The following is a 57,671-nucleotide window of genomic DNA, read 5'->3' on the forward strand; positions in this document are numbered from 1 at the left end:
AGTTGCAAATGTTTCAGCATTTTTTGTGTCAGACTTTATAAAATCTCTATTTAGATCGTAGTTTCTTGCGTTACCTCTAAAGCCATATTCTTTAGGTCCATTTTGGTTGGCTCTGGTTGTTGCGTTTCTATTTTGTGCTCCGCCAATATTGTAGATTGGGATTGTTGCTATTACGGTGTTTTCTGGAGGGGTAATATTTTCAGTGGCTAAATCCCTAAAGAGAAGCATTGTTGCGTCTATGCCATCGCTTTCACCTGGGTGAATACCGTTGTTTATTAAAAGAATAGTTTTAGACTCTTTTATTTTTTTAAAATTGAAGTCAGCATCTAAATTATACGTCACTAAATGTAATGGAATGCCACTATCCGTTTCGCCAATAGTTTGAATGTTTACTTCAGGAAATTCCTTAGCCAGTTTTATATAAAAATCAATAGTTTCTTGATAGGTAGCTGTTTCCTCGCCGTTAGAAAGCTCAAAATGTGTCTTATAATCAATTGTTTTGTCTTCTTTTTGTGATTCACAGGAGATAATTAGTACTAGAAAAAGAAGGTATGGTAGAAATTTCATTGGTTTCTGAAGTATTAAATTGCAATTTAATTTCAATAATTAATTACTACCTGTGTATTTATTTACTAGGATAATATTCAATTGATAGAAAGAAATTGTTTTACGGATTTAAGCTTCAAAAATAACGAAAATAAAGTGTCTTTGTTACTCAATATTTGTGATTTTATGAATTTCAACTTTATTTAAAGGTTTTGTATTATAGGTAATATTGTGGTGCGTTTTGCACTTATAAAAATCAGACTTTTCACGGTCTTCTTTGTTAATAGAGGAAGTAACGATGTTTACCGTAATTGAATCGGTAATAGGTAGTTTTAAAAATTCATCTAGAAACTCCCAACCATCCATTATAGGCATGTTTAGGTCTAGAAATAATAAGTCGGGCAGTTTTGTTTTCTTTGAAACTATTTCCGAAAGATATTCTAGTGCTAGCTGTCCATTCGAAAAAGTATCAATTTTATTGCATTCTATGGTGCTAGTAAGTAGCTTTTTAATGCCAAAAACAGTGATAGCGTCGTCGTCTATTATGCAAATATGATCAATCATTTTCATTAAAATATATTTTAAATGTAGTTCCCTTTCCTACCTTGCTGTTAATTATAAATTTGCCATTCATGGCTTCTATTTGATGTTTTGAAATGTAAAGACTAACACCTCTTGTTTTTTCTAGTTCATGAAATGTGTTATACATTCCAAAAATTTTATCTTTATTTTTTTCAAGATTTATCCCTATACCATTATCCTTTATAGTTATAATTGTATACCCTTTTATTTTGTTAGCACTTATTTCAATTTTATTTTCAGAAATATCTTGCCCAAATTGAATGGCATTTGAAATGATGCTTGTTAAAATGTTATTTACATAAGTTGGTACCCCTTTGATATAAATGTCTTCTGTAATTTGATTTGTAATATGGGTACGCTTATTTTTAATTAGAAGTTTTAGGCTTTTTAATACAGCACCTATTTCTGTGTTTGCATGAATATTTTTCTTTTCTTGTACTGGGTTGGTGTTAATTTCTAGAACTTCATTTAAATTATCGATAGTTTCTAAAAGATTGTCAGAAGCATCAATTAACATTTCTAATAATTTTTCTCTTTCTTCTTCATCTGCTTCTTTAATTAAAAAACCTAGAAGCATAGAGAAATTTGCAGTATGCGAACGTAAATTATGGGAAACGATGTGTGCAAAGTTCAATAGCTTTTTATTCTGGATTGCAGATATATTTATAAGAAGTTTAAGTTGTTCTTCCTTTTGTTTTATAGGAGTGATGTCCATGCTAAAACCCATTAGGCAAACAACATCATTATCTTCATTAAATAAGGGAATTTTTGAGGTCAGGAAATTATTTTTTTGCCCATCTTTTAGGGTGATGATAGTTTCTTTTCCAAGTATAGGTTCTAAAGTATTTAATATCTTTAGGTCCTCACCTCTAATTATTTGAGCAGTTTCATCATCGTATAAATCAAAGTCGTTTTTCCCAATAATTTCTTCGCTAGTTAAATTAAGGTAATCACATTCTGACTGGTTTACTAGTATTTTTTTGGAATCTAGATCTTTTACAAAAACATTAAGAGGTAGGTGGTTTATTAAGGTTCGTAAAAGATTTTCGCTTTCTTTTATTTTTTGTTGTGCTAATACATCTTCAGTGATGTCTTGAATAGTACCTATAATACCAATAAATTTCTCATCTTCAAATAATGGCTTTCCTGTGGCAATTACCCAAATTTCTTTTCCTTTAGCTGTAATTATTTGAAATTTGTCATTCCAAGTTGCCCCATTTTTAAGACTTTGATCTAGATATTCTGTAATTCTTCTTTGGTTTTTCCCTGGCTTGTAAAAATTTAACGCATTTTCTATAGTAGAGACGAAGTTGTCTGCTACTTCATGAATTATTTTGGTCATATCAGACCAGTGTAATTTGTCATTAACAGCGTTATATTCCCAACTACCAATTTTTGCAATCTCAGACTTTACGGCGATTAGAATTTCAAGTTTTTCAAGTTTTTGTTTTAATAGAAAATTTTCAGTGACATCAGCTACTTGAATAATTGAACCGATAACATTTTCTTCCTCGTCAAACCAAGGAAGAATGGTCCATTCTAACCAACACTCATCTATATTAGAGTCAAAATATTTATCTGTTTTTGTAGTGTTTTTGAACCCTAAAAAAGCATAATCAATATCTTGTTTCCATTTTGTGGTTAGAGTAGGGAAGGCTTTAAGGATGTTATTTTTCTTTACATTTTTGCTAGAAAAATTAAAATTATTCAACCAGCTATCAGAAATATGGGCAACAGAGAGATCCCTGTTCACATAAGCGGTTGCTTTTGGTAACTGTTTGATTAAATAATTATCGCTATATTTTATTTCCCTTCTCAATTATCGTAATATATTTCCTACTAAAGTAGAAAGTAATTTTATAACGAGAGCAGCAATTGTTGTGAATTCTTAAAAAAGAGTGGTGATAAAAGAGATAAATGATACCTGAGGGGTGGTTAAATAAAATTTGAGCAGCACTCCCAGCCTTTTTGCACTGTAGGTGGGAGGGGCTACAATTTTTTTATTTCACGCGTACAGCGTCTGGAACTAAACCGGTATAATCTCCTCCGTTTTTGATTACATCTCTTACAATTGATGAACTAATGTAGGATTTTCCAGAAGAGGTAAGTAAAAATACAGTTTCAATTTCAGAGAGTTTTCTATTGGTATGCGCAATGGCTTTTTCAAATTCAAAATCTCCTGGATTTCGTAAGCCCCTTAAAATAAAATTAGCATTTATTTTTTTACAAAAATCTACGGTAAGTCCTTCGTAAGTAAGCACCTTAATTTTTGGTTCATTTGCAAATGCTTCTTTTATAAAGCGTTTACGGTCTTCTAAAGAGAACATGTATTTTTTGTCTGAGTTAACACCTATAGCAATGATAAGTTCATCAAAAAGTGTAATTCCTCTTTGGATTATATCATAATGCCCTAAAGTAAGTGGGTCAAAAGAGCCTGGGAAAATTGCACGTCTCATAAAAGATTGTTTAAGTTGTGTTTAAAGGTACTTATTTTACAGTTAAAGCTTCATTAATTGCATTCTCAAAAAGTTCTGGTAATGAGATACCGGCTACTTTTGCTTGTTGTGGTAAAATACTTTCTTCTGTTAGGCCAGGATTCGTGTTCATTTCAAGCATAAAAGGTTCGTCATCAATAAATATAAATTCACTTCTAGAAAAGCCTTTCATTTTTAAAACATCATAGGCTTTTTTTGCAAGATCGCTTACTTTTTGTTCTTGAGTTTTAGTAATTCTAGCAGGAGTTATTTCTTGAGATTTCCCTGCGTATTTAGCTTCGTAGTCAAAAAAGTCATTTTCAGAAACAATTTCTGTAACTGGGAGTACTTTTGTGACTCCTTTGTATTTTAAGACGCCAACGGAAACTTCTGTGCCGTCTAGAAATCCTTCAATTATGATTTCATCATCTTCTTTGTAGGCATTTTCAATAGCAGCTTTTAAGTCTTCTTTCTTGTAAACCTTCATTATTCCAAAGCTACTACCTGCTTTATTCGCTTTAACAAAGCATGGAAGACCAACTTTAGCTACAATGCTTTCTTCATCAATTGCATCGCCTAAATTAAGGTAATAGGATGCGGCAGCTTTAATGCCATAAGGTTTTAATACGCTTAGAAGATCTCGCTTGTTAAAGGTCAATGCAGATTGGTAGGCATCACAGGAGGTTTGAGGAATGTTTAATAGCTCAAAATAAGATTGCATTAATCCGTCTTCTCCAGGGGAACCATGAATGGCATTGAAAATACAGTCAAATGTTATTTTCTGGTTGTTTATTTCAACAGAGAAATCATGCTTATTTACAGGAAATTCTTCCTTGTTTTCAGTTACATACACCCATTTTTCTTTAAAAATATGTATGCAGAATAGATTAAATTTTTCTTTGTCAGTATACTTGTAAACAACGCTTCCACTTTTTAACGATATCTTATACTCGCTTGAGTATCCGCCCATTATTATGGCAATATTTTTCTTCATTCGTAAAACTTAATATTAGAAATAAACAAACCGAAATTGTAAGTCAAAGAAAAGAAAAAACGGGATGTTTTGAATCATTGTACTTACTTTTTTTCTGTTGAACTATAAATATAACGTGATTTTACGAAACGGCTGTTCGTTTCTTAGGGTCCATTTCTTATATTTGCTGTTACAATAAGAAATAAGATGAGAAATTTTTTAAACTTTCTGAAAAGTAAAGTTTTTTTAATACAATTAGGATTGGCACTTTTAGTAGTGGTCCTCTTTATATTTGGAGTATTACAGTGGTTAAAAAGCTCAACGAATCATGGAGAATTTGTTGAAGTTCCAGATTTGGCAAAATTATCTGTAACGCAAATGCGTAAAGTAGTAGAAGATTCAGATCTGCGCTTTGAGGTTTTAGATTCTGCAAATTATAATCCGGATTATCCTAGATTTTCTGTTATTGAGCAAAACCCTCCAGCAGGTTATAAGGTAAAGCAGAGCCGAAAAATTTATGTTACGGTAAACCCTTCAGGATATAAAAAAGTGAGTGTGCCAGAAATAATCCAGGTTACTTTGCGAAATGCAACGGCAAAACTTAGAGCTATAGGTTTAGATGTGCAGCGCGTAACCTATATTGATGAGTTTGGAAAAGATATGGTCTACCGTATTAAATACAAAGGAAAATATATAGAGGAAGGGTATAAGCTTCCTAAAACTTCAAAAATAGAACTGATTTGCGGTAATGGTAGTGAAAGCCAAAGCAATCAAATCAAATCAGATTCAGAATAGTATGATGGAATCAGAAGAGCACTCAGAGGTAGAAAAAGACGACCTTTTTGAGCACCATAAAGTAGTAGCTTCTAAGGGGCAAGAACCGTTGAGAGTTGATAAATTTTTAATGAATTTCATTGAAAATGCTGTTCGAAATAAAATTCAACAAGCAGCAAGAGCTGGACATATTTGGGTTAATGATATTCAAGTGAAGCAGAATTACCGCGTAAAAGCTGGTGATGAAGTTCGGGTTCTTTTTGAGCACCCTCCGCATGAATTTTTATTGGTTCCAGAAGATATTCCTATAAACATTGTTTATGAGGATGATGTATTGATGGTGGTAAATAAAGAACCTGGTATGGTAGTGCATCCTGGCCATGGTAATTATTCAGGGACCCTTATAAATGCTTTATTACATCATACCAAGGATTTAGCGGTAAATAGTAATGAACGCCCAGGATTGGTTCATAGGATAGATAAGGATACCTCCGGACTTCTTGTTATTGCAAAAACAGATGAAGCGATGACGTTTTTATCAAAGCAGTTTTTTGATAAAACTAGTGAACGTGAATATGTTGCCCTTGTTTGGGGAAATATGGAAGAAGATGAAGGCACTATAGAAGGTCATGTGGGTAGGCATCCATCAAACCGTTTACAAATGACCGTATTTCCTGATGGAGAACAAGGAAAAGATGCAGTTACTCATTTTAAAGTATTAGAGCGCTTAGGGTATTTAACCTTAATTTCTTGTAAGTTAGAAACAGGAAGAACACATCAAATTCGTGTTCATTTAAAATATATAGGACATACCTTATTTAACGATGAGCGTTACGGAGGAGAAAGAATATTGAAAGGAACCACATTTACAAAATACAAACAATTTGTAGATAATGCCTTTAAGATATTGCCTAGACAAGCATTACATGCTAAGACATTAGGATTTGTGCACCCAGTTACTAAAGAATTTATGCGTTTTGATTCAGAAATACCTGAAGATATGGCAAATTGTATTGATAAATGGCGTGCTTATGCAAAACATAGTGCTGAAAGTTCAGACGAATAGATTTTATGAATACAGTTATAAAAAACCCATCTTAAGCGATGGGTTTTTTATAGGTTATCTTTAGTAATTTTGTTGGGAAAAATATAGCTCAATTAGTGAAGAATTAAAAAGCATCAGATGAAAATTGTAATCTCTCCAGCGAAGTCCTTAGATTTTAAAACCGAATTACCTACAACAAAACATACCGTACCTGCATTTTTGGAGCATTCTATAAAATTGAATACAGTTTTAAAAAAGAAAAAGCCAAAAGACTTATCAGAATTAATGCATATTTCCGATAATTTGGCGCAACTAAATTGGGGTAGAAATCAGGATTTTTCTGTGCCCTTTACACCAGAAAATGCGCGCCCTGCAGTGTTTGCTTTTAGTGGTGATGTATACCAAGGATTGGATGCTTATAGTTTAAAGGAAATTAAAATAGCGGAGTTGCAAGATAAGCTACGCATCTTATCTGGCTTATATGGTATTTTAAAACCCTTAGATTTAATGCAAGCCTACCGCTTAGAAATGGGAACGAGCATGAAAGTAGGGAGTGCCAAAAACTTATACGAATTTTGGAAGAAAGATATTACTGCATCTTTAAATTCTGAATTGGAAGAAGGGGAGTTGTTTGTAAACCTAGCGAGCAATGAATATTTTAGTGCTGTAGATGAGAAAAACTTAAAAGTGCCTGTAATTGCTCCTATTTTTAAAGATTGGAAAAACGATAAATTAAAAATAATAAGCTTCTATGCTAAAAAAGCAAGAGGTGCTATGGTAAGGTATATTGTAGATGAAAAAGTCAATTCTCTAGAAGAATTAAGAGGTTTTAATATAGACGGGTATCTCTTTAGTAAAGAGCATACCTTAAAAGAAAATCAGCCTGTATTTATTCGGTAATTATCAAGGTTTGAGTTTTTTTAAAAAAGTAACTACAGCTGTAGTTACTTTTTCTTTTTTATTGCAATTTTTTCTTCAACACTCGGTCTTCTTTTAATTTTCTTAGGTCTTCTCACTCCAAAAGAATTATTGGATATTTTACCTTTTCTAGATTTCTTATCTCCTTTTCCCATGATTTCTTTTTATTAAAATTACAAATTTAAAGACTAGAAAAGAAATCTAAGGATCATGAACTTTAGAATAGTTTTGTAAGCAATTATTTAAAATTTGTTTCAAAAGTTAATTTACATAATAGATTTCCTTTTCCTTGCTTAAATTGCTGACAAATTGCAATAAAAAGGGTTAATTAAATGCATTAGATTAATTGTGATGCACTTTCAAAAAATGTAACTTTACGATGTTTGTGCGTTGCATAAATTTTCAACGTTTTTATAAAAAAAAACTAACCACAGAAAATTACATGGAAATCAAAAAGGTTTTAGTAGCAAATAGAGGAGAAATAGCAATTCGTATTTTTAGAGCTTGTGTAGAAATAGGCATAAAAACAGTTGGAATCTATACCTATGAAGATCGGTATTCTTTACACCGGTATAAAGCAGATGAATGCTATCAGATTGGTGAAGAGAACGAACCTTTAAAACCTTATTTAGATATTAATGCCATTATTGCAGTGGCAAAAGATAATGATGTAGATGCCATACACCCTGGGTATGGATTCTTATCTGAAAATGCCAAATTTGCGCAAGCATGTGAGGATAATGGTATTATTTTTATTGGACCTAAAGTTTCGGTATTAAAAGCATTAGGAGATAAGATTACAGCAAAAGAGGTTGCTGTTGCCAATCATATTCCAGTAATACAAAGTAGTACGGAAGATTTAGTAACGGTTGAAATTGCATTATCGGAAGCAATACGCATTGGTTTTCCAGTAATGCTTAAAGCTGCTTCTGGTGGTGGTGGTCGCGGAATGCGAGTAATTAGAACAGAAGACGAATTAAGAAAAGGGTTTCCGGAAGCTAGACGAGAGTCTTTAAATGCTTTTGGAGACGATACTGTTTTCTTAGAGAAATTTGTAGAAAACCCAAAACATATAGAAATACAAATTGTTGCCGATTTACATGGTAATATTGTACACTTATATGAGCGTGATTGTTCTGTGCAACGTAGGTATCAAAAAGTAATTGAATTTGCTCCTTCCTTTGGCTTGCCGCAAGAAACATTAAATAGCCTGTATACGCATGCTATTAATATTTGTAAAGCGGTAAATTACAATAATATTGGTACAGTAGAATTTTTGGTAGATGATGATGGCAGTATCTATTTTATTGAAGTTAATCCTAGAGTTCAGGTAGAGCATACGGTTACAGAAATGATTACCAATATAGATTTGATTAAAACACAAATCTTTATTGCTGGTGGGTACAAATTATCAGATCAACAGATAAAAATTGAAAGTCAAGAATCTGTAATAGTTACAGGATATGCCTTACAATGCAGAATTACTACAGAAGATCCTGCGAACGATTTTAAACCAGATTATGGGGTTGTAACAACCTACCGCAGTGCGTCCGGTCTGGGAATTAGATTAGATGCAGGTAGTGTATACCAAGGGGTGGTTATTTCACCATTCTTTGATTCTATGTTGGTGAAAGTGTCTGCGATTAGTAGAACCTTAGATGGCTCTTGTAGAAAAATGCGTAGAGCATTGGCAGAATTCCGTATTCGTGGTGTACAAACCAATATGGCGTTCTTAGATAATATTTTAAAACATCAAACTTTTAGAGATGGTAATGTTACGGTGAATTTTATTAAAAATGAACCGAAGCTTTTCGAATTTGTAGAGCCTCGTGATCGTGCAAATAAATTAGTACACTTTTTAGGTGATGTTATTGTTAACGGAAATCCTGATGTAAAAAAGAAAGATCCTAAGCATGTATTTTCAAAACCAATAGTTCCTGCCTACCCTAAATTTGATCCGTATCCGAAAGGAACAAAAGACTTGTTGACGGAATTAGGGCCTGAGAAGTTCTCTGAGTGGCTAAAGAATGAAAAGAAAGTTCATTTTACAGATACCACCATGCGCGATGCACACCAAAGTTTGTTGGCAACACGGATGCGTACTATAGATATGATGAAAGTAGCAGAGGGCTATGCTAAAAATCATCCAGAAATTTTCAGTATGGAAGTTTGGGGTGGTGCTACTTTTGATGTGTGCTTGCGCTTTTTGCAAGAAAACCCTTGGGAACGTCTAGCGAGTTTGCGTAAGGCAATGCCAAATGTATTATTGCAAATGCTAATCAGAGGATCAAATGGAGTAGGGTATACTGCGTATCCTGATAATCTAATTCAGAAATTTGTAGAGCAATCCTGGGAAACAGGAGTCGATGTTTTCAGGATTTTCGATTCCCTAAACTGGATGAAATCTATAGCACCTTGTATTGAGCATGTAAGAACAAAAACAGGAGGTTTGGCAGAAGGCTCTATTTGCTATACAGGTGATATTTTAGATGCATCTAAAACCAAATACGATTTAAAATATTATGTTCAATTAGCAAAAGATATTGAAAATGCTGGGGCACATATTTTAGGCGTAAAAGATATGGCTGGTTTGTTAAAACCTTATGCTGCCTATGAATTGATTTCTGCTTTAAAATCTGAGATTAATATTCCTATACATTTACATACCCACGATACATCATCAACACAAGCAGCCATGTATTTAAAGGCAGTGGAAGCTGGAGTAGATGTGGTTGATGTTGCGTTAGGCGGATTGTCAGGGTTAACCTCACAGCCTAATTTTAATTCGGTGGTTGAAATGTTGCGTTTTACGGAAAGAGCAAATAATTTAAACACTGAAAAACTAGCAGAGTATTCTAACTATTGGGAAACGGTTCGTAATTACTATTACACGTTTGAGTCTGGATTAAAATCAGGAACAGGTGAAGTGTATACGCATGAAATCCCTGGAGGGCAATACTCCAACTTAAAAGGTCAAGCAATAGCCTTAGGTTTGGAAGATAAATTTCCTGAGATTACTAAAATGTATGGTGAGGTGAATCAGCTTTTTGGTGATGTTATCAAAGTAACGCCGAGCTCTAAAGTAGTAGGCGATATGGCGCAATATATGATCGGTAACAGTTTAACCGTTAATGATGTATTGACAAAAGGACAAGATATTTCATTCCCAGAATCAGTAAAGAGTTTCTTTAGAGGAGATTTAGGACAACCTGTTGGTGGGTTTCCAAAAGAGCTGCAGAAAATCATCCTAAAAGATGAAATTCCATATACAGAAAGACCAAATGCGCATTTAGAACCTATAGATTTTGATAAAGAGTTTAAATCTTTCAAAAGAAAATTTAAAAAAGGTATGGGTAGAGATCTTGAGATAACAGATTTCTTATCCTATAAATTATATCCAAAAGTATTTACAGATGCATATAATAATCATGTAAAATATGGTAACGTAATGAATATACCTACCAAAAATTTCTTCTATGGTATGGAAATAGGAGAAGAGATTATGGTAGAATTAGATCGGGGTAAAAATGTTTTAATTTCTCTAATGTTAAAAGGAGAACCAGATGAGTCTGGTAACGTGAGTATCTATTTTAAAGTAAACGGACAATTACGAAATGTTGTAATAAAAGACACTTCTGTAAAAGTTACCAAAATAGAAAATGTTAAAGCAAATGCTGAAGATGAAAAACAAATTGGTGCACCTTTGCAAGGCTTGTTGTCTACTGTTTTAGTAAAGAAAGGTCAAGAAGTAAAACGAAACCAACCTTTATTCGTTATTGAAGCTATGAAAATGGAAACTACGGTTACGGCTACAGAAGAAGGTGTAGTAGCGAGTGTTCAATTAACAGGAGGATCTTTGGTGAATTCTGAGGATTTGGTCTTAACATTAAAATAGAGGTTTAAGTATAAAGTATACTTCCCTTTGGCTACTTTAGCGAAAGGGAATTTATTAAGTCTGCCAATTTAAATAACGGTAGATTTAAATGAAGAAAAAAAGAAAATTTAGGTTTAGTTAGCTATAATATATGAAAGAAGTACAGCGATTAGAAGAATTTAAGAAGTCGGTAAATAATAAGTTTAATGTTTACAATAGTTTGTTTTTGAACTTACCTTATCGAAATATAGAAAATGTAGGTATGGTTCTTCCGTTAATGTTAGACCAATGTCAAAAAGGATTGAAATCTGGACAAAATCCGAAAGAAATTTTAGAAGCTTTCTTTGAGAATTTTATGGCGATAGATTCAGAAAAAGAACGAATCGATTTTATGTTTCGTATCATTCAGTATGTAGAACGCCAAGTAGTATTGTATGATAGTGTTGAGGATGCAGCATTTCCAAAAATATATAAGCATAGCAATAACTTAGCGATTAAGGATTATTTTGAGTTGGTTGATAAGAATAAAAGTTGGGATAAAATTTCAGATCATTTGTCTAATTTTAGTGCCCGTTTGGTATTAACAGCACACCCTACACAATTTTACACTCCTGCTGTTTTAGATATTATTTCAGAATTAAGAACACTTATTTTGGAAGATAATATTGATGATATTGATATTACCTTACAGCAATTAGGCCTTACTTCTTTGATTAACTCAAAGAAGCCAACACCTTTAGATGAAGCTAAAAATATTATTTACATTTTACGTAATGTCTATTATGATGCCGTAGGGGAGCTATATGCTTATTTAAAAAGCAATATTAATAATTCAGAATTTGAAAATTATAACATCATGAAATTAGGCTTCTGGCCTGGAGGTGACCGTGATGGTAATCCATACGTTACCGCAGATATTACTAATGATGTGGCAGATGAATTGCGTATTACTTTAATGAAATGCTATTACAACGATTTAAAAAAATTACAACAGAAACTTACATTTAGTGGTCTTCAAGATGATATTAATAAATTAAGAGGTAGTTTGTATACAGCAATGTTTAATCCATTGAAACGTGTAGGCTATCAAGAAATTATAACTCCACTAACACAGATAAGAACTGTTTTAGTAGCGCGTTATCATTCTTTATATATAGAAGAGCTTGATTATTTTATAGATAAAGTAAAGATTTTTAAAACACATTTTGCTACTCTTGATATCCGCCAGGATCATAGCATGCATACCACAGTCATTACAGAAATCTTAATAAGAAATGGTTTCATAAAAGAAAATTTAGAGGAGCTTTCTGAAAAAAAATTAATCGATATTCTTCTACATGAAAAACTTAAGCTAAAAGTTTTTGACTACAATGAGGACATCACACAAGAAACCATTAAGAACGTTTTACAACTAAAATCAATTCAAGAAAAGAATGGAGAAGAAGGGTGTAACCGTTATATCATCAGTAATTCTGAAGATATATTTTCTGTATTATATGTATTTGCATTATTTAGATGGTGTGGTTGGGATGCTAAAAAAATAAGTTTTGATATTGTTCCCCTTTTTGAAACTATGAAAGGGATGGAAGAATCTGAAGGAATCATGCAACGCTTGTTTGATATGCCGGAATATATGGCACACGTTAAACAACGATCTGAAAAGCAAACGATGATGTTAGGCTTCTCTGATGGAACTAAAGATGGTGGGTATTTAAAAGCCAACTGGTCTATCCTCAAAACTAAAGAAAGCTTATCGGGAGTTTGTGCTAAAAATAATATCAAAGCAATTTTCTTTGATGGTCGTGGAGGCCCACCAGCACGTGGTGGAGGTAAAACACACCGTTTTTACGCTGCTCAAACAAAAGATATTGCGAATAACGAAATCCAATTAACCATACAAGGACAAACAATTACAAGTACCTATGGTACCAAAGAGCAGTTTGTATATAATTGTGAGCAGCTATTAACAGCTGGCTTATCTAATAGTTTTTATGGCGATAAAAATGTAATTACCAAAGATCAAAGAGGCCTTATTGAGCAACTTTCAGAGTTAAGTTTTGAAAAGTATGATGCACTTAAACATCACGATAAGTTTATGGCGTATTTAGAAAATATGAGCACGCTTAAATATTATACTAAAGCAAACATAGGAAGTAGACCGGGCAAACGTGGTAATAAAGCAAAATTAGAGCTTTCTGATCTTAGAGCAATATCCTTTGTAGGTTCATGGAGTCAGTTAAAGCAAAACGTTCCAGGATACTTTGGTTTAGGTACTGCGATAAAGACGATGAAAGACAAAGGTAGAATGGAAGAGGTAAAAGGACTTTATGAAAATGTGCCTGTATTTAGAGCTTTAATGTCTAATAGTATGATGGCTTTATCTAAATGCTATTTTGAATTAACGGCGTACATGAGAGAAGACGAGGAATATGGAGATTTCTGGATTATTCTTAAAAATGAATATGACCTTTCTAAAGAGATGCTTTTAGAGATTTCTGGAATGGAAATTTTAATGGAAAAAGAAGCTATTTCGCGAGAGTCTATAAAAATTCGTGAGAATATTGTATTGCCATTGTTAGTGATACAGCAGTATGCCTTACAGAAAATAGGTGAAGAATCTTCCTTTAAAGAACTGTACGAAAAAATAGTAACACGTTCGCTTTATGGAAATATTAATGCGAGTCGTAACTCAGCATAAAATTATAAATTATAAATTTTTTAAAAACCTGTAGTCTCTTAGAGATTGCAGGTTTTTTATCTTTAGCCTATGACTAAAAAAATATTCCTCCATACCCATCCCTATAAACCCTTTCTTTTTCAGGAAGCCACGAAGCTCATTGTAGGTACTTTGCCACCACCTAGGTTTACGATGGGAGCTTTAAAAGAAGGAGACGTAAATTTTTGTTATGGAAGTAGAGATGGACAATTATGGCCAATTTTAGATCGCATTTTTGAACTAGATTTATTGTTTGAAACTTCTGATGCCGCAATAGCACAACGGAAGGATTTTTTAAAACGTCAGAAAATTGGAGTTTGTGACATTGTTGAAAGTGCGGAACGCATAAAGATTGATGCGTCTGATTTAGGAATGCAGAATATTCAATTACGAAATGTTATTGGGTATCTAAAGCAGTATCCCAATGTAGATACTTTATTGTTTACAGGAGGGAATAGTAAAAATGGACCTGAATATTTTTTTAGAAAACATTTAAAAGACCATAATATTAAGCTTGAAGTCTTATCAGATATTGTACCGCGCATCCATCAATTTCAATTAGGAGATAGATGTATTAAAACAGTATCCTTAACGGCACCTTCAGGAGCAGCCAATAGGGCTGTGGGTGGTTTTGAGGCTTATAAAATGATGAAAAATAAAAACCCGGAATTCAATACCATTGATTTCCGGGTTTTACAGTATAGACAATTTTTTAAAAATTCAATTTAAGGCATTGTTCTGTTTACAGTAATAGCATTAGATAAATCAAAACATCCTTCTAGATTATTTGCATTCATGCCTATTTCAGCACCTGCTAACCCTTCTTCATAACGCAAATACCATATGAGACATACGCCAACTCCTGCACCATCAAAATCAACTCCTTCAAGAGCTGCTAATGTTGGAGGCATTCCTAAAATTTTGCCGTCAGCATCGGTGATCACATAAGTGCTCAATGAGCCACTTGCATTAGTATCGTCTAAGGTAATTCCAGATACGAAGTCAGAAGTACCATCAATAGTAAAGTTATAAGGACCACCAGAAAGTGTACCGGCTTCTGTCTTACTCCTTGTAACAGATAGAGCGTTAGATAGGTCAAAATCACCTTCTAAGTCATTTGCATTCATACCAACTTCTGCTCCGGTAATACTACCATTGTAACGTAAGTACCAGATTAAACAAACCCCAGCACCTGCGCCATCAAAATCTACCCCTTCAACAGCAGCCAAAGTAGGGGGTAGCCCTAATATGTTTCCTTGATCATCTGTAATAACCCAAGAATTATTTTCACCAGATACATTTGCACTATCTAAAGAGATTCCTGAAACCATATCAGCCGTACCGTCAATACAAAAGTTATAAGGACCACCAGTTAGTACACCTGCATTAGCACCTTGTGTTCTTGTAACCATAATAGAATTAGACAAGCTAAAGCAACCCTCTAAATCATTTGCATTCATACCTACTTCAGCACCTGTTAACCCATCTTCATAGCGTACATACCAAATTAAACAAACACCAGCTCCAGCTCCGTCAAAATCAACGCCTTCTACAGCTGCTAAGGTAGGAGGCATTCCTAAGATGTTTCCATCTGCATCTGTAATTACATAGGTGCTATTACTTCCGCTAGAATCACTGCTATCTAAACTTAAGCCTGAAACCATATCAGGTGTTCCATCAATAGTAAATTCATAAGGACCACCAGTTAGTACTCCTGCGTTCGTTTTATTTCTTGTTACTTGTATGGAGTTTGAAAGATCAAAAGTTCCTTCTAGGTTAGACGTATTCATACCTACTTCAGCACCTGCTAAACCATCTTCGAAACGTAGGTGCCAGATAAAACATACTCCAGCTCCAGCATCGTCAAAATTAACACCTTCTACGTCAGCTACTGTTGGTGGTAGCCCTAAGATATTACCTTGATCATCTGTAATAACCCAAGTACTATTTGTACCCATGGCATCAGCGTCGTCTATGGTTATACCACTTACCATATCTGCTGTACCATCTACACAAAAGGTAAAAGGGCCGCCAGCAATAGAGCCTGCTGCAGGAATTACTTGTAGTTCTTGATTGTCATCATCGTCGTCGCAACTTGTAAATGCTAAGGCGAGAATCATGCTTGTAATTAAATAGATTTTTTTCATTACTTAAATTTTTAGGTGAATACAAATAAAGTGAACCTATTCTGTAATAAAATCACATGGAGATAAACTTACTGTGATACTTTCGGGATATTTTAGTTATTGATAATCAAATGATTAAAGATATTTTTTTTAATTATGTCAAGAAAATAGGTCTTTAAAAATAGATGTAATACTAAACCAATAAAAATGGAAGAATATAAAACCCCAGAATTTAATAGTATTAATTTTGGGGTTTTTAAGTATAAAAATAAGAGCAAACTATATTAAAACTCTAGAGATAGACCAAGAGAAAAAGTGGCGCCATCATAAATATTTTTTCTATTGACTAATATATCAGTATAGTCGGAGTACTCAGCAACTATACTATATTTGTCATTTAATTTGTACACACCATTAAACCCAAATGAAGTAAATGTGGTTCCTTCACCGTATAAAAATGATGAATTTTGATTTCCACTTTCTTTTGAATCTAATTTTTCTTGAATTTTCAATTTCCCAATAAGGTAGAATTTATCTAAAAATAAATGACCTAATTCTGCTCCTGCTTGAAATTGATTGCTAAATGATTCTGTTCTAAAGTTTACCCCCGAATAGATGCTACCGTAAGTTTTTCCATTTGGGAAAGAATGTGAAGCAATTAAATTTGTCCACACATTAAATTCACCATCTGATGTTGGTAGATTAATGGTATTTATTTGTCCGAAATCATCCGCTTCTTTTGCTGTTGCAAAATTCACACCATTATTAGTAGGTATATCAAAATCTACCTGAATAGCAATAGGGCTTTCTTTAAAGATTTTATATTTGAATCCTAATTTAATACTCCCTACGCCGGCTACTGTTTCTGTGGTACTAAAATTATTTAAAACAAGTGCGGGGATAGATAAGATACTTGTAAAACGATCTGTTATACCATACTCACCGTATAATGAAAGACTTTGGCTGTTAAAGGTGCTACCTTGATCAGAGAGTGCGCCTGTAGTGGTATAATAATCGTGAGAAGAAAAAGTAGAAGCAGTAACTTGACCATAAAACCCTTTAGCTTCTCTAGTCCAACCACTTTGTGCGTTAATTTTAAATGTTATTAAGAATAACATAAAGGTTATTGATACTATTTTTTTCATAGCTGCTTTTTTATTTTTTAAAAAGAACACCTTTGAGTACCTACACGAATAATTTCTGATAGTAAGACAAAGGTGTTACTTTAAACTTAAGAGGTATAATTAGTTTAATTCTGCATTACCGAAAGGAATATTAGCAGTAGCACACCATAAAATAATGTGTGTATATTTTGCGTCTGGAGCAGCAGATAATTTAATAAATTTCTCTCCGTTAGCAGCTGCATTACCAATTAGCATAAGATCTGGATTACCATTTGCAGGATCTGGAGTATAAACTGCTGATGTAGATAAAAAGATACCAACGGTACCAGTACCTAATTCTGTTGTAAAATCACTTTCAAAATGAATAAAGCTAGTGCTATCATCATCAGTACCTAATTCAGCTGTACCCGCAGTTGGAGTTCCGCTTTCTGCTACGAATGAACCAACTCTTGAGGCTACTAAAGTTCCGTTTGGTAAAGATGAATCTATAGTAACAGTCTCAATTATTGTTTCTGTGTCATCATCACTAGAACAGCTAGTTGTTAGAATAAATACAGATACTAATGCTACTTTTGAAATTAATAAAATTCCTTTTCTCATAATAAATTTGATTTTTAAATTATTTAAATTGATTTACGACAATCGCTTTGAGTTATTAGCTCTTTCGATTCTACAGGTGCAAACTTATAGGTAAGAAATCACGGAATTATCACAGATTTATAAAGAAAGAATTATGGTAAGAAATTTTAATTTTTATGATTGTTTTGCTGTTTGATTTTGAGTTGTTTAGGTCTAAATTATTATCATAAAAAAAAGCCACAAATTCAATTTTGAATTTGTGGCTTTTGAAAACAAGAGGACTACTGTTATTTCTTGTTTTGCTGTTCTTTTATGGTTCTCTTCTCAATATCAAACCTATTTGTTGTTTGACTTGTGTTTCCCGTAGGGTTTGTAGGATTTGTTTGTTCCACTGTTCTTTTTAATCTTTTATCATCTATAATTCCCATAGTTTCTCTTTTTTTGGTTCAACTACAAGATAAGGTAAAACTGTTTTTTACTCCGTTAAGGCTATTGTAAGACTTTGTTATAACCTTGTTAAACTAAACCTTACTTATTCTAAAGGACTAGATAATAAACGGTAAAATGTGCGAATCCCGTATCCAATCTGGCTAATTTTTAAATTTTCATTTGGGCTATGTTGATTGTTGTCTGGATTTACCATAGGAACAATAAAGGCAGGAATTTTTAATTCATTAATAAAAGGTGCGATTGGTACCGTACCTCCCATAATGCGAATTTGAACCACATCTTCTTGAAATTCTTCTTTTAGATTATTCAATATAAAATTTCCGTAGGTGTTATTAAGGTCTGTTCTGAATGCATCAGTAACACCACTCTCCGTGATTTTAATGATTTTGTTATACGCTAAGCGTTCTTCTTTAGTAGGCTCTTTTGAAGTAATAAAATAGCCTTGATTCTGAATGTGTTTTTTTATCAATTCTTTTAATTTACTCCCGTCCGATTCAGGAACAAGACGTATATCTAATTCTGCTATGGCATTCTCAGGAATAATTGTTCTAGCCTCGTCACCTGTCCATCCAGAAGATAGACCTCTGATGTTTAATGACGGGTATTGTAATGCTTCTTGATAAAAAGATCCTACCTTTTCAGGAGTACGGATTTGTAGATCTTTATTAATAATTTCTGCATTATCTGGAACATTTTTTAGGATGTTCATGGTTTCTTCATCGATACTGATGCCGTCATAATACCCCGCTATTGTAACTTTTCCGTCTTTGTCTTTCATGCTCGCTAACAATTGCGAAAGTTGAAAACCAGGATTTGGGGCATAGTTACCATAATGGCCGCTATGTTGGGGTTTTATTGGACCATATGTGGTAAGAGTCATTGTTGTGATTCCTCGACAGCCATAAACAATAGTCGGTTTTCCAGAACTATGCACAGGACCGTCATTGATAATTAAAAAATTAGCCTCTAAGAGTTCTTTATATTCTTTAACGGCTTTTGGTAGCGGTTTACTACCACTTTCTTCTTCACTATCTATAATAATTTTAACGTTGAAGGGGAGCGCTGTTTCATTCTTTTTTAATAAATCAAAAGCATTAAGCAACATTACAATAGGCCCTTTGTCATCTGATGTAGACCTTCCGAATAAACGCCACTCCTCATTTAAATCAGTATTTAAATCTTCAAATAATTCATTTTTATACGTGTCGCCATCTTGGGATTTTAATACTACTTGATACGGATTTTTTTGATCCCATTTAGAGGCGTCTACAGGCTGTCCATCAAAATGCATATAAAAAAGTATAGTGGGCTTACCTTCAATAATAGGTAGCGTTGCAAAAAATAAAGATTGACCTGAAGTTGGTAATATAGATGTATTGAATCCTCTTTCGGTAAACTTTTTAGTTAACCAAGTTAAGTTTCTATTCATCTCTGCATGGTCTGTAGCATTGTTAGGAATGGAAACAAAATCTCTTATTTCATCAATGCTATGTCTAATTTGTGATTGTAATTGTGCAGTTTCTTGAGCACTCATCGCTACACTTGCCAAAGCTAAAAGGCAAATTAGAATCTTCTTCATTCGGTTGTTTTGATTTTTATTGAAAAGTAAGATTAAATGTATTGATTTTATATCAGAAAACAGCTTTATTTAGGCTGCTCTTTCCTGAATAAGCTCTTCACAATTAATCGTATTAAAAGTATAAAAGGTAAACCATGTAAAACTACATCAAACCAGTCCTTAAAAGTCATACCAATAGCTCCACCAGCAATCCATTTTAACTTTCCCCATAGATGAGGTTCTGGGAAAAATGGAGCTAACCCTAGCGTAAGACACGCTAGGAGAATTAGTTTCCAGTTATTAAAAAAATCTTTCATAAACCTATGCTCTAATTGTACGGACAAATTCAGGAATTGCCTCAGGGCCTTTTTCGGTTAAATGTTTTATAAATGCAGAACCAATAATAGCGCCTTTTGCATGCGCTGTAGCTTGCTGAAAAGTTTCTGCATTATTAATTCCAAAACCTACAATTTGTGGGTTTTTAAGATTCATAGCACCAATGCGATTAAAATAAGTAGTTTGTTCCGTTCCAAATCCTGATTTAGAACCGGTAACACTAGCCGAACTTACCATATAGATAAAAGCATCAGAAGCCGTGTCAATTTGTTGAATGCGGTTATCACTTGTTTGCGGCGTAATTAAAAAGATATTTTTTAAATCATATTTTTTAAAAATGGCTTCATATTCGTCTTGATACACATCTAAAGGTAAATCCGGCATAATCAACCCATCAATCCCTATTTCTGCACATTTTTTGCAAAAAGCTTCTACGCCGTATTGTAACATAGGATTAAAATAGCCCATTAGAATTAAAGGTATTGAAACCGATTTTCGAATGTCTTTCAATTGCTCAAAAAGTAAATTTGTAGTCATCCCATTCTTAAGAGCAGCCGTGGAACTATTTTGAATAGTAGGGCCATCTGCTAAAGGATCACTAAAAGGTAATCCTATTTCTATCATGTCAATACCACTAGCTTCTAAATCCTGAATAATTTTTACAGTATCATTTAAAGATGGGTATCCTGCGGTGAAATATATGGACAAAAGTTTTTTATCCTCTTGCATTTTTTGGTTTATTCTATTCATTTTTTACAAATTGAAATATTTTATATAATTATCTAAATCCTTATCACCACGACCAGATAGACTGATGACTACAACATCGTCAGATTTAAAGGTTCTATGTTTAAATATGGCTAAGGCGTGGCTCGTTTCTATAGCAGGGATTATTCCTTCTAGCTGTGTTAATTCCAAACCAGATTTCATAGCTTCATCGTCTGTAGCAGAATAAAATTCTCCACGGCCAGATGTATATAAGTGCGCATGCATAGGTCCAACGCCTGGGTAATCTAGCCCTGCAGATATAGAATATGGCTCTGTAATCTGTCCGTCATTTGTTTGCATCAATAGCGTCTTGCAACCATGAATAACACCTTCTTTTCCTAAAGCAGATGTAGCTGCACTTTCGCCAGAATTAATTCCTTTTCCAGCAGCTTCTACCGCAATGATACCAACTTCTGGTTCATGTAAAAAATGATAATAGGTTCCTGCAGCATTACTACCGCCGCCAATACAAGCAACTACATAATCTGGATTTTCTCGCCCTTCTTTTTCTTTTAACTGCCATTTTATTTCTTCAGAAATAATAGATTGAAAACGAGTGACCATATCAGGATAGGGGTGCGGGCCAATAGCCGAACCAATAATGTAATGGGTATCTACTGGGTTGTTGATCCAATCACGGATAGCTTCATTGGTAGCATCTTTTAAAGTTCTGCTGCCAGATAAAGCGGGTCTAACTTCGGCACCAAGCATTTTCATACGTGCTACATTTGGTGCTTGACGCGCAATATCTATCTCTCCCATATACACCACACACTTCATTCCCATTAATGCGCAAACAGTAGCAGTAGCAACACCGTGTTGCCCAGCGCCAGTTTCGGCAATAATTCTGGTTTTGTTTAAGCGTTTTGCCATTAATATTTGGCCAATAGTGTTATTTATTTTGTGCGCCCCAGTATGGTTTAGGTCCTCACGTTTTAAGTAAACCTTAGTGTTGTATTTTTCTGAAAGTCGCTTTGCAAAATACAAAGGCGAAGGTCTGCCTACGTAATCTTTTAAAAGCTGATCAAATTCTTCCTTAAAATCTGGTTCCGCCATTATTTTTAGGTAGTTTTGGCGTAGCTCCTCCACGTTTGGGTATAGCATTTCTGGGATGTATGCTCCACCAAATGCTCCGTAGTATCCTTTTTCAGTTGCGTTATAATTCATAGGAATTAGTGTTTAGTAAGAAATATAAAGTATTCTCTTTTTTGTCGCTAAAGAATGCTTAAAATTCCATTATATTTTAGTTCTTTTTCAAATTTTTTATCAATTGTTCTAAGCTGTCAATATCCTTAAGACCAGGTGATGTTTCAAATTTACTATTGACATCTATGGCATGGCAATATTTTGAAGCGGGTACCTTTAAGAATGCTTCAAGCTTAGTTATTTCTTCAAGACCAATACCACCACTTAGGAAATAGGGTTTTTTAGAAGGGTATTTCTTTAATACATCCCAATTAAAAGTATACCCATTTCCTCCAGGAAGTTTTCCTTTGGTATCAAATAAAAAGAAATCTGTAACCTCTTCGTAGGCTTCTAAAACATTAAAATTAAATTCTTCTTTAATAGAAAAAACTTTAATGATTTGAATTGTACTATTTTTTTCTTTTAATGCTTTGCAGAATTCTGGAGATTCATGACCATGAAGTTGTACAGCCAACAACTTATAATCTTCCACTTTACGAGAGATTTCTTCGATAGTAGCATCAACAAATACCCCCACTTTTTTAATATGATGTGGAATTGCTTCCAGCGGACCTTCAAAATTTCTTTTAGAAGGTTCCCAAAAGATAAACCCTAAATAATCAGGTTGCAATGCAGCAACTTTAGCGGTATTAAATTTCATGCCGCAAATTTTTAACTTTAGATGATGATGTTCTAAAGTTGTCGGTACTTTGTCTAATAGAGTATATTTATCTGCCGTCATTTCTATATTATTTGGCTTCTAATTGTTCAATGAATTTTTTAGCGTGAGCACCAGGAGTATCGGTTTTCATAAAATTCTCACCAATTAAAAAACCTTGGTATCCATAGTCTTTCAAATCTTGAATAGCAGCGATAGAACTTATTCCGCTTTCAGAAACTTTTACAAAATCATCAGGAATTAAAGCAGAAAGAGCTTTACTTGTTTCTAGACTTACGTCAAAAGTTTTTAAGTTTCTATTATTTACACCTAACATATCTAAACTTGGCATGATAGATTTCTGTAACTCTTCTTCGTTGTGAACCTCTAATAGCACATTTAGTTTTAGGCTTTTTGCAAATTCAGAAAGATTTTTAATTTCTTCTTTTGATAAAATAGCAGCAATCAATAAAATTACATCTGCCCCATAGGCTTTTGCTTCTAAAAGTTGGTATTCATCAATAATAAATTCTTTACGGAGTAATGGAAATTTTGTAGCGGCTCTTGCAATAAGAAGATCATCTAGAGAGCCCCCAAAGTATTTGGCATCGGTTAAAACAGACATTCCACATACTCCTGCAGCTTCATAGCCAGTAGCAACATCTTGTACATTTAAACTTTGGTTGATTTCTGATTTAGAAGGCGATCTTCTTTTGTGTTCTGCAATGATGCCAGAGGCACTATTGCGTAATGCGGTCGCTAGAGAATTTTCAGGTCTGGCAAATAAAACAGATTGCTCTAATTGCGAAACGGGAATTAGCGCTTTTCTAAGTGCTACTTCCTTGCGTTTGTCTAGTACTATTTTATCTAATATGTTCATCTTAAAATTTATAAGGCACTCAATGCTTGTAGTTTTTTTAAAGCGGCTAATCCTCTTCCACTTACTAATGATTCTTTTGCTCTTTCAAAACCTTGCATCGGGGTTAAGCCGTCAACAGTAGCAATGGCCATTCCTGCATTAGCGCAGACCACATTAATTTGAGCTTCGGTACCTTTTCCTTGTAAAATATTTAAGAATATTTGAGCAGATGCTTCAATACTTTCTCCTCCTGCAATTTCTTGCATGCTTACCGCACGTACGCCAAAATCTGATGGCTTAAGCATACTTTCTGTGGTGTTAGATATTGTTTTTGTGTTACCCGTTAAAGAAATTTCATCATACCCATCTAAGGCATGAAGTACCGTAAAGTTTTTATCGGTATTCTGATAAAGGTATCCATACATTCTAGCGAGTTCTAAATTGAAGACACCCACCATCTGATTTTTTGGAAATGCAGGGTTCACCATTGGACCCAACATATTAAAAAATGTTTTTACCGCTAGTTCTTTTCTGATGGGAGCTACATTTTTCATGGCTGGGTGAAATAAGGGAGCGTGTAAAACACAAATTCCGGCCTCATCAATGCTTTTTTCTAAAAAACCAGCGTCACTACTAAATTTGATTCCTAGAAATTCCATAACGTTGCTGCTTCCACACTTGGAAGAAACGCCGTAATTACCATGTTTGGTGACTTTAATACCAGCTCCTGCAGTAACAAAAGAAGCTAGCGTAGAGATGTTGAACGTATCTTTTCCATCACCACCCGTACCGCATAAATCTACGGGATTATAGGCAGATAAATCTACGGCTAAACAAAGTTCTAGTAAGGCATCACGAAAACCCTCTAGTTCTTCTATCGTTACACTACGCATCATATATACTGTTAAAAAAGCAGCAATCTGGCTGGTGTTGTAATCTCCTTTTGCTATGTTAACCAATACCTGCTTTGCATCTGCTTTAGCGAGTACATCGTGGTTAATTAGTCTGTTTAATATATCTTTCATAATCTCCTCGTTACCATTCCAAGCGGGAACAGTTTTTAGTGTGTTATTACTTTATTTTTTAATCCCCCTAAATTAAGGTGTTTCTTTTCTAGCTTAAGATAATAACCAGTTCTGTAAAATCTTTTTCCCGTCAGGAGTCAAGACAGACTCTGGGTGAAATTGTACCGCAGATACATCGTAAGTAGTATGGCGCAATGACATAATTTGTCCATTTATATCAAAAGAGGTAGCAATCACAGAGTTGGGTAAATCTTTAGGGTTTACGACCCAAGAATGGTAGCGGCCCACTTTTATTTCTGAAGGTAAATCTTTAAAAAGGGCATCCTCTTGTGTAATAGTAATAGGGGTAGCAATACCATGATAAACCTGTTCAAGGTTAATCAATGAGCCCCCAAATACTTCGGCAATTGCTTGTTGTCCTAAGCATACACCAAAAATTTTCTTAGTTGGAGCGTAGGTTCTAATAATATCTTTTAATAAACCTGCTTCTTCAGGGATTCCTGGTCCTGGAGAAAGAACGATGTATTCAAAAGCATCAACCTCTTCTAAAGAAAGTTGATCGTTTCTTTTTACAATCACTTCGCAATCTAGATCTTCTAAGTAATGAACTAAATTATAGGTGAAGCTATCGTAATTATCTATGACTAAAATTTTCTTCATGATTATATGGTCTCAGCAATTTCAAGTGCTTTTGTTAAAGCACCAAGTTTATTATAGGTCTCTTGTAATTCGTCTTCAGGCTTAGAGGCAGCAACAATTCCTGCGCCAGCTTGGTAATGTAGGCTATGGTTTTTACTAAGAAAGGTTCTAATCATAATAGCATGATTAAAGTTTCCATTAAAATCCATAAAACCTATAGCACCACCATAATAGCCTCTACTTGTTTTTTCGTATTTTTCTATCAACTGCATCGCCATGTGTTTTGGAGCACCACTTAACGTACCTGCAGGAAAAGTATCTGCAACTACTTTCATGGTGGGGATGTCTTTTTTCTTTTGACCAACCACTTTAGATACAAGGTGAATAACGTGCGAAAAGAATTGTACTTCGCGGTAATTAGTTACTCTCACCATATTTCCATTACGGCTCAAATCGTTTCGTGCTAAATCTACCAGCATTACATGCTCGCTATTTTCTTTATCATCCTCCGTCAATTCTTTTGCGATAATGGCATCTTTTTCATCATCTCCGGTACGTTTAAAAGTACCGGCTATAGGATGAATTTCTGCAGCACCATCTTTAACGATTAATTGTGCTTCTGGAGAACTTCCGAATATTTTAAAATCGCCATAATCAAAATAGAATAAATAAGGTGATGGATTTATAGAGCGTAGCGCTCTGTACACATTGAATTCATCGCCTTTAAATCCTTGAGAAAAACGACGTGATAATACCAGTTGGAAAACATCACCTCTTTGGCAATGCTTTTTAGCTAGTTTTACCTGTTCTTTAAAATCATCATCTTCTAAATTTGAAGCAACTTTACCATCTAGGGTAAAGTTATAAGAAGCGAAATTCTTTACGTTTAATATTTGCTCTATTTCAGTGACGTTACTCTCTGATTCGTAACAGTTAGAAAAAATGTAGGCTTCATTTTTAAAATGATTTATAGCGATGATATTTTTATAAACAGCATAATAAATATCTGGTATCGCAACCGAATTCTCTTTTTTAGAAACATTTACATCTTCAAAATACCGAACGGCATCATAAGCCATATAGCCAAAGAGGCCATTATCAATAAATTTAAAATCGTTCTCATCGGCTATAAACCTTTTGCTGTAATCTTCAATGATGCTGACCACATCCGTAGAAGTGTCAATAGCTATTTCTTCAACCTTACCATCCGGGAATTGCTGGGTGATAATTTCGTTTTCTACTTTAATAGATGCAATAGGATTGCAGCAGATATAAGAGAAACTGTTGTCATTGGCATGGTAGTCACTTCCTTCCAGTAAAATGCTGTTGGGGAAACGATCTCGAATTTTAAGGTATACACTTACCGGAGTAATTGTGTCGGCAAGTATTTTCTTGTAATGGGTATGTAGTTTGTACGTCATCTTTAATGCTATAAAATAAGTAAGGCTTGTCGTGATGACAAGCCTTATATATATATTTAATACAATGGTGCTTTGCTCACGCGTTTTTTCGTAAGTTATTCCACCACCATGTATTTACAGTTAAATTTTTCATTGACTCCAAAGATAGAAATCATTTTTAAGATTTCAAACAGCATTTCATAAAAAAAATAAACCCCACAATACAATTAACAGTAGCGTGGGGTTTTGTTATTTTTTTAATAGGTTTAGAATTGTAAATCTACTACTAAATCAAATTCATCATAGATTGCTTTATCTTTCAACGTATCTGTAAAGTTAGTAGAACCATAATGTATGTCGTAAACAGTTCTATCAACTTTTAAGTTAGCGGTTGCTTTACTCCCATAAACAGAAACATCAAAAGAAACTGGTGCAGTTTTACCTTTAATGGTTAAATCTCCTGTTACTTCATAAGAATTTTTGCCAGTAGCTTTTACAGTAGTGAAAATCAATTTAGACGTATTATGAGCTTCAACACCAAAAAAGTCATCAGAATTTAAGTGACCTTCTAATTTTTCTTTGCCTTCGCCCGCTTTTAAATCTTCAACACTAATAGTTGCCATATCTATAAGGAACTCACCGCCAGTTAATTTATCGCCATCAAATAGTAATGTTCCAGACTTTAGGTTAATTTTTCCGTAGTGAGATCCTGCAAACTTATACCCTTTCCAAGTTACAGTACTAGTTTCGGCATTTACTTCTTTCTTTTCACCATCTATTGGGTTTACTCCTGCAGTTGCAGCTGTTGCTATTACGATTGCAAATACGGCACTTAAAATATTTTTTTTCATGTTTTTAAAATTTAGTGATTGTTGTTTATATGTATTGAATTAATTTTTCTTTGGATTTTCTAACCTTTTTATAATGCTGTGTGTCATCATCTTCAGCTCTGTAGCCAATAGTTACCAGTACAGAGGTATTTAAGTTTTGAGCGTCTAAGCCTAAAATCTTATTAAACTCGGCAGGTTCAAAACCTTCCATAGGGCAGGTGTCAATTTTTAAATCGGCCGCAGCAGATAATACATTTCCTAGTGCAATATACGTTTGTTTAGCTGCCCAGATAGCTTTTGTTTCATCAGAAAGGGGCATTAGTTTAGACTTCATGAAATCTGAATAACCTGCTAATGCTTCAGAAGGTATACCCCTAGTTTCACTTATATCCTCGATATGATTGTCTATTAATTCTTCATTAAAGGTGGTATGATGTACGAAAGCTATTAAATAGCTAGCATCCGTTATTTGCGATTGTCCCCAAGCAAATGGTTTTAATTGTTCACGAATAGTAGGATCTTCTATTACGAGTATTTTGTAGGGTTGTAGCCCATAAGAAGATGCCGTTAAGGATGCAGCGTCTAAAATAGTTTCAAAATCTTCTTTAGCCACTTTCTTAGTAGTATCAAATTTCTTGGTGGCGTAACGCCAATTTAAGTTATCAATATAATTGCTCATGTTTTAGTTTAAAATTTGTCAAATAATTTATTCAATAGTATTAAATCTTCATTGGTAAACTTCTCTAGAATAATGTCTTCAGAAGTTATCATTGCTTTATCCATTTTTAGTAAAACCTCTTGTCCAGAAGCTGTTATATAGATCTCCACTTTTCTTCGGTTGCTTTCGCAAGTAGTACGCTCTACATATCCTTTTAGAATTAGCTTATCTACAAGCCTGGTCGTATTACTCATTTTAGTAACCATACGTTCGTTGAGGGTGCTCAAATTTGCAGCCTTGCCATTCTGACCTCTTAAAATTCGCAAAACATTAAATTGTTGAAGCGATACATCAAAAGGTTTTAACTGATTCATTGTAATCTCTGTAATCTTATTGCCTACTAGGTTTAAATGAATAAGAGTCCTTTGGCGTAAAGGAATTTCTTTGTCTGTTTTTATGATGGCTTCTACATTCATGTTGATACAATAATTGTATATACAAATGTATATTTATTTTTTTGATGTATTTATTAATTATTTGTTAAATTTTTGTAGCGCTACCGCTATCTTGTTTCGGTTAAACCAAAATACTATCTGGAAATTTTTGGAGTTCATTAAAATGGGCAAAAGCTTTTAATTACGCCTTAGTTAAAACTAGATTTTATAAAACTCCTAATGGGGGCATAGTATATGTGCCTAAAGGTGAAATTTCTCATTTTAATGATGATGGGGCAGTTTATAGAATAAAAGTAGATGATAAAGAGTACTTTTGGGACTACAGAGAAGGATTATAGTATGATGTTTACAATAACATTTATAGTTCAAATGGTAATGTTTTGATTGGCAACCGTAGTCCAAGGTATGTAAAAGAAGCTTACAGAAAATTAATGAATGTACGAGTACGTTACCCCCAATGCCTATTTAAGTGTAATAATAGGTAATGGTATGCAAGAGTATACCATTAGCCATTTTAATGCAAGTACTGGTGGGGTTACGAGCTTTGGTGGAGCTTATTATAATGGTAAAGATTTTAATGAAAAAGATTATCCAGAAGTTGGCACAGGAGAATCATTTGTACCTATTTTGGACTCTGGTAAACAAGCCTATTATGATTTTCAAGATGGGGACCATGGTTGGCGAGCATTGAATACTGGTATGGCAATTTCTGATGTTTTTTTGGTGAAGTCTGTATTTAGCGGTTTATGGAAAGCTGTTTTGTCAAAAGGTGTTGTTGGTGGCACTAAGCGGTACTTTGGTTACGGAATGTCGCATGAATATGGTGCAAGCGTTGCAAGATGGAAACGAATGGGTGTTGATATGAGTGGGAAAAAACATCATTGGGCTATAAGTCGCGAATTAATGGAACGACAACCTTGGCTAAAGCAGATAGGCAATCAGACCTGGAATTTAAAACGTTTTGGCAGTATAGCAAGCCACATGCGTTGGGGGCATGGGAATGCTTTTCCTAGTGAAGAATTATCACGTATAATTTACTGGAAATTAGCTTATCCTATATCTTCAGCCCCATGGTGGTTTAGATTAGGTGGAATTTCGACAGGTGGTCGTTTATATCAAAATATCGAGAGGGATGAATAATAGTATAATGTTCCCAGCTTTATATGTGAATCATATGACAGGTGATATTGGTGTCTATATTAGAAAAAAAAGAATTGCAGCAGAATCTTTTTTAAGAGATAAAAAGCATGTCAAAACATATCAAAAAAATGTTGTCATCATAGATTCGCAAGGAAATGTTTATACTCAAATACGCAAGAAACAAGCAGGTGAAATTAGTTTATGGCATAGTATTGTATATTTAACTAAGATGGTTTATGTTGAATCTGTTGTTGAAGATGAAGTTGGTTTCATGAGTTTATCAGAACTAAAAGCAACGATTATGGTTATTGTAAAAAATAAACCAAAAAAATGGCTTCCACTTGGTCCTGTAAATGTTGTACAAGAATTCTTAGATGAAGCAAAAACATATAAAGAGGTTATGCGAGTCTTCAATGCTAAAATTAAATAATTTTCAAGATGGTGATTATGGTTGGGGAGCATTGAACACAAGTACGGCAATTTCTGATGTTTTTTTTATCGTTCCCTATTTGGTGGCTTTGGTAAGGCAATTTAGATAGCTTTTAGAAATCTACATGCTTCTTTTTAAAACATTGGTTGCATACTTTTCGTTAAGAGTATTAAATTGTAAGTTCTAATCTCTAGGCCTAGTGTAAGGTTTTATTTAAATAATGCACTATTTTTGGAGAACTTAAAATACATAAAGAAATGGCAGATTTATCACAAGAAGAATGGGTAGCGCAATTAAATAATGATGACAATGCTTTTATTTTAGATGTCCGTACGCCTGAAGAAGTAGAAGAGGGTTACATCCCAGAGGCTACAAATATAGATATACATTTAGGACAAGGTTTTTTAGATGAAATAGAGAAACTAGATAAAAGTAAAAACTACTACGTGTATTGCCGTTCAGGAGCAAGAAGTGGGCAAGCTTGTGCTATTATGAATAGTGTAGGTTTTAAAAATGCAGATAATTTATTAGGTGGTTTTATGAATTGGGAAGGTGAAGTGGCTGAGTAATTTCAGGAACCTTAAAGAGATTTTTTTTAAAAGAGGAAAGACATAAATACTGATGTAGTCAGTGTTTATGTCTTTTTTGCTTTTATTTACTATCTTATGCCTTGTAAACTATACCATTACATGCGCGAAGACTTTCTTCATTTTATTTGGAAACATAAGAAAATTCCCATAGCTAACTTGATAAGTACAACTAATGAAGCTATTGAAATAGTTAAAGTGGGTACGCACAATTATTTTGCGGGACCAGATTTTTTCAATTCACAGATTAGAATAGGGAATCAATTATGGGCGGGTAATGTAGAGATACACATTAAAGCCTCTGATTGGTATGCACACAACCATGAACTTGATGCAAACTATGCTAATGTAATATTACATGTGGTCTGGGAAGAGGATACCGCTATTTATCGTAAAGATAATATACCTATTCCAACGTTAGAGCTTAAAACTTATTTGCCGGAAGAATTAGTTTTGAGCTATGAAAAGCTATTTTCAAAAAGTGGCAAAAGTTTTATTAATTGTGAAAAACAAATTGAAGACGTAGCTGCTTTTACACTTAGAAATTGGCTAGATAGATTATATTTTGAACGTTTAGAAGATAAATCGAAGCTTATTTTAAAGCTTTTAGAAGATTCTAAAAATAATTGGGAAGAAGTATTGTTTGTGATGCTTTTGAAAAATTTTGGATTAAAAATAAATGGAGATGCTTTCTTGAGTTTGGCTCAGCACGTAAATATAGCTGTTATTCGAAAAATAGGAGGGAATACTATGCAGCTCGAAAGTTTGTTATTTGGGCTTTCGGGTTTATTAGATGAAAGTAATGATGATATTTTTTTTAAAGAATTAAAAAAAGAATATCAGTACGTGAAACTTAAATTTCAATGTACAGGAGATGGTGTTTTAAAACCGGCATTTTTTAAGTTGAGACCACCTAACTTTCCAACAATTAGATTATCACAATTTTCAAATTTATATTCGGGTCAACATAACTTGTTCAGTAAGCTTATTGAAGCTACAACTTTAGAAGAAATGTATTCTATTTTTAGCGTAGATGCTAGTGTGTACTGGGATACTCATTATACATTTGGTAAAGAATCTAAAAAAAGCAAAAAGAAACTCACTAAAAAATTTATAGATCTTTTGATTATAAACACCGTGCTGCCACTAAAGTTTTGCTATGCGCACCACCATGGAAAACCGATTGATGAGGTTTTGATTGCTATAATTTCAGACATCAAAAAAGAAGAAAATACCATTATACATAAGTTTGATGCGTTAAAGGTTTCTGTGTCTAACGCAATGGAGAGTCAGTCTATTCTGCAATTATACAACGAGTATTGTACTAAAAATAAATGCTTGCAATGTGCTATAGGTAATAGGTTATTAAAAGGAAATGATTAATTTTAACACATGAATTTTTTATATCAACTATTATACTTTTTTCAAAAACACGGTTTTGAAGTATGTAGGCGTATAGCCGAGCGTTTAGGGATTCGTATACGTGTGGTAAGAACTTCATTTATTTATCTAACCTTTGTAACACTCGGTTTTGGTTTTGCCTTGTATTTGTTTGTTGCCTTTTGGTTAAAAATTAAAGATTTGGTATATACCAAAAGAACTTCGGTCTTTGACTTGTAAGCTATGCTAAGACTTTTTAGATCTAAAATATATTTAGCGGTATTTCTTATGACGGCAGTGTTGTTGTTTGGAGTATTGGGCTATCGTTATATTTCAAATTACGATTGGGTAGACGCTATTTACATGACGGTAATCACTGTAACTACTGTTGGGTTTTCAGAAGTAAGGCCGTTAGATGCGCAATCAAAATTTTTTACCATATCATTAATCGTTTCGAGTGTATTTATATTTGCCTTTGCTATTTCTGTTATAACAGAATATGTTCTAGGTAGAAATTCTCTTCAATTATTAAAAAAGAAAAAAGTGAAATCTAAAATTAATAGTCTTACAGATCATGTCATTATTTGCGGTTATGGAAGAAATGGTACACAGGCAGCAGAACGTTTAAAAGCGTACAAGCGTCCATTTGTCGTTATAGAAAAGGATAAAGAAATTATTGAACGTTTTGAAGAAAATATACTTTTTATTGAAGGTGATGCTAATGATGATGAAGTTTTATTAGAAGCGGGTATTGAACGAGCAAAATTTTTAATCACGGCACTTCCTGATGATGCTACAAATTTATTTGTAGTGCTTTCATCGCGACAGTTAAATAAAGATTTATTTATCATTAGCCGAGCATCATTATCAACATCACAAAAAAAACTTGTACTTGCGGGTGCTAATAAAGTAATTATGCCAGATAAGATTGGTGGAGACCATATGGCGTCTTTAGTTGTGATGCCAGATTTGATCACCTTTATAAATAAACTTTCTGTAGAAGGTGGGCATACCACGAATTTAGAGGAAGTTTCAATAGAAGATTTTACAGATCAAATGGAATGTAATTCCCTTAGAGACTTAGATTTAAGGAGAAAAACAGGCTGCACAATTATTGGATATATTTCTCCAGAAGGGGAGTATATAATAAATCCTGAAGCAGATTTACAATTGCAACCCAAAAGCAAGGTAATCGTCTTAGGAAGGCCAGAACAAATTCGTAAATTAAACGAAATGTTTCATATCGTTTAAACAGATTTAAATAATATTCCTTGATTGCGTAGTTTTTTTTTAGGATATTGCTGACGACTAGACTAATTATAAAACAAATTTACATATTATGAAGTATAGACTTCTTACGCTGTTTACATTAATGGCACCTATTATTACCTTTTCTCAGGAGGTTGTGGAAAAAGGATTGGATGAAAAAATTGACGAAGCATTTAAGCCTATTTCAGATTTCTTTTCCGCGGTAATATTTTTTAATGTTTGGCAAGATCCAGATATTCCGTTTGTATTAGTTTTATTAGTAGCCAGTGCATTATTTTTTACCATCTATTTTGGTTTTCCAAATGTAAGATACTTCGGAAAAGCTATCAGTACGGTTAGAGGAAAGTATGAAGATATAGAAAAACATGGTGCTAAAGAATTATACGGAGAAGACGGTATAGCACAAGGTCAAGATTTGTCAAATGTTGATATTGAAGAGCATTTAGTAGGTTTAGAAGATGATTTGGCCGTAAGCGGCGATATAATAGATACGATCAGAGATGAAAGTTCTGACGGAGAAGTAAGTCACTTTCAGGCACTTGCCACTGCAGTATCTGGTACTGTTGGTAATGGTAACATTGCCGGGGTTGCCTTAGCAATTGCACTAGGGGGGCCTGGAGCTACGTTCTGGATGATCGTATGCGGGCTTTTAGGGATGTCTACAAAATTTGTGGAATGTACTTTAGGGGTTCAATACCGTGATGTAGGTGAAGATGGAACTGTTTATGGTGGTCCAATGTATTACTTAAGTAAAGGATTAAAACAGAAAGGATTTAAGAAATTAGGGAAAGTTGCAGCAGTAGTTTTTGCTATTTTCTGTATTGGTGGTTCTTTTGGTGGTGGTAACGCTGCACAATCTAATCAGGCTACTATTGTATTAAAAGAATTGTTTAATTGGCAAAGTAGTGCAGCCGGTGCTATTGTAGGTTTGGTACTTGCAGTCTTAGTAGGCGTTATTATTATAGGAGGTATTAAAAGAATTGCTCAAGTAACAGAAAAGGTAGTGCCATTTATGGCAATTATGTATGTAGTTGCTTGTTTGTATATCATTTTTGCTAATATTAGTTTAGTTGATGATGCTGTTTCACTTATTGTATCGGAAGCATTTAGTCCTAAAGCAGCTAGTGTAGGTGGTTTTATAGGCGTCTTGTTAGTTGGATTTAAGAGAGCAGCCTTTTCTAATGAAGCAGGTGCTGGTTCTGCGTCTATCGCACACTCAGCAGTACGTACAAAATATTCTGCAAGTGAAGGTCTAGTAGCGTTGTTGGAGCCATTTATTGATACTGTTTTAATCTGTACGATGACCGCTTTAGTAATTGTTATTTTTAATTTTGGAGGTTATTTTGAATATGGTTTAGATGTAAGTTCTGATGGTAGTGGTGCTGTTCAAATAGGAGCAGATGTTGTTCAAGGTGCTGGTATTACAGCTAAGGCTTTTGCGGCATACATACCTTATTCTAATGTTTTCTTAACAATAGCCGTAGTATTGTTTGCGGTGTCTACTATGATTTCTTGGTCTTATTATGGACTACAATCATGGAAATTTTTATTCGGTAGAGGTAAAGCGGCAGATTTAACCTATAAATTTTTATTCCTTGCTTTTGTGGTTATTGGTGCTGCAGCAAGTATGGGGTCTATCTGGGCATTTTCAGATGCAATGATTTTTGCAATGGTGTTCCCGAATATGGTAGGATTATTTTTCCTTTTCCCTGTAGTTAAAAAACAGCTGAAGAGATACCTTGATGCAATTAAGCTTAAGTATGATGCTATTGAAGATTAAATAGTACACTTATGAATATTTTTAAATCCCACTTCAAGTTCTCAAAACAAGAACGAAGTGGGATTTTCTTTTTACTCTTTTTTATTGTACTACTTCAAATTGTGTATACCTTTTATATTACAAGGCTAGATGATGCCTCTTTAGTGCATCTTAAAGAAGATAAAAAGGGGCAATCTCAAATAAATGAGCTTAAGAAAAATGCACGGCGCAAAGATAGCATCGTGATTTTTCCTTTCAATCCTAATTACATTACAGATTATAAAGGATATTCTTTAGGAATGTCTGTGTTAGAAATTGATAGGTTGCATGCGTATAGGGCAAACCGTAAATTTGTAAATTCTATTGAAGATTTTCAAAAGGTAACTTTGGTGTCAGATTCTTTGATAACTAAAATTTCGCCCTATTTTAAATTTCCTGATTGGGTTACTAATAAACGTTCTAAAAAAGAAGAAACTTTGGTTTCTACTACAAGAAGTGTCAAGGCCAATAAACAGTTGGTCAGTGATATTAATTTAGCGACCGCTTTAGAGTTAAGAGCGGTAAATGGTATAGGGGATAAGTTGTCGGCACGAATAATCAAATTCAGAGATAGGTTAGGGGGTTTTATAGATGATGAGCAGGTTTCTGAGGTCTATGGGTTAGACCCTGTGGTGCTTAAGAGAATTGCAGCGCACTTTAAAGTTTTATCCATACCTAAGCTTAATAAAATAAATATCAATACAGCTTCGGTTTCAGAACTGTCAAAATTAGTGTATCTAAATTATACGGTATCGAATGCTATTGCCCGCTATCGTGAAGAAAATGGAGCTTTCCATTCCTTTGATGAATTAAAAAATATAGAGGGGTTTCCTTCCGAAAAAATCAATAGAATATCTTTATATTTGGCATTATAAAAAAAAAGTTATGAAAAATATCACGATTTACTTTTTAAATGTGTGGTATTTTCATCTTAGAAACTAATTTTCAAAATATATATATAGATGAAAAGTATGTACTTCACAGAAGAGCATCAGTTGTTTAGAGAAAGTCTCAAAAGTTTTTTAAAGAAAGAAGTTGTTCCTCATATAGATAAATGGGAGAGTACAGGTACTATAGAGCGCTTTATTTGGGCTAAATTTGGCGAAATGGGATATTTTGGTCTCGCCACTCCAGAAAAAGATGGAGGCTTAGAATTAGATTTGTTTTATACGGTTATCTTTTTAGAGGAACTTCAGAAAATAAATTCAGGCGGATTTGCTGCAGCAATGTGGGCGCATGCATATTTGGCAATGACCCATTTGAACAAAGAGGCAGATGATGAGTTAAAAAAACAATACCTAACGCCAAGTGTACTAGGAGAAAAAATTGGTTGTTTGTGTATATCTGAGCCTTTTGGAGGGAGTGATGTGGCAGGAATGCTTACTACTGCTGAAAAAAAAGGCGACACTTATGTTATTAATGGTTCTAAAACATTTATAACTAATGGTGTGTATTGCGATTATATGATCGTTGCAGCTAAAACTAATTCAGAATTAGGGAATAAAGGGATTAGCATATTTTTGATTGATAAAAAAACACCAGGAGTATCCGCAACTAAATTAAATAAATTAGGATGGCGTGCTTCAGATACAGGAGAGATTGCCTTTGATAATGTTACTATTCCTGCATCTAACCTTATGGGAGAAGAAAATAAAGGTTTTTCTTATATTATGGAACATTTTGCTTTAGAACGTTTAATCATGGGTATAAATGCTCATGCAAGAGCAGAATATGCTTTAGATTATGCGTTACAATATATGTCAGAGAGACAGGCTTTTGGAAAAACCATAGATAAGTATCAGGCGTTACGTCATCGTTTTGTAGAACTGCAAGCAGATATGGAAATGTGTCGTGAATATAATTATTTGGTTGCTTACAGGTTAAATAAAGGAGAATATGTTGTTAAAGAAGCTACCATTTCTAAGTTGAAGTCTACTAAAATGGCAGACGAGGTAATTTATGATTGCTTACAATTCTTAGGAGGGTATGGGTATATGGAAGATTATCCGTTAGCAAGATTACTTCGGGATAGTCGTTTAGGGCCTATCGGAGGAGGTACTTCAGAAATTTTAAAAGAGATTTTGGCTAAAATTATGATCGATAAAAAAGAATATAAGACCACTAAAGTGTAATAATATTGTTTTTATTTCATTGATTATGAGCGGTCTAAGGTTTATTTTTTTGATTTTATTGCATATGGGTTGCTAATTGTCAAATAGTTTATATCTTTGCAGTCTTAATCACTAAAGAGAGGAGGTTGTAGCCCATGTTAATTATACCAATAAAAGAAGGAGAAAACATAGATAGAGCATTGAAGCGTTTCAAGCGTAAGTTCGATAGAACTGGAACAATGCGTCAATTGAGAAAGCGTCAGCAGTTTACGAAGCCCTCAGTTGCACGTAGAGCTCAGATTCAAAAAGCGCATTATATTCAAGGCTTGAGAGATCAAGAAGAGATATAATATCTAACAATTTATAATATAATTAAGCCTCGCAATTTTTTTTGCGAGGCTTTTTTGTTGTTTAATTTATATGAGTGTTGTAGGTAATCTTTTGTATTTTTACTATATGTCTGTAGTTGCATTTATTGCTTATTTATCCTTAGAGAAAAAGTATTCCTTAAATACTATAAAGGCTTATGAAAATGATCTAAACGAGTTTATCTTGTTTTGTAAGGATACGAGCGAGGTGGTTAATATTGATGAGGTGTCTTATGTTATGATCCGAAATTGGATCGTTGCTCTGGTTGCAGCTAAAATTGTAAACCGGACAATTAATAGGAAGATAGCTTCTTTAAAAGCATACTATAAATTCTTATTAAAAACAGAAACTATATCTGTTACACCTCTTGCTAAACATAAAGCTTTAAAAACAGCTAAAAAAATTGAGATTCCTTTTTCTGAAGCAGAAATGAATGAAATCTTAGTTGCAATACCATTTTCAGAAGATTTTGAAGGGATTAGAGATAAGTTAATTATAGAGTTGCTTTATGCTACGGGAATACGTCGCATAGAGTTGGTCAATTTGAAAGTTGTAAATGTTGACTTAAGGCAAAAAACAATTAAAGTTTTAGGGAAAAGAAATAAAGAACGGATTGTTCCATTAGTGGCTTCTTTGGTCTTGTTGTTTCAGGAGTATTTAGATGCGCGTAGTTCTGTTGTTTCTGTAGGTGCGAAAGAGTTTGTCTTTTTGTTAAAGTCGGGAGGTAAAATTTATGAAACGCTTGTGTATAGGGTTATAAATCATTATTTCGGTTTGGTGTCTAGTAAAGTAAAAAAGAGCCCTCATATTCTCCGACATACTTTTGCAACGCATTTGTTAAATAAAGGTGCCGATTTAAATTCTGTAAAAGAATTGTTAGGGCATGCTAGTTTAGCCTCTACGCAAGTGTATACTCATAATAGTATAGCGGAATTAAAAAAAGTTCATTTGAAGTCGCATCCTAGAAATAAAAATTAGATTTTATTTTAGATGAACTAGTCTTTAAATTTTAATGTGATGATAGTGTATTTTAACTGATGTGTTTCAATGAAGAAGGTAATTTGATGAGTTCTTTTTAAATCGGATTAAAAAAATAATCATTTTTCTAAAAAAAAATTATTTTTCTACTTTTTATCTAGAAGTTAAAAAAAGGAAGTTTATAGTGCTGTGTTTTGGGATGTATTAAATTGTATGTGCTTAAAAATGAATTTATTGTAAATAAGTATAGCGGTTCATTTAAAGTGGTTCTGGGTAAGGTGTGTGATTCGTTAAATAGGGGCTTAGTGTGGTAAAAAGAGAAAATTAAGAAAAAAAAGTAAAATTTTATTGAAAAACATTTTGAATAACTAAAAATATATCTACATTTGCAGTCCGTTAGAAAAGCGGGCTTTTTTTAAGCCAAAAAAAGTTAGTAAAAAGCCGATGTAGCTCAGCTGGCTAGAGCAGCTGATTTGTAATCAGCAGGTCGTGGGTTCGAGTCCCTCCATCGGCTCTTAAGTTCTTTAAAATAATGGTTCGGGGAGATACTCAAGCGGCCAACGAGGGCAGACTGTAAATCTGCTGACTACGTCTTCGCAGGTTCGAATCCTGCTCTCCCCACTTTAAAGAATTTATTTTTAAAAGTATTAAGTGCAATTGAAAAATTGTTCTTAAATTTGAAATGTTGAAATATTGTTGACTTGTAAAGTTGGCAAATAATTGCGAGAGTAGCTCAGTTGGTAGAGCGTCAGCCTTCCAAGCTGAATGTCGCCGGTTCGAACCCGGTCTCTCGCTCTAATAAAACCTTGAGTTTAAAAGGTTGTTTTTTTTGGGTTTTAATCTTCTTTTTAGTATTTGGATTATGAACTCAGATAGGCCGGTGTAGCTCAGGGGTAGAGCGTTTCCTTGGTAAGGAAGAGGTCATGAGTTCAAATCTCATCATTGGCTCAAATAAGACATAAATTGTACACTAATATAAACTAAGATTAAAATTCAATAAACATGGCTAAGGCAACATTTGATCGTTCTAAACCGCACTTAAATATCGGTACTATTGGACACGTAGATCACGGTAAAACTACATTGACTGCCGCTATTACAACAGTTTTAGCAAACGCAGGATTGTCTGAAATGAGAAGTTTCGACTCAATTGATAATGCACCTGAAGAAAAAGAAAGAGGAATTACTATTAATACATCACACGTAGAATATTCTACAGCTAACCGTCATTACGCTCACGTTGACTGTCCAGGTCACGCGGATTACGTAAAGAACATGGTTACTGGAGCTGCTCAGATGGATGGTGCTATTCTTGTTGTTGCTGCTACTGATGGTCCAATGCCACAAACACGTGAGCATATCCTTTTAGGTCGCCAGGTTGGTATTCCTAGAATGGTTGTATTCATGAATAAAGTGGATATGGTTGATGATGAAGAATTATTAGAGCTTGTTGAAATGGAAGTTAGAGAATTGCTTTCTTTCTATGAGTATGATGGTGATAATGGTCCTGTAATTGCTGGTTCTGCTTTAGGAGCATTAAACGGTGAGCAAAAATGGGTTGATACAGTTATGTCTTTAATGGATGCTGTTGATTCTTGGATCGAATTACCTAAGAGAGATGTTGAAAAAGATTTCTTAATGCCAGTTGAAGATGTATTTACTATTACGGGTCGTGGTACTGTTGCTACTGGTCGTATTGAAACTGGAATAGCGAACACTGGTGATCCTGTTGAGATTATTGGTATGGGTGCTGAGAAATTAAATTCTACAGTTACTGGAGTTGAAATGTTCCGTAAGATATTAGATAGAGGTGAAGCTGGTGATAACGTAGGTCTTTTATTGAGAGGTATTGAAAAATCTCAAATAAAAAGAGGTATGGTAATCTGTAAGCCAGGTTCAGTTAAGCCACATGCTAAATTCAAAGCAGAGGTTTATGTTCTTAAGAAAGAAGAAGGTGGTCGTCATACACCATTCCATAACAACTACCGTCCTCAGTTCTATGTAAGAACTACAGATGTTACAGGAACAATTATGCTTCCTGATGGAGTTGAAATGGTAATGCCAGGTGATAACCTTACTATTAATGTTGAATTATTATCTCCAATTGCTTTGAGTGTTGGTTTACGTTTCGCTATCCGTGAAGGTGGTAGAACTGTAGGTGCAGGTCAGGTAACAGAGATTACAGATTAAGCAATATAGAGTATAAAAATTATTTTCATCAAGGGTGTCCGTTATTAACGGATACCTTTCGATGTAAATAGAAACGGGTGTAGCTCAGTTGGTAGAGCACTGGTCTCCAAAACCAGGTGTCGTGAGTTCGAGTCTCCCCTCCCGTGCTAATAAAGAGAGGTTATTAAGCGAGAAATTGGTTAATGGCCTATTGTATTATAAAAGTAAATCTTTCGCAGCATGTTAACATATATCAAGGAATCCTTTGAGGAGCTTAGGACTAATATAACATTACCTTCCAAATCTGAAGCATCAAATTTGATGGTAATTGTTGCTGTTTTTTCTATTTTATTTGCTTTGGCGACTTGGGGTGTAGACAGTCTTTTTAGTTATTTAATTGATATCTATTTTGATAAATTAATAAATTAAGAAAAGATCTATGTCAGAAGTATTGGATAAGAAGTGGTATGTAGTTAGGGCTGTAAGTGGTCAAGAAAATAAAATAAAGGGTTACATCGAATCAGAAGTAGCTCGTTTAGGTTTTGGAGACTATTTAGATGAGGTTTTAGTGCCTACTGAAAAGGTAATTCAAGTTCGTAATGGAAAGAAGGTAAATAAAGAAAGAGTTTATTTTCCTGGATACATTATGGTTAAAGCTAACCTTGGAGGTGAGGTTGCCCATATTATACGTTCTATTACTAACGTAATTGGTTTTCTAGGTGAAACTAAAGGAGGAGATCCTGTTCCATTAAGAAAAACCGAAGTAAATAGAATGTTAGGTAAGGTTGATGAGTTAACTGTTACAACAGAAAATGTTGCTATTCCTTTTGTTATGGGAGAAACGGTTAAGGTTATTGACGGACCTTTTAATGGATTTAACGGAACAGTTGAAAAAATTAATGAAGAGAAGCGTAAGCTTGAGGTTATGGTGAAGATTTTCGGAAGAAAAACTCCATTAGAACTAAGTTATATGCAGGTAGAGAAAGTATAAATTTAGAACTGTTACATAAAAAAAGTTGTGTTGCTTCCAATTGACACAATTTAATTTAATTTAAGACAATGGCAAAAGAAATTAGTAAAGTAGTTAAACTACAAGTTAGGGGAGGTGCAGCGAATCCGTCGCCACCGGTTGGACCCGCTTTAGGTGCTGCCGGTGTTAACATCATGGAGTTCTGTAAGCAATTTAATGCACGTACGCAGGACAAACAGGGTAAAGTTTTACCTGTTGCTATCACCGTATACAAGGATAAGTCGTTTGACTTCGTTGTAAAGACACCGCCGGCGGCAGTTCAGCTTATGGAAGCGGCTAAGATTAAAAAAGGATCAGGTGAACCTAACCGAGTTAAGAACGGAAACGTATCTTGGGATCAAATTAAGACTATCGCTGAAGATAAAATGGTAGATCTTAATGCATTTACAATCAATTCTGCGATGAGCATGGTTGCTGGTACTGCAAGATCTATGGGTTTGAAGGTTTCAGGAACTAGACCTTTTTAATATCTTAAAAGCAATATAATGGCAAAATTAACGAAAAATCAAAAAGAAGCGCTTTCTAAGATTGATAAGAATAAAATCTATTCTTTAGCTGAAGGGTCTGCTTTGATAAAAGAAATCACAAAAGCAAAATTTGATGCATCTGTTGAACTCGCTGTTCGTTTAGGAGTAGATCCTAGAAAAGCGAATCAAATGGTGCGTGGTGTAGTTACTTTACCTCACGGTACAGGTAAGGATGTAAAAGTTCTTGCTTTGGTAACTCCAGATAAAGAAGCAGAAGCTAAAGAAGCTGGTGCTGATTTTGTAGGTTTAGATGAGTATTTAGAAAAAATTAAAGGCGGTTGGACAGATGTTGATGTTATCATCACTATGCCAAGTGTTATGGGTAAATTAGGTCCTTTAGGTAGAGTATTAGGTCCTAGAGGTTTAATGCCTAACCCTAAAACAGGAACAGTAACTATGGATGTAGCGAAAGCTGTAGCTGAAGTTAAAGCTGGTAAAATTGACTTTAAAGTTGATAAAACTGGTATTGTTCATGCTGCAATTGGTAAAGTTTCATTTTCAGAAGATAAAATCTACGAAAATGCTAAAGAACTTATTGATACTTTAAATAAGTTGAAACCAACTGCTTCAAAGGGTATTTATATTAAGAGTATTTTCATGTCTAGTACGATGAGTCCTAGTGTGCAATTAGATACTAAATCAGTTTAATTCGTATTAAGATGACAAGAGAAGAAAAATTAAACGTAATAGAAGATTTAACTGCGAAATTAGGTGATGCTACTACAATATACTTAGCTGATATATCTGGTTTAGATGCAGTTACTACTTCAGATTTAAGAAGAGCTTGTTTTAAAGCTAATATTAAATTAGCTGTAGTTAAAAATACCTTGCTTGCTAAAGCAATGGACGCTTCTGATAAAGACTTCGGAGAACTTCCTGATGTTCTTAAGGGTAGTACTTCTTTAATGTTTGCAGAAACTGGTAACGGTCCTGCAAAATTGATAAAAGCTTTTAGAGCTAAAACTAAAGACAAACCATTATTAAAAGGTGCTTTTGTAGAAGAGGCAGTTTATATTGGTGACGATCAATTAGAAGCTTTAGTTAATATCAAATCTAAAGAAGAAGTTATTGGTGATATTATCTCTTTACTTCAGTCTCCGGCTAAGAATGTTATTTCTGGTCTTAAGTCTGGTGGTGGTAAAATTGCTGGTATTCTTAAAACTTTATCAGAAAGATAAAACGTACGCACTAAAAACAATTATATTTTAAAAATTTATTAAACGATAGAAAAATGGCAGATTTAAAAGATTTCGCAGAACAATTAGTTAACTTAACAGTAAAAGAAGTTAATGAATTAGCTAATATATTAAAAGATGAGTACGGTATCGAACCTGCTGCTGCTGCTGTTGCAGTTGCTGCTGGTGGTGGTGATGCTGCTGTTGCTGAAGAGCAAACAGAATTTGATGTTATCTTAAAAGCAGCTGGTGCTTCTAAGTTAGCAGTTGTTAAATTGGTTAAAGAATTAACTGGTTTAGGTTTAAAAGAAGCTAAGGATATCGTTGATAGCGCACCAAAAGCAATCAAAGAAGGTATCTCTAAAGATGAAGCAGAAGGAATTCTTAAGTCATTAGAAGAAGCTGGAGCAGAAGTTGAGCTTAAATAGTAGAAGCAACCATAATATTTTTGGTTTAGGTCTATTCACATTTGTGTCTAGACCTAAACCTATTTATGTATGTAGCCTTAAATTACATACAATTTTAGAGTAAGTATTCATAATCAAAATTTTGTCCATTGATGGTTACAAATCAGACTGAGAGAATAAATTTCGCATCCGCTAAGAACATTCCGAATTATCCGGATTTCTTGGACATTCAGGTGAAGTCGTTTCAAGATTTTTTTCAATTAGAAACTAAATCTGACGAAAGGGGAGATGAAGGACTATATAATACATTTCAAGAGAATTTTCCTATTACAGATACTAGAAACCAGTTCGTATTAGAGTTCCTTGATTATTTTATTGATCCTCCTCGTTATTCTATACAAGAATGTATAGAGCGTGGTCTTACCCATAGCGTTCCGCTAAAAGCAAGATTAAAATTATATTGTACTGATCCGGAACATGAGGATTTCGAAACTATTGTTCAGGATGTATATTTAGGTACTATCCCTTATATGACGCCAAGTGGTACTTTTGTTATCAATGGTGCAGAGCGTGTTGTTGTATCACAATTACACAGATCACCAGGTGTTTTCTTTGGACAATCATTCCATGCAAATGGAACAAAATTATATTCTGCGAGAGTTATTCCTTTTAAAGGATCTTGGATAGAATTTGCAACTGATATCAATGGCGTTATGTATGCTTACATTGATAGAAAGAAAAAATTACCTGTTACTACACTTTTTAGAGCCATTGGTTTTGAAAGTGATAAAGATATATTAGAGATTTTTGACCTTTCTGAAGAGGTTAAAGTTTCTGTAGCGGGACTTAAAAAAGTGCTAGGTCGTAAATTAGCGGCAAGAGTATTAAATACTTGGCATGAAGATTTCGTAGATGAAGATACTGGTGAGGTAGTATCTATTGAAAGAAATGAAATTGTTTTAGATCGTGATACTATTTTAGAAAAAGAACACATTGAGCAGATTGTTGATGCTGATGTTAAAACGGTTCTTTTACATAAAGAAAGTGCTGCTCAATCTGATTATGGTATCATTCATAATACACTACAAAAAGATCCTACCAATTCTGAAAAGGAAGCAGTAGAACATATATACCGTCAATTACGTAACGCTGAGCCGCCAGATGAGGAAACAGCAAGAGGTATTATTGATAAATTATTCTTTTCTGATCAACGTTATAACTTAGGTGAAGTTGGTCGTTACAGAATGAATAAGAAATTAGGTTTAGATATTGGAATGGACAAGCAGGTCTTGACTAAAGAAGATATCATTACTATTATTAAATATTTAATTGAGTTAATTAATTCAAAAGCTGAAATTGATGATATTGATCACTTGTCTAACCGTCGTGTTAGAACCGTGGGTGAGCAATTATCACAACAGTTTGGTGTTGGTTTAGCACGTATGGCTAGAACAATTCGTGAGCGTATGAATGTACGTGACAACGAAGTGTTTACACCTATCGATTTAATTAATGCTAAGACATTATCATCAGTTATTAATTCTTTCTTTGGAACAAACCAGTTGTCTCAATTTATGGATCAAACGAATCCATTAGCTGAGATTACGCACAAGAGAAGATTATCTGCTCTTGGGCCAGGTGGTTTATCAAGAGAAAGAGCAGGTTTCGAAGTACGTGATGTTCACTATACACACTATGGTAGATTATGTCCTATTGAAACTCCTGAAGGGCCAAACATTGGTTTGATTTCTTCATTAGCCGTTTTTTCTAAAGTTAACTCTATGGGCTTCTTGGAAACTCCATATAGAAAAGTAGAAAATGGTAAAGTTGATATTCAAAACTTTGGCTATTTAAGTGCAGAGGAAGAAGAAGGAATGAAAATTGCGCAAGCAAACATTCCAATGGATGAAGAAGGTAATATTACCGCTGAGAAAGTTATTGCAAGAGAAGAAGGAGATTTCCCAGTTGTGGATCCATCTGAAATTCAATATACAGATGTTGCGCCTAATCAAATTGCATCTATTTCTGCATCGCTTATTCCATTCTTGGAACATGATGATGCGAACAGAGCATTGATGGGATCAAACATGATGCGTCAAGCAGTTCCTTTATTAAAACCTCAAGCGCCGATTGTTGGTACTGGATTAGAGCGTCAAGTTGCTTCTGATTCTAGAGTATTGATTAATGCTGAAGGAGATGGAGTTATACAGTATGTAGATTCTCTTATGATTACTATTAAGTATGATAGAACAGAAGAAGAGCGTTTAGTAAGTTTTGAAGATGATTCTAAAACTTATGAACTTGTTAAATTTAGAAAAACTAACCAAGGAACAAGTATCAACTTAAAACCTATCGTAAGAAAAGGTGATAAAGTTAGAAAAGGTCAAGTACTTTGTGAAGGGTATGCAACTGAAAATGGAGAGTTAGCTTTAGGTAGAAACCTTAAGGTAGCCTTCATGCCATGGAAAGGGTATAACTTTGAGGATGCAATTGTAATTTCTGAAAAAGTGGTTCGTGAAGATATATTCACCTCTATCCACGTTGATGAATATTCTTTAGAAGTTAGAGATACTAAATTAGGTGCAGAAGAATTAACTAATGATATACCAAACGTTTCAGAAGAGGCTACAAAAGACTTAGATGAAAATGGTATGATAAGAATTGGTGCTGAAGTAAAACCTGGTGATATTTTAATTGGTAAGATTACTCCAAAAGGAGAATCTGATCCTACTCCAGAAGAAAAATTACTTCGTGCTATATTTGGTGATAAAGCTGGTGATGTAAAAGATGCGTCTTTAAAAGCTTCACCATCATTAAGAGGTGTTGTAATTGATAAGAAATTATTCTCTCGTTCTGTAAAAGATAAGAGAAAACGTTCTGAGGATAAAGAAGCAATTTCTAATTTAGAATTAGAATACGAAGTTAAATTCCAACAATTAAAAGATGTTTTAATTGAGAAATTATTTAACCTAGTAAATGGTAAAACTTCTCAAGGTGTATTAAATGACCTTGGTGAAGAAGTACTTCCAAAAGGAAAGAAATATACCATGAAGATGCTTAATGCTGTAGACGATTTTGCTCACTTAGTTGGTGGACTTTGGACTACGGATAAGGATAATAATAACTTGGTTACAGATTTATTACACAACTATAAAATTAAACTTAATGACCTTCAGGGTAACCTAAGAAGAGATAAGTTTACGATTTCGGTTGGTGATGAGCTGCCAGCAGGTATTATGAAATTAGCTAAGGTTTATGTTGCTAAAAAACGTAAATTAAAAGTTGGTGATAAAATGGCAGGACGTCACGGAAACAAAGGTATCGTTTCTAGAATCGTACGTCATGAAGACATGCCTTTCTTAGAAGATGGTACACCAGTAGATATCGTGTTGAACCCATTAGGGGTGCCTTCTCGTATGAACATTGGTCAGATTTATGAAACTGTTCTTGGTTGGGCAGGTCTTAAATTAGGAAAGAAATATGCAACGCCAATTTTTGACGGTGCTAGTCTTGATCAAATCAATGCTTACACAGATGAAGCTGGTATTCCTAGATTTGGACATACCTATCTTTATGATGGTGGTACAGGACAACGTTTCGATCAACCTGCGACAGTTGGTGTTATCTACATGTTGAAATTAGGTCATATGGTAGATGATAAGATGCATGCTCGTTCAATCGGACCATACTCATTAATTACACAACAACCATTAGGTGGTAAAGCACAATTTGGGGGTCAACGTTTTGGAGAGATGGAAGTTTGGGCACTAGAAGCATATGGAGCATCTGCAACTTTACGAGAAATATTAACAGTTAAGTCTGATGATGTTGTTGGTAGAGCTAAAACATATGAAGCTATTGTAAAAGGAGAGACAATGCCAGAACCTGGTTTACCAGAATCTTTCAATGTATTAATGCATGAACTTAAGGGATTAGGTTTAGATATTAGGCTGGAAGAGTAGTAAGAATAGGTTTTTGAGAGACACTATTTAGTAAAACAATTTTAATTTATCATCACCATATTGTTATGGCTAGACAAAGAGATAATAACACAATAAAAAGGTTCGATAAAATTTCAATAGGCTTGGCCTCACCAGAATCTATTCTGGCAGAGTCAAGAGGAGAAGTTTTAAAGCCTGAAACTATTAACTATAGAACGCATAAACCTGAGCGTGACGGTCTTTTTTGTGAGCGTATTTTTGGCCCAGTTAAAGATTATGAATGTGCTTGTGGTAAATACAAGAGAATTCGTTACCGTGGTATCGTTTGTGATCGTTGTGGGGTAGAAGTTACCGAAAAGAAAGTACGTAGAGATCGTGTAGGTCACATTAACTTAGTTGTTCCTGTTGCTCACATATGGTATTTCCGTTCTTTACCAAATAAAATTGGATACTTATTAGGTTTACCTTCTAAGAAATTAGACATGATCATCTATTATGAGCGTTATGTTGTAATTCAACCAGGTATTGCTAAAGGCCCTGAAGGTGAAGAAATCAATAAAATGGATTTCTTAACTGAAGAGGAGTATCTTAATATATTGGAATCAGTTCCAGTAGAAAATCAATATTTAGAAGATTCTGACCCTAACAAGTTTATCGCTAAAATGGGTGCTGAGTGTTTAATAGATATTTTAGCACGTATCGATTTAGATGTGCTTTCTTATGAATTAAGACATAAAGCAAATACTGAAACTTCTAAGCAACGTAAGACTGAAGCACTAAAAAGACTTCAAGTTGTTGAGTCTTTAAGAGAGTCTCAAGAAAATAGAGAGAACAGACCTGAGTGGATGATTATGAAAGTAATCCCAGTTATTCCACCAGAATTACGTCCTCTAGTTCCTTTAGATGGTGGTCGTTTTGCGACTTCAGATTTAAATGATCTTTACAGAAGAGTTATTATTCGTAACAACCGTCTAAAAAGATTGGTTGAGATTAAAGCTCCTGAAGTAATTCTTAGAAACGAGAAGCGTATGCTTCAAGAATCTGTAGATTCTTTATTCGATAACACAAGAAAAGCTTCTGCTGTTAAAACAGAATCAAACAGACCGTTAAAGTCTCTTTCTGATTCATTAAAAGGTAAACAAGGTCGTTTCCGTCAAAACTTATTGGGTAAACGTGTAGATTATTCAGCACGTTCAGTAATTGTTGTAGGACCAGAATTAAGATTGTTTGAATGTGGTATTCCTAAGGATATGGCTGCAGAACTTTACAAGCCTTTCGTAATACGTAAGTTAATCGAAAGAGGTATTGTAAAAACAGTTAAGTCTGCTAAGAAGATTATAGATAAAAAAGAGCCTGTAGTTTGGGATATTCTTGAAAATGTATTAAAAGGTCACCCAGTTTTATTAAACAGGGCTCCTACATTACACCGTTTAGGTATTCAAGCATTCCAGCCTAAATTAATTGAAGGTAAAGCGATTCGTTTACACCCATTAGTATGTACTGCATTTAATGCGGATTTTGATGGGGATCAAATGGCGGTTCACTTACCATTAGGTCCAGAAGCAATTCTGGAATGTCAATTATTAATGTTGGCTTCTCACAATATATTAAACCCTGCAAATGGTTCTCCAATTACGGTACCATCTCAGGATATGGTCTTGGGTCTGTATTATATGACCAAAGAACGTAAATCAACTCCTGAAGTTCCTGTTAAAGGTGAAGGCTTAATTTTCTATTCTGCAGAAGAGGTAGTTATTGCCCATAACGAAGGAATGGTAGATTTAAATGCTGGCGTTAAAGTAAGAGCAAAAAACTTTAATGAAGCTGGTGAGTTGGTGTATCAAATTATTCCAACTACTGTAGGTAGAGTATTGTTCAATAGAATGGTGCCGGAGAAAGCTGGTTATATTAACGAAGTATTAAATAAAAAATCTTTAAGAGATATTATTGGTGGAATTTTAGAGGCTACAGATGTACCTACTACTGCTGATTTCTTGGATAAGATTAAAACAATGGGTTATGAGTTCGCTTTCAAAGGTGGTCTTTCATTCAGTTTAGGAGATATTATTATCCCACCTGAAAAGCATGAAATGATTGCTGATGCTAATGGACAAGTTGAGGGTATTATGGCCAATTATAATATGGGTCTTATTACCAACAACGAACGTTATAACCAAGTAATTGATGTTTGGACATCTACCAACTCACAGTTGACTGAATTAGCGATGAAGCGTATTCGTGAAGATCAACAAGGATTCAACTCTGTGTATATGATGCTTGATTCTGGTGCGAGGGGTTCTAAAGAGCAAATCCGTCAGTTAACAGGTATGCGTGGTTTAATGGCTAAGCCTAAAAAATCTACTGCCGGTGGTGGTGAAATTATTGAAAACCCTATTCTTTCTAACTTTAAGGAAGGTCTTTCAATTCTTGAATACTTTATTTCTACGCACGGTGCACGTAAAGGACTTGCAGATACAGCATTAAAAACTGCAGATGCTGGTTACTTAACACGTCGTTTAGTAGATGTTTCACAAGATGTTATTATTAACACAGAAGATTGTGGTACATTAAGAGGTATTGAAGTAGAAGCTTTAAAGAAAAATGAAGAAATTGTTGAAACTTTAGGAGAGCGTATATTAGGTAGAGTTTCTTTACATGATGTATATAATCCTTTGACGGAAGAATTAATTCTAAAAGCAGGACAAGAAATATTAGAAGTAGATGTAAGATTAGTTGAAGCATCTCCTGTTGATAAGATAGAAGTACGTTCTGCACTTACATGTGAGGCAGAGAAAGGTATTTGTGGTAAATGTTATGGTAGAAACCTTTCAACCAATAAAATGGTACAAAGAGGTGAAGCTGTAGGTGTAGTAGCTGCTCAATCTATTGGAGAGCCAGGTACACAGTTAACGTTACGTACATTCCACGTAGGTGGTATTGCGGGTAACATTTCTGAAGACAACAAGTTATCTGCTAAATTTGGTGGTGTTGCTGAGATTGAAGATCTAAGAACAGTAACGTCTACAGATAATGAGGGTAATCCTAGTGAAATTGTAATCTCTAGAACTTCTGAGATTAAAGTTGTTGATGCTAAATCTGGTATCGTTTTAAGTACGAATAATATCCCTTACGGGTCTCAGTTATTTGTTAAGAACGGATCTAAAGTCGCTAAAGATGAAGTAATTTGTCAATGGGATCCATATAACGGAGTTATCGTTTCTGAATTTCCAGGAAAGATTGCTTACGAAAATGTTGATCAAGGGGTAACCTATCAGGTAGAAATTGATGAGCAAACTGGTTTCCAAGAGAAAGTAATTTCTGAATCTAGAAACAAAAAGTTAATACCTACTTTACTTATTATGAATAGTAAAGATGAAGTATTACGTTCATACAACTTACCAGTAGGTTCTCACATTATGGTAGATAACGGTGAGAAAATTAAAGAAGGTAAAATCTTAGTTAAAATTCCACGTAAGTCTGCTAAATCTGGGGATATTACCGGTGGTCTTCCAAGAGTTACTGAATTGTTTGAAGCACGTAACCCTTCTAATCCAGCTGTTGTTTCAGAGATTGATGGTGTTGTTTCTTTCGGTAAAATTAAAAGAGGTAACCGTGAGATTATTATAGAATCTAAATTAGGTGAGGTTAAAAAGTATTTAGTAAAACTTTCTAATCAAATATTAGTACAAGAGAACGATTATGTTCGTGCTGGTATGCCACTTTCTGATGGATCTATAACTCCAGAAGATATCTTAAAAATTAAAGGTCCATCTGCTGTTCAACAGTATTTAGTGAACGAAGTTCAAGAAGTATATCGTTTACAAGGGGTGAAGATTAATGATAAGCATTTTGAGGTAGTTGTACGTCAAATGATGCGTAAAGTAAGAATTCAAGATCCGGGAGATACTATTTTCTTAGAAAACCAATTGGCACACAAAGATGATTTTATCACAGAGAATGATGGAATTTTCGCTAAGAAAGTTGTTGTAGAAGTAGGAGAGTCTGATACCTTGAAAGCGGGTCAAATTATTACACCACGTCAGTTAAGAGATGAAAACTCTGTATTGAGAAGAAATGATAAAGCTTTAGTAGAAGCTAGAGATGCAATTGCTGCTACAGCAACGCCAATACTGCAAGGTATTACACGTGCTTCACTTCAGACGAAATCATTTATCTCTGCGGCCTCTTTCCAAGAGACAACTAAAGTATTAAACGAAGCAGCAGTTGCTGGTAAGATTGATGATTTAGAAGGCTTAAAAGAGAATGTTATTGTTGGTCATAAAATTCCTGCAGGAACAGGAATGAGAGATTACGATAGTATAATCGTTGGTTCTAAAGAAGAGTATGATGAAATAATGGCTCGTAAAGAAGAATTTAAATTCTAAATAATAATGTGTTTATGAGTGATCAAAACCAGAAACAAATTAATATTGAGTTAGATGAAAAAACAGCGGAAGGAATTTATTCCAACTTAGCGATCATTAACCACTCTGTATCTGAGTTTGTAGTTGATTTTATAAGTATGATGCCAGGTGCTCCTAAGGCAAAAGTGAAGAGTAGAATTGTTCTTACTCCTCAGCATGCCAAAAAGTTCCTAAAAGCATTAAATGATAATGTCAAGAGGTTTGAGAGTGCTCATGGTACCATTAAAGATTACGAACAACCTCCAATTCCAATGAATTTTGGACCAACTGGAGAAGCTTAATAATAAAAAATCCCGTGATGTGAATCACGGGATTTTTTTTATCATTTTTTTAATGCTTATTCAAATTCAGATGTGAATTTTAAAATAACGCTAGGGTATTTCTGTTGCGTCATTTGTAACGAGAATTGAGAATCTGCAAGAAAAACTAATTGTCCTCTTTTATCTTTTGCTAAGAATTTCTGTTTTACACGTTTAAACTCTTTAAATTCATCATTTTTAGGATCTTTAGGAGCAACCCAACACGCTTTGTATACAGGGAAATTTTCATAGGTACACTTTGCACCATATTCATGCTCTAAACGGTATTGAATTACTTCATATTGTAGTGCTCCTACAGTACCAATAACTTTACGCCCATTTAATTCAAGGGTAAATAATTGTGCGACACCTTCATCCATTAACTGATCAATTCCTTTAAATAATTGTTTCGATTTTAAAGGGTCAGCATTATTAATATATCTAAAATGTTCAGGAGAGAAACTTGGTATTCCCTTGTAGTGAAGATTTTCACCTTCGGTTAAAGTGTCACCAATTTTAAAATTTCCAGTATCGTGTAGACCAACGATATCACCAGGATAAGAGATATCTACAATTTCTTTTTTCTCAGCGAAAAAAGCATTTGGACTTGAGAATTTTAATTTTTTATTATGGCGTACATGTAAATAAGGAGTGTTTCGTTCAAAAGTCCCAGATACAATTTTAATAAAAGCTAATCTATCTCTATGTTTAGGATCCATATTGGCATGTATTTTAAATACAAAACCAGTAAACCCTTTTTCGTTAGCTTTAACCAGGCGTTCTTCCGCCATCTTAGGTCTTGGAGTAGGGGCTATGTCAACAAAACAATCTAACAATTCTCTAACGCCAAAATTATTTAATGCAGACCCAAAAAATACAGGTTGTAAATTACCCGCTAGATATTCTTCTCTGTCAAACTCAGGATATACGCCATGAACTAGTTCTAGGTTCTCTCTTAAATCTGTAGCTGCTTTGGTCCCTATAATCTTTTCAAGCTCAGGATTGTTGATAGTGTCAAAAGCAATTACATCTTCAATATTTCTTTTATTATCTCCACTGAAAAGATTGATGTTTTTTTCGTAGATATTATAGATTCCTTTAAAATCGTAACCCATACCAATAGGAAAGCTTAAAGGAGTAACTCTTAATCCTAACTGTTGTTCAACTTCATCAAGTAAGTCAAAAGCATCTTTACCTTCACGATCCATTTTATTAATGAATACAATTATAGGAATTTTACGCATTCTACATACTTCTACTAATTTTTTAGTTTGTTCTTCGACACCTTTAGCAACATCGATAACCACAATAACACTATCTACAGCTGTTAGTGTTCTAAAAGTATCCTCAGCAAAATCTTTATGCCCAGGGGTATCTAAAATATTTATTTTTTTGTCCCTATATATAAAGGCTAAAACAGAAGTTGCAACAGAAATACCACGTTGTCTTTCAATTTCCATGAAATCACTTGTAGCTCCTTTTTTAATTTTATTATTTTTGACTGCGCCAGCCTCTTGTATGGCGCCACCAAATAGTAATAATTTTTCTGTTAGTGTGGTTTTTCCTGCATCTGGATGCGAAATGATACCAAATGTTCTTCTTCTTTGAATTTCCTTTTCAAAACTCATATTCAATGTTTTTGCAAAAATAGGATAAAATTAGTTGCTTGTTCTTTTTAATAAATATTTAAAATATATTAGACTTTTTTCAGTGTCTTTTTTTTGATTCAACTATTTGATAATGAGTGGTTAGAATTGTTAAATTCATCGATGAATAGCTTAATTCCTACAAGTGTAGGAAAATACCCGAAGTCTTTTTTTACCGTTTATCCGTATTTAAAACTGTTCAATTCTCTTAGGTTTATGTCATACATCGATTATATTTGCCGTTTAAAGATTAATGTGGATTCGTGCTAGCCGTGGTTTATCAATTATATTAATAAGCTATATCTTGCATCATATTTCTAAAGATCAGAAGACCCCATCTTCTTACTAAAATGTTATAACCTAAATGCCATGGTGATTAGTCAACTATAAACTAACGCATATGGATATTTTTACTTTAATAAATAAATATAGGAAACTACTAAGATTTTCCTATAAGTTTTTTCTTTTCCTTTTTGTATTTACTGCACTATCTTCTTTTAGTGGGTATAGCAAAGGATTAGACTTCGCAGTCTACTTTGTAGATTCAGATCGTGATAAAATCATCGATACAAAAGACTTAGATTCTGATAATGATGGAATCCTTGATACTGTTGAAGGATACAGTTCTTATGGGTCAAGAGACACCGATGGCGATGGTATTCCAGATTATTTAGATATCGATTCTGATAACGACGGAATTTTAGACAATGTAGAAGCTCAGACTACTGCAGGGTTTATTCCAGCGCTTGGAGTAGATAAAGATATGAATGGGTTGGATGATGCTTACGAGCATTGTCCTAAACAAGGCTTAACTCCTGTTGATACGGATGGCGATGGTATTCCAGATTATTTAGATATTGATTCTGATAATGATGGTATCTTGGATAATGTTGAAGCTCAAAATGATGCTAGTTATAATCCTAAAAGCGGTTTGGATGCTAATGGAAATGGGTTAGATGATCAATATGAGAATTATTACGGAACAGGTTTAACTCCGATAGATACAGATGGAGATAAAGCTCCAGATTATAGAGATTTAGATGCTGATAATGATGGTATTCTAGATAATGTAGAGGCTCAGGTTTCTTCAGCTTATACAGCGCCATGTGGTGTAGATTCGGATGGTAACGGTTTAGATGATCACTATGAGAATTCGCCGGGTTCTGGTGAAGGAATTACTCCAATAGATACTGATGGAGATGGTACACCAGATTTCAGAGATCTTGATTCTGATAATGATGGTTGTAGTGATACTATGGAAGCAGGGTTTATTGATGCGCTATTGTTTGAAAATAGAGATAGTAGACTTGGAAATGTAAGTCCACCGAGGGTGAATGCCATGGGTAAAGTTATTTCGGGAGAAAATGGTGAAGGTTATACTACACCATTAGATTCCAATGCGAATGGAATTTTAGATTTTCGTGAATCTGCCTATACTGATGCTTGTAATAAGATGATAACTGTTGTTGATGATACTGCTACAACAGAAGAGAATATACCAGTAGTTATTGATGTATTAGATAATGATTCAAACATACCTTCAGATGGAACCCTTACGGTAACAACACCAGAAAACGGAGTAGTTGTTATTAATGATGGTGGTACCCCAGATGATATTAGTGATGATACCATTACCTATACACCAAACGATGGTTTTACAGGTGAAGATGATTTTGAGTATACAATTTGTGATACATTAGGTAACTGTGAAACAGGAACTGTTACAATTGAAGTAACTACACCAAGTACTTTAATCGACGTTGTTGATGATACTGCTACAACAGAAGAGAATACACCAGTAGTTATTGATGTATTAGATAATGATTCAAACATACCTTCAGATGGAACCCTTACGGTAACAATACCAGAAAACGGAATAGTTGTTATTAATGATGGTGGTACCCCAGATGATATCAGTGATGATACGATTACCTATACACCAAACGATGGTTTTACAGGTGAAGATGATTTTGAGTATACAATTTGTGATACATTAGGTAACTGTGAAACAGGAACTGTTACGATTGAAGTAACTACACCAAGTACTTTAATCGACGTTGTTGATGATACTGCTACAACAGAAGAGAATACACCAGTAGTTATTGATGTATTGGATAATGATTCAAACATACCTTCAGATGGAACCCTTACGGTAACAACACCAGAAAACGGAGTAGTTGTTATTAATGATGGTGGTACCCCAGATGATATCAGCGATGATACCATTACCTATACACCAAACGATGGTTTTACAGGTGAAGATGATTTTGAGTATACAATCTGTGATACATTAGGTAACTGTGAAACAGGAACTGTTACAATTACGGTAGCAGCACCAGTAATTCTTGACGTTGTTGATGATACTGCTACAACAGAAGAGAATACACCAGTAGTTATTGATGTATTGGATAATGATTCAAACATACCTTCAGATGGTACCCTTACGGTAACAACACCAGAAAACGGAGTAGTTGTTATTAATGATGGTGGTACCCCGAATGATATTAGTGATGATACTATCACCTATACACCAAACGATGGTTTTACAGGTGAAGATGATTTTGAATATACAATCTGTGATACATTAGGCAACTGTGAATCAGGAACTGTTACAATTGAAGTAACTACACCAAGTACTTTAATTGACGTTGTTGATGATACTGCTACGACAGAAGAGAATACACCAGTAGTTATTGATGTATTGGATAATGATTCAAACATACCTTCAGATGGAACCCTTACGGTAACAACACCGGAAAACGGAGTAGTTGTTATTAATGATGGTGGTACCCCAGATGATATCAGCGATGATACCATTACCTATACACCAAACGATGGTTTTACAGGTGAAGATGATTTTGAGTATACAATTTGTGATACATTAGGTAACTGTGAAACAGGAACTGTTACGATTGAAGTAACTACACCAAGTACTTTAATTGACGTTGTTGATGATACTGCTACAACAGAAGAGAATACACCAGTAGTTATTGATGTATTGGATAATGATTCAAACATACCTTCAGATGGAACCCTTACGGTAACAACACCAGAAAACGGAGTAGTTGTTATTAATGATGGTGGTACCCCAGATGATATCAGCGATGATACGATTACCTATACACCAAACGATGGTTTTACAGGTGAAGATGATTTTGAGTATACAATTTGTGATACATTAGGTAACTGTGAAACAGGAACTGTTACGATTACAGTAGCAGCACCAGTAATTCTTGATGTTGTTGATGATTCAGCCATTACGGATGAAAATACACCAGTAGTTATTGATGTATTAGATAATGATTCAAACATACCTTCAGATGGAACCCTTACGGTAACAACATCAGAAAACGGAGTAGTTGTTATTAATGATGGTGGTACCCCAGATGATATCAGCGATGATACGATTACCTATACACCAAACGATGGTTTTACAGGT

Annotated in this window: 52 protein-coding genes and 5 tRNA genes (2 of these 57 cut by a window edge); 34 read left to right on the forward strand and 23 right to left on the reverse strand. The window is 34.2% G+C overall.

The window, feature by feature from the left end:
* From CELAL_RS11575 to CELAL_RS11595, 5 genes are all read right to left on the reverse strand, one after another.
* A protein-coding gene (locus CELAL_RS11575; RefSeq protein ID WP_013551096.1) for a M14 family metallopeptidase crosses the window boundary here: on the reverse strand, positions 1 to 567 show its beginning. It extends 1,197 nt beyond the left edge of the window; only the first 567 of its 1,764 coding nucleotides appear in the window; its start codon is at positions 565 to 567; the stop codon falls past the left edge of the window.
* A gap of 144 nt (positions 568 to 711) precedes the next feature.
* Positions 712 to 1,116: a response regulator gene (locus CELAL_RS11580; protein ID WP_013551097.1), complete on the reverse strand. Its 405-nt coding sequence runs from the start codon at positions 1,114 to 1,116 to the stop codon at positions 712 to 714.
* Positions 1,103 to 2,947: a PAS domain S-box protein gene (locus tag CELAL_RS11585; protein ID WP_013551098.1), complete on the reverse strand. Its 1,845-nt coding sequence runs from the start codon at positions 2,945 to 2,947 to the stop codon at positions 1,103 to 1,105. The genes CELAL_RS11580 and CELAL_RS11585 overlap by 14 nt, the downstream gene beginning before the upstream one ends.
* 181 nt (positions 2,948 to 3,128) lie before the next feature.
* Positions 3,129 to 3,584: a pantetheine-phosphate adenylyltransferase gene (coaD, locus tag CELAL_RS11590; protein WP_013551099.1), complete on the reverse strand. Its 456-nt coding sequence runs from the start codon at positions 3,582 to 3,584 to the stop codon at positions 3,129 to 3,131.
* A gap of 31 nt (positions 3,585 to 3,615) precedes the next feature.
* Complete coding sequence (locus tag CELAL_RS11595; RefSeq protein ID WP_013551100.1) at positions 3,616 to 4,596, reverse strand: D-alanine--D-alanine ligase; 981 nt, start codon at positions 4,594 to 4,596, stop codon at positions 3,616 to 3,618.
* A 186-nt stretch (positions 4,597 to 4,782) separates the two neighbouring features.
* Here CELAL_RS11595 and CELAL_RS11600 point away from each other — a divergent pair, with 186 nt between their 5' ends.
* The 3 genes from CELAL_RS11600 (at position 4,783) to yaaA (ending at position 7,294) form a co-directional block, all read left to right on the forward strand.
* The gene (locus tag CELAL_RS11600; protein WP_013551101.1) at positions 4,783 to 5,370 is read left to right on the forward strand and encodes a PASTA domain-containing protein; all 588 of its coding nucleotides are present in this window, start codon (positions 4,783 to 4,785) and stop codon (positions 5,368 to 5,370) included.
* A 4-nt stretch (positions 5,371 to 5,374) separates the two neighbouring features.
* Entirely contained in the window at positions 5,375 to 6,415 is a 1,041-nt protein-coding gene (locus tag CELAL_RS11605) for an RluA family pseudouridine synthase (RefSeq protein ID WP_041558113.1), read from the forward strand.
* 117 nt (positions 6,416 to 6,532) lie between these two features.
* Entirely contained in the window at positions 6,533 to 7,294 is a 762-nt protein-coding gene (gene yaaA, locus CELAL_RS11610; RefSeq protein ID WP_013551103.1) for a peroxide stress protein YaaA, read from the forward strand.
* 44 nt (positions 7,295 to 7,338) lie between these two features.
* Here the strand turns inward: yaaA and CELAL_RS21875 are convergent, their stop codons facing one another.
* On the reverse strand, positions 7,339 to 7,467 hold the full coding sequence (locus tag CELAL_RS21875) for a 30S ribosomal protein THX (RefSeq protein WP_013551104.1): 129 nt from the start codon (positions 7,465 to 7,467) through the stop codon (positions 7,339 to 7,341).
* A 287-nt stretch (positions 7,468 to 7,754) separates the two neighbouring features.
* Between CELAL_RS21875 and CELAL_RS11615 the strand changes: the two genes are divergently transcribed.
* The 3 genes from CELAL_RS11615 to CELAL_RS11625 all read left to right on the forward strand — a co-directional run bounded on the left by CELAL_RS11615 (position 7,755) and on the right by CELAL_RS11625 (position 14,631).
* A complete protein-coding gene (locus tag CELAL_RS11615; protein ID WP_041558115.1) occupies positions 7,755 to 11,207 on the forward strand; it encodes a pyruvate carboxylase in 3,453 nt (1,150 codons plus the stop codon).
* A 130-nt stretch (positions 11,208 to 11,337) separates the two neighbouring features.
* Positions 11,338 to 13,884 carry a phosphoenolpyruvate carboxylase gene (locus CELAL_RS11620; protein ID WP_013551106.1) on the forward strand — a complete coding sequence of 849 codons (2,547 nt, stop codon included), beginning with the start codon at positions 11,338 to 11,340 and terminating at the stop codon, positions 13,882 to 13,884.
* Between the two features lie 69 nt (positions 13,885 to 13,953).
* On the forward strand, positions 13,954 to 14,631 hold the full coding sequence (locus CELAL_RS11625; RefSeq protein ID WP_013551107.1) for a uracil-DNA glycosylase family protein: 678 nt from the start codon (positions 13,954 to 13,956) through the stop codon (positions 14,629 to 14,631).
* Here the strand turns inward: CELAL_RS11625 and CELAL_RS11630 are convergent.
* The 16 genes from CELAL_RS11630 to CELAL_RS11700 form a co-directional block, all read right to left on the reverse strand.
* Complete coding sequence (locus CELAL_RS11630) at positions 14,628 to 16,049, reverse strand: hypothetical protein (RefSeq protein WP_013551108.1); 1,422 nt, start codon at positions 16,047 to 16,049, stop codon at positions 14,628 to 14,630. The genes CELAL_RS11625 and CELAL_RS11630 overlap by 4 nt on opposite strands.
* A 263-nt stretch (positions 16,050 to 16,312) precedes the next feature.
* Entirely contained in the window at positions 16,313 to 17,173 is an 861-nt protein-coding gene (locus CELAL_RS11635) for a hypothetical protein (RefSeq protein ID WP_013551109.1), read from the reverse strand.
* Positions 17,174 to 17,272: 99 nt separating this feature from the next.
* Positions 17,273 to 17,752, reverse strand: a complete 480-nt coding sequence (locus CELAL_RS11640) for a DM13 domain-containing protein (RefSeq protein WP_013551110.1) — start codon at positions 17,750 to 17,752, stop codon at positions 17,273 to 17,275.
* A 266-nt stretch (positions 17,753 to 18,018) separates the two neighbouring features.
* Positions 18,019 to 18,159: a hypothetical protein gene (locus CELAL_RS22380; protein ID WP_013551111.1), complete on the reverse strand. Its 141-nt coding sequence runs from the start codon at positions 18,157 to 18,159 to the stop codon at positions 18,019 to 18,021.
* Positions 18,160 to 18,263: 104 nt separating this feature from the next.
* Positions 18,264 to 19,760: a M20/M25/M40 family metallo-hydrolase gene (locus CELAL_RS11645; RefSeq protein ID WP_013551112.1), complete on the reverse strand. Its 1,497-nt coding sequence runs from the start codon at positions 19,758 to 19,760 to the stop codon at positions 18,264 to 18,266.
* A 65-nt stretch (positions 19,761 to 19,825) separates the two neighbouring features.
* Complete coding sequence (locus CELAL_RS11650; RefSeq protein WP_013551113.1) at positions 19,826 to 20,056, reverse strand: hypothetical protein; 231 nt, start codon at positions 20,054 to 20,056, stop codon at positions 19,826 to 19,828.
* A gap of 4 nt (positions 20,057 to 20,060) precedes the next feature.
* Positions 20,061 to 20,825, reverse strand: a complete 765-nt coding sequence (gene trpA / locus CELAL_RS11655; protein ID WP_013551114.1) for a tryptophan synthase subunit alpha — start codon at positions 20,823 to 20,825, stop codon at positions 20,061 to 20,063.
* A 3-nt stretch (positions 20,826 to 20,828) separates the two neighbouring features.
* Positions 20,829 to 22,010 carry a tryptophan synthase subunit beta gene (gene trpB, locus CELAL_RS11660; RefSeq protein ID WP_013551115.1) on the reverse strand — a complete coding sequence of 394 codons (1,182 nt, stop codon included), beginning with the start codon at positions 22,008 to 22,010 and terminating at the stop codon, positions 20,829 to 20,831.
* Between the two features lie 76 nt (positions 22,011 to 22,086).
* Positions 22,087 to 22,689 carry a phosphoribosylanthranilate isomerase gene (locus tag CELAL_RS11665; protein ID WP_041558119.1) on the reverse strand — a complete coding sequence of 201 codons (603 nt, stop codon included), beginning with the start codon at positions 22,687 to 22,689 and terminating at the stop codon, positions 22,087 to 22,089.
* A gap of 88 nt (positions 22,690 to 22,777) precedes the next feature.
* Positions 22,778 to 23,566, reverse strand: a complete 789-nt coding sequence (trpC, locus tag CELAL_RS11670; protein WP_013551117.1) for an indole-3-glycerol phosphate synthase TrpC — start codon at positions 23,564 to 23,566, stop codon at positions 22,778 to 22,780.
* An 8-nt stretch (positions 23,567 to 23,574) separates the two neighbouring features.
* Entirely contained in the window at positions 23,575 to 24,570 is a 996-nt protein-coding gene (gene trpD / locus CELAL_RS11675; RefSeq protein WP_013551118.1) for an anthranilate phosphoribosyltransferase, read from the reverse strand.
* 93 nt (positions 24,571 to 24,663) lie between these two features.
* Positions 24,664 to 25,230 carry an anthranilate synthase component II gene (locus CELAL_RS11680; RefSeq protein WP_013551119.1) on the reverse strand — a complete coding sequence of 189 codons (567 nt, stop codon included), beginning with the start codon at positions 25,228 to 25,230 and terminating at the stop codon, positions 24,664 to 24,666.
* 2 nt (positions 25,231 to 25,232) lie between these two features.
* Positions 25,233 to 26,630 carry an anthranilate synthase component I family protein gene (locus tag CELAL_RS11685; RefSeq protein WP_013551120.1) on the reverse strand — a complete coding sequence of 466 codons (1,398 nt, stop codon included), beginning with the start codon at positions 26,628 to 26,630 and terminating at the stop codon, positions 25,233 to 25,235.
* Between the two features lie 245 nt (positions 26,631 to 26,875).
* Positions 26,876 to 27,460, reverse strand: coding sequence for a YceI family protein (locus CELAL_RS11690; RefSeq protein WP_013551121.1), 585 nt, complete (start codon positions 27,458 to 27,460; stop codon positions 26,876 to 26,878).
* Between the two features lie 25 nt (positions 27,461 to 27,485).
* Complete coding sequence (locus CELAL_RS11695) at positions 27,486 to 28,118, reverse strand: NAD(P)H-dependent oxidoreductase (RefSeq protein WP_013551122.1); 633 nt, start codon at positions 28,116 to 28,118, stop codon at positions 27,486 to 27,488.
* Positions 28,119 to 28,126: 8 nt separating this feature from the next.
* Complete coding sequence (locus tag CELAL_RS11700) at positions 28,127 to 28,573, reverse strand: MarR family winged helix-turn-helix transcriptional regulator (RefSeq protein WP_013551123.1); 447 nt, start codon at positions 28,571 to 28,573, stop codon at positions 28,127 to 28,129.
* Between the two features lie 414 nt (positions 28,574 to 28,987).
* On the opposite strand from CELAL_RS11700, the gene CELAL_RS11705 reads away from it, so the two are divergent.
* The 27 genes from CELAL_RS11705 (at position 28,988) to CELAL_RS11830 (ending at position 52,568) form a co-directional block, all read left to right on the forward strand.
* Entirely contained in the window at positions 28,988 to 29,692 is a 705-nt protein-coding gene (locus tag CELAL_RS11705; RefSeq protein ID WP_013551124.1) for a hypothetical protein, read from the forward strand.
* Positions 29,685 to 30,122 carry a hypothetical protein gene (locus CELAL_RS11710; protein WP_013551125.1) on the forward strand — a complete coding sequence of 146 codons (438 nt, stop codon included), beginning with the start codon at positions 29,685 to 29,687 and terminating at the stop codon, positions 30,120 to 30,122. The genes CELAL_RS11705 and CELAL_RS11710 overlap by 8 nt, the downstream gene beginning before the upstream one ends.
* A complete protein-coding gene (locus tag CELAL_RS22725) occupies positions 30,106 to 30,231 on the forward strand; it encodes a hypothetical protein (RefSeq protein WP_262481726.1) in 126 nt (41 codons plus the stop codon). The genes CELAL_RS11710 and CELAL_RS22725 overlap by 17 nt, the downstream gene beginning before the upstream one ends.
* Positions 30,232 to 30,379: 148 nt before the next feature.
* Positions 30,380 to 30,691, forward strand: a complete 312-nt coding sequence (locus tag CELAL_RS11715) for a rhodanese-like domain-containing protein (protein WP_013551126.1) — start codon at positions 30,380 to 30,382, stop codon at positions 30,689 to 30,691.
* A gap of 120 nt (positions 30,692 to 30,811) precedes the next feature.
* Positions 30,812 to 32,092, forward strand: a complete 1,281-nt coding sequence (locus tag CELAL_RS11720; protein WP_013551127.1) for a DUF2851 family protein — start codon at positions 30,812 to 30,814, stop codon at positions 32,090 to 32,092.
* Between the two features lie 9 nt (positions 32,093 to 32,101).
* A complete protein-coding gene (locus CELAL_RS11725) occupies positions 32,102 to 32,329 on the forward strand; it encodes a PspC family transcriptional regulator (RefSeq protein ID WP_013551128.1) in 228 nt (75 codons plus the stop codon).
* 3 nt (positions 32,330 to 32,332) lie between these two features.
* Entirely contained in the window at positions 32,333 to 33,340 is a 1,008-nt protein-coding gene (locus tag CELAL_RS11730; protein WP_013551129.1) for a potassium channel family protein, read from the forward strand.
* 88 nt (positions 33,341 to 33,428) lie between these two features.
* Positions 33,429 to 35,138 carry an alanine/glycine:cation symporter family protein gene (locus tag CELAL_RS11735; RefSeq protein WP_013551130.1) on the forward strand — a complete coding sequence of 570 codons (1,710 nt, stop codon included), beginning with the start codon at positions 33,429 to 33,431 and terminating at the stop codon, positions 35,136 to 35,138.
* An 11-nt stretch (positions 35,139 to 35,149) separates the two neighbouring features.
* The gene (locus CELAL_RS11740) at positions 35,150 to 36,031 is read left to right on the forward strand and encodes a ComEA family DNA-binding protein (protein ID WP_013551131.1); all 882 of its coding nucleotides are present in this window, start codon (positions 35,150 to 35,152) and stop codon (positions 36,029 to 36,031) included.
* 87 nt (positions 36,032 to 36,118) lie between these two features.
* Complete coding sequence (locus tag CELAL_RS11745; protein ID WP_013551132.1) at positions 36,119 to 37,288, forward strand: acyl-CoA dehydrogenase family protein; 1,170 nt, start codon at positions 36,119 to 36,121, stop codon at positions 37,286 to 37,288.
* Positions 37,289 to 37,422: 134 nt separating this feature from the next.
* A complete protein-coding gene (gene rpsU / locus CELAL_RS11750) occupies positions 37,423 to 37,617 on the forward strand; it encodes a 30S ribosomal protein S21 (RefSeq protein WP_013551133.1) in 195 nt (64 codons plus the stop codon).
* Between the two features lie 106 nt (positions 37,618 to 37,723).
* Positions 37,724 to 38,614, forward strand: a complete 891-nt coding sequence (locus tag CELAL_RS11755) for a tyrosine-type recombinase/integrase (protein WP_041558121.1) — start codon at positions 37,724 to 37,726, stop codon at positions 38,612 to 38,614.
* Positions 38,615 to 39,054: 440 nt separating this feature from the next.
* Positions 39,055 to 39,128: transfer RNA gene (locus CELAL_RS11760), tRNA-Thr, on the forward strand.
* Positions 39,129 to 39,153: 25 nt separating this feature from the next.
* Positions 39,154 to 39,235, forward strand: a tRNA-Tyr gene (locus CELAL_RS11765).
* Between the two features lie 101 nt (positions 39,236 to 39,336).
* Positions 39,337 to 39,409, forward strand: a tRNA-Gly gene (locus tag CELAL_RS11770).
* Positions 39,410 to 39,490: 81 nt separating this feature from the next.
* Positions 39,491 to 39,562, forward strand: a tRNA-Thr gene (locus CELAL_RS11775).
* 54 nt (positions 39,563 to 39,616) lie between these two features.
* Positions 39,617 to 40,804, forward strand: coding sequence for an elongation factor Tu (gene tuf / locus CELAL_RS11780; RefSeq protein ID WP_013551135.1), 1,188 nt, complete (start codon positions 39,617 to 39,619; stop codon positions 40,802 to 40,804).
* Between the two features lie 73 nt (positions 40,805 to 40,877).
* Positions 40,878 to 40,950, forward strand: a tRNA-Trp gene (locus tag CELAL_RS11785).
* 73 nt (positions 40,951 to 41,023) lie between these two features.
* On the forward strand, positions 41,024 to 41,212 hold the full coding sequence (secE, locus tag CELAL_RS11790; protein ID WP_013551136.1) for a preprotein translocase subunit SecE: 189 nt from the start codon (positions 41,024 to 41,026) through the stop codon (positions 41,210 to 41,212).
* Positions 41,213 to 41,222: 10 nt separating this feature from the next.
* Positions 41,223 to 41,774 (forward strand): transcription termination/antitermination protein NusG, encoded by a 552-nt coding sequence (nusG, locus tag CELAL_RS11795; protein ID WP_013551137.1) that lies wholly within the window; start codon positions 41,223 to 41,225, stop codon positions 41,772 to 41,774.
* A gap of 68 nt (positions 41,775 to 41,842) precedes the next feature.
* Positions 41,843 to 42,280 carry a 50S ribosomal protein L11 gene (gene rplK, locus CELAL_RS11800; protein ID WP_013551138.1) on the forward strand — a complete coding sequence of 146 codons (438 nt, stop codon included), beginning with the start codon at positions 41,843 to 41,845 and terminating at the stop codon, positions 42,278 to 42,280.
* Positions 42,281 to 42,298: 18 nt separating this feature from the next.
* Entirely contained in the window at positions 42,299 to 42,988 is a 690-nt protein-coding gene (gene rplA, locus CELAL_RS11805; RefSeq protein WP_013551139.1) for a 50S ribosomal protein L1, read from the forward strand.
* 11 nt (positions 42,989 to 42,999) lie between these two features.
* Positions 43,000 to 43,518, forward strand: a complete 519-nt coding sequence (gene rplJ, locus CELAL_RS11810) for a 50S ribosomal protein L10 (RefSeq protein WP_013551140.1) — start codon at positions 43,000 to 43,002, stop codon at positions 43,516 to 43,518.
* 53 nt (positions 43,519 to 43,571) lie between these two features.
* The gene (rplL, locus tag CELAL_RS11815) at positions 43,572 to 43,943 is read left to right on the forward strand and encodes a 50S ribosomal protein L7/L12 (RefSeq protein WP_013551141.1); all 372 of its coding nucleotides are present in this window, start codon (positions 43,572 to 43,574) and stop codon (positions 43,941 to 43,943) included.
* Between the two features lie 131 nt (positions 43,944 to 44,074).
* The gene (gene rpoB, locus CELAL_RS11820) at positions 44,075 to 47,884 is read left to right on the forward strand and encodes a DNA-directed RNA polymerase subunit beta (protein WP_013551142.1); all 3,810 of its coding nucleotides are present in this window, start codon (positions 44,075 to 44,077) and stop codon (positions 47,882 to 47,884) included.
* Between the two features lie 65 nt (positions 47,885 to 47,949).
* A complete protein-coding gene (gene rpoC / locus CELAL_RS11825) occupies positions 47,950 to 52,248 on the forward strand; it encodes a DNA-directed RNA polymerase subunit beta' (protein WP_013551143.1) in 4,299 nt (1,432 codons plus the stop codon).
* Positions 52,249 to 52,262: 14 nt separating this feature from the next.
* Positions 52,263 to 52,568, forward strand: coding sequence for a DUF3467 domain-containing protein (locus CELAL_RS11830; protein WP_013551144.1), 306 nt, complete (start codon positions 52,263 to 52,265; stop codon positions 52,566 to 52,568).
* Between the two features lie 56 nt (positions 52,569 to 52,624).
* Here CELAL_RS11830 and CELAL_RS11835 read toward each other — a convergent pair whose 3' ends face one another.
* A complete protein-coding gene (locus CELAL_RS11835) occupies positions 52,625 to 54,214 on the reverse strand; it encodes a peptide chain release factor 3 (protein WP_013551145.1) in 1,590 nt (529 codons plus the stop codon).
* Between the two features lie 418 nt (positions 54,215 to 54,632).
* Here CELAL_RS11835 and CELAL_RS11840 point away from each other — a divergent pair, with 418 nt between their 5' ends.
* A protein-coding gene (locus CELAL_RS11840) for an Ig-like domain-containing protein (RefSeq protein WP_013551146.1) crosses the window boundary here: on the forward strand, positions 54,633 to 57,671 show its 5' portion. It continues 969 nt past the right edge of the window; the window shows 3,039 of its 4,008 coding nt (coding positions 1-3,039); its start codon is at positions 54,633 to 54,635; its stop codon lies beyond the right edge, outside the window.

Origin of the sequence: Cellulophaga algicola DSM 14237 (assembly GCF_000186265.1) — a bacterium.
In the GTDB taxonomy this organism is placed as follows: domain Bacteria; phylum Bacteroidota; class Bacteroidia; order Flavobacteriales; family Flavobacteriaceae; genus Cellulophaga; species Cellulophaga algicola.

Excerpts from the sequence above, each read along its gene's own strand:
- CELAL_RS11580 (WP_013551097.1), bottom strand. The coding sequence starts at position 1,116 with ATGAAAATGATTGATCATATTTGCATAATAGACGACGACGCTATCACT.
- coaD (WP_013551099.1), bottom strand. The coding sequence starts at position 3,584 with ATGAGACGTGCAATTTTCCCAGGCTCTTTTGACCCACTTACTTTAGGG.
- CELAL_RS11595 (WP_013551100.1), bottom strand. The coding sequence starts at position 4,596 with ATGAAGAAAAATATTGCCATAATAATGGGCGGATACTCAAGCGAGTAT.
- CELAL_RS11600 (WP_013551101.1), top strand. The coding sequence starts at position 4,783 with ATGAGAAATTTTTTAAACTTTCTGAAAAGTAAAGTTTTTTTAATACAA.
- CELAL_RS11605 (WP_041558113.1), top strand. The coding sequence starts at position 5,375 with ATGGAATCAGAAGAGCACTCAGAGGTAGAAAAAGACGACCTTTTTGAG.
- yaaA (WP_013551103.1), top strand. The coding sequence starts at position 6,533 with ATGAAAATTGTAATCTCTCCAGCGAAGTCCTTAGATTTTAAAACCGAA.
- CELAL_RS21875 (WP_013551104.1), bottom strand. The coding sequence starts at position 7,467 with ATGGGAAAAGGAGATAAGAAATCTAGAAAAGGTAAAATATCCAATAAT.
- CELAL_RS11615 (WP_041558115.1), top strand. The coding sequence starts at position 7,755 with ATGGAAATCAAAAAGGTTTTAGTAGCAAATAGAGGAGAAATAGCAATT.
- CELAL_RS11620 (WP_013551106.1), top strand. The coding sequence starts at position 11,338 with ATGAAAGAAGTACAGCGATTAGAAGAATTTAAGAAGTCGGTAAATAAT.
- CELAL_RS11625 (WP_013551107.1), top strand. The coding sequence starts at position 13,954 with ATGACTAAAAAAATATTCCTCCATACCCATCCCTATAAACCCTTTCTT.
- CELAL_RS11630 (WP_013551108.1), bottom strand. The coding sequence starts at position 16,049 with ATGAAAAAAATCTATTTAATTACAAGCATGATTCTCGCCTTAGCATTT.
- CELAL_RS11635 (WP_013551109.1), bottom strand. The coding sequence starts at position 17,173 with ATGAAAAAAATAGTATCAATAACCTTTATGTTATTCTTAATAACATTT.
- CELAL_RS11640 (WP_013551110.1), bottom strand. The coding sequence starts at position 17,752 with ATGAGAAAAGGAATTTTATTAATTTCAAAAGTAGCATTAGTATCTGTA.
- CELAL_RS22380 (WP_013551111.1), bottom strand. The coding sequence starts at position 18,159 with ATGGGAATTATAGATGATAAAAGATTAAAAAGAACAGTGGAACAAACA.
- CELAL_RS11645 (WP_013551112.1), bottom strand. The coding sequence starts at position 19,760 with ATGAAGAAGATTCTAATTTGCCTTTTAGCTTTGGCAAGTGTAGCGATG.
- CELAL_RS11650 (WP_013551113.1), bottom strand. The coding sequence starts at position 20,056 with ATGAAAGATTTTTTTAATAACTGGAAACTAATTCTCCTAGCGTGTCTT.
- trpA (WP_013551114.1), bottom strand. The coding sequence starts at position 20,825 with ATGAATAGAATAAACCAAAAAATGCAAGAGGATAAAAAACTTTTGTCC.
- trpB (WP_013551115.1), bottom strand. The coding sequence starts at position 22,010 with ATGAATTATAACGCAACTGAAAAAGGATACTACGGAGCATTTGGTGGA.
- CELAL_RS11665 (WP_041558119.1), bottom strand. The coding sequence starts at position 22,689 with ATGAAATTTAATACCGCTAAAGTTGCTGCATTGCAACCTGATTATTTA.
- trpC (WP_013551117.1), bottom strand. The coding sequence starts at position 23,566 with ATGAACATATTAGATAAAATAGTACTAGACAAACGCAAGGAAGTAGCA.
- trpD (WP_013551118.1), bottom strand. The coding sequence starts at position 24,570 with ATGAAAGATATATTAAACAGACTAATTAACCACGATGTACTCGCTAAA.
- CELAL_RS11680 (WP_013551119.1), bottom strand. The coding sequence starts at position 25,230 with ATGAAGAAAATTTTAGTCATAGATAATTACGATAGCTTCACCTATAAT.
- CELAL_RS11685 (WP_013551120.1), bottom strand. The coding sequence starts at position 26,630 with ATGACGTACAAACTACATACCCATTACAAGAAAATACTTGCCGACACA.
- CELAL_RS11690 (WP_013551121.1), bottom strand. The coding sequence starts at position 27,460 with ATGAAAAAAAATATTTTAAGTGCCGTATTTGCAATCGTAATAGCAACA.
- CELAL_RS11695 (WP_013551122.1), bottom strand. The coding sequence starts at position 28,118 with ATGAGCAATTATATTGATAACTTAAATTGGCGTTACGCCACCAAGAAA.
- CELAL_RS11700 (WP_013551123.1), bottom strand. The coding sequence starts at position 28,573 with ATGAATGTAGAAGCCATCATAAAAACAGACAAAGAAATTCCTTTACGC.
- CELAL_RS11705 (WP_013551124.1), top strand. The coding sequence starts at position 28,988 with ATGTACGAGTACGTTACCCCCAATGCCTATTTAAGTGTAATAATAGGT.
- CELAL_RS11710 (WP_013551125.1), top strand. The coding sequence starts at position 29,685 with ATGAATAATAGTATAATGTTCCCAGCTTTATATGTGAATCATATGACA.
- CELAL_RS22725 (WP_262481726.1), top strand. The coding sequence starts at position 30,106 with ATGCTAAAATTAAATAATTTTCAAGATGGTGATTATGGTTGGGGAGCA.
- CELAL_RS11715 (WP_013551126.1), top strand. The coding sequence starts at position 30,380 with ATGGCAGATTTATCACAAGAAGAATGGGTAGCGCAATTAAATAATGAT.
- CELAL_RS11720 (WP_013551127.1), top strand. The coding sequence starts at position 30,812 with ATGCGCGAAGACTTTCTTCATTTTATTTGGAAACATAAGAAAATTCCC.
- CELAL_RS11725 (WP_013551128.1), top strand. The coding sequence starts at position 32,102 with ATGAATTTTTTATATCAACTATTATACTTTTTTCAAAAACACGGTTTT.
- CELAL_RS11730 (WP_013551129.1), top strand. The coding sequence starts at position 32,333 with ATGCTAAGACTTTTTAGATCTAAAATATATTTAGCGGTATTTCTTATG.
- CELAL_RS11735 (WP_013551130.1), top strand. The coding sequence starts at position 33,429 with ATGAAGTATAGACTTCTTACGCTGTTTACATTAATGGCACCTATTATT.
- CELAL_RS11740 (WP_013551131.1), top strand. The coding sequence starts at position 35,150 with ATGAATATTTTTAAATCCCACTTCAAGTTCTCAAAACAAGAACGAAGT.
- CELAL_RS11745 (WP_013551132.1), top strand. The coding sequence starts at position 36,119 with ATGAAAAGTATGTACTTCACAGAAGAGCATCAGTTGTTTAGAGAAAGT.
- rpsU (WP_013551133.1), top strand. The coding sequence starts at position 37,423 with ATGTTAATTATACCAATAAAAGAAGGAGAAAACATAGATAGAGCATTG.
- CELAL_RS11755 (WP_041558121.1), top strand. The coding sequence starts at position 37,724 with ATGTCTGTAGTTGCATTTATTGCTTATTTATCCTTAGAGAAAAAGTAT.
- tuf (WP_013551135.1), top strand. The coding sequence starts at position 39,617 with ATGGCTAAGGCAACATTTGATCGTTCTAAACCGCACTTAAATATCGGT.
- secE (WP_013551136.1), top strand. The coding sequence starts at position 41,024 with ATGTTAACATATATCAAGGAATCCTTTGAGGAGCTTAGGACTAATATA.
- nusG (WP_013551137.1), top strand. The coding sequence starts at position 41,223 with ATGTCAGAAGTATTGGATAAGAAGTGGTATGTAGTTAGGGCTGTAAGT.
- rplK (WP_013551138.1), top strand. The coding sequence starts at position 41,843 with ATGGCAAAAGAAATTAGTAAAGTAGTTAAACTACAAGTTAGGGGAGGT.
- rplA (WP_013551139.1), top strand. The coding sequence starts at position 42,299 with ATGGCAAAATTAACGAAAAATCAAAAAGAAGCGCTTTCTAAGATTGAT.
- rplJ (WP_013551140.1), top strand. The coding sequence starts at position 43,000 with ATGACAAGAGAAGAAAAATTAAACGTAATAGAAGATTTAACTGCGAAA.
- rplL (WP_013551141.1), top strand. The coding sequence starts at position 43,572 with ATGGCAGATTTAAAAGATTTCGCAGAACAATTAGTTAACTTAACAGTA.
- rpoB (WP_013551142.1), top strand. The coding sequence starts at position 44,075 with ATGGTTACAAATCAGACTGAGAGAATAAATTTCGCATCCGCTAAGAAC.
- rpoC (WP_013551143.1), top strand. The coding sequence starts at position 47,950 with ATGGCTAGACAAAGAGATAATAACACAATAAAAAGGTTCGATAAAATT.
- CELAL_RS11830 (WP_013551144.1), top strand. The coding sequence starts at position 52,263 with ATGAGTGATCAAAACCAGAAACAAATTAATATTGAGTTAGATGAAAAA.
- CELAL_RS11835 (WP_013551145.1), bottom strand. The coding sequence starts at position 54,214 with ATGAGTTTTGAAAAGGAAATTCAAAGAAGAAGAACATTTGGTATCATT.